The organism is Streptomyces amakusaensis, assembly GCF_039532665.1.
In the GTDB taxonomy this organism is placed as follows: domain Bacteria; phylum Actinomycetota; class Actinomycetes; order Streptomycetales; family Streptomycetaceae; genus Streptomyces; species Streptomyces amakusaensis.
The window spans coordinates 1-55824 of the sequence record NZ_BAAASB010000011.1 but is presented as its reverse complement, the minus strand read 5'-3'; the positions used below and the strand labels follow the sequence as shown (position 1 = coordinate 55824).

The window sequence follows — 55824 nt, the reverse complement described above, 5'->3', positions numbered from 1 at the left end:
GCCCTCGAGTCCCTGGGCACCTGGATCGCCCGGGTCATGACCGCGTCGACCGCTGACGAGGTCACACAAAACCCCCTACACCCAGGGCAAAGCCACATGACAGGCTGACTCAATGATCAGCAACCATCTCCACCTGGCCGCATTCCCCGAGCCGATCCCCGAAGCCGAAGCCCACATCTACTGGCGCATGAAGGATCTGCCCACCCCGATCCTCGACAGAGCGCTGGAGCACGCCACCCACCTGTACATCGGCTCCTGGCAGGACCTCCACTGGCAGGACGGAGCCGAGCCAGGCCTCTGCCCCGCCCTGCGGGTCTTCTCGCGGATGTTCTACCGAGGCACCATCGACGACTGGAAAGTCCCGATCCTCAACGAGCCACTCCGGGATGAGCTGCTCGCCTTCTACCAGCCCCGACCGGGGGACCTCCCCGCAGAAGTCGCCGACACGGAGAAGCTGGCCGCGTTCCTCACAGCCCACCTCGGCTGGAGCCTGCTCTGCGAGGAACCGCCGTCGGCCCAAGCCGATTGACTGGGCCGGCCGACCATGCCAGATACGATTCAGTACGCGGTCAGATAGACACGGGCACGACCATCGGCACGGTCCTCAATATGCATTTCGATACCTTGAATGTGACTACGCCGCTTATCGCCGACGCACGGCGGGCAGACACTCGTCGACCGAACATCCGGGATCTCATGGGGCAGGTCGAGATCAAGATGCGCGAAACCATCGTCACTGAGAGAGGATGAGAAGTTCTTGGCCTCCAGGGGATGCTCCGGTCGAAGGTCGTCAGCCACCGCTTCGGCGGCCTTCTCATCCGTGAGGAACGACAGTAGATAAACCCGCTCCTGCGGCTGCACCCGCACCGCGCCTTTCACCTCCACCGCCCCCTTCGGCACCTGAACCCGCATGAATTTGACAGCCTGCGAAGCTCCCGCACCTTTCTCCCAGTAGGGGAAAGATTCCCTGCGGACTTCCCGCTTCCCGTCAGCGGATGCACAGCCTGCGAGCAGCAATGCCGCGACACTGGCGGCCAATACACGTACCGCGTAACGTCCCCACGAGTGCTGCATGCGCTTCATCGGTTCTTCTCCTCGCCACGGGACACATCCGCCTGGGTGCCCTCGCGTCCCGGCTCCTGCGGCGCGAGGGCAGGAGGCGCAGAGGCATTGAGGTCGTAGGCGTAGAAGGAACTACTGCCACGCATGTCAAACTCCTGAGCAATGCCCGTTTTATGCAAGCGTCCCATATCCTCATCTCGAATGTCGAGACCTCCAGGAAGTTCCGTAGACTTCCCGACATCCCAGTTGTAACGGTCCCAAACATTAACCTGATATTCGAGCGAAACTTTAGGCTTGCCATCCTCGCCAGGACTCACGCAGACCAGGCCGGATACGTTCTGCGAATGAGATCCTACTGCATGAAACCATTCACCTTCCCGAAAAGTTCGATCTAATTTATCGCTCTCGACCGGCATGACCACGGTCTTGTCACCTCCAGCTTTATGGAACTCATCCAAAGCATTTCGATGCCAGGATTCTTGATTGTGTCCCAGATGCAACTCTTCGACTTGCGACCGAAATGTTTCGTCGTCATGCAGAATTCGATCCACGTCGAGGTTCAAAGGATCCCCTGTGCCGTCGAGGTAGTGCAGCATATTCCGCGATGCCCCTACCTGCCCTGCAACATCCCCAGCGGTCGCGATCCCCAATGCCTGCGCATGCAGCCAAACATCCCTCGGTGTCGGCTTCTCCACGCCGAAAGCTCCCGACCCTTCGTCAGGAGACCTCCATTTCAGAGTCGGGTCCATGATTCCCGCAGCCCGCAGCTCATCCCCCCTCTCCTGAAGCAGCACCCCCCGGGTCACCGGGTCAAGACTGCGCCACCACTCCGGAACCTGCTTCCTGTCCTCCGGCATGTTCGCCGCCCTGCCCGCCGCCTCCAAAGAGGGATAAGGGCTGGCCCCGGCTTCCCGGTTGAAGCCGTTCAAGGTGCCGTCGAGACGATCGGAGTCGCGGACGGCGGCTTCGAGCATCACGCGGAGGCCGTCGTCGGCGACGGTGACGGATTGGACCGCTTGGCGGATGTGGGCGGACCATTCGGCCGCGAGGGCGCGGGCGTCCTCCTGGTAGTTCCCGTCGTGGACGTAGGCGGTGCGCTCGGCCTGGCTGAGGCGCTCGGTGTCGAAGGAGACGACGCCCTGGTCGGAGACGCGCATGCCGGCTTTGACGGCGTCGTCCCGGGCGGCCTCGACCCGGCCCCGGAGGTCGACGAGCTGGGTGTGGGCATCACGCAGGATGCCGGCGACCGCTTTCGCCTCCTTCTGCGCGCCCTGGAACTCCTTGAGCGTCACGGTGAACTTCTCGTTCGCGGCCTGGGCGCTCAGCCCCTCCCAGGACCGGTCCAGCGTGATCCCGTGGACCTCCCGCTCGTACATCCCTTCCAGCACCTTGAACCTGCCGGCCATCTCCTCCCACTTGGCAGCCGCGGCGGTGAGCTTGGACAGGTCGGTGGTCATCACTTCGTGGTACGTCGGCACTCATCCCCCATGGAGCCGTTGGGCCAGTTCAACCAGTTCGATCAATCGATCAGAGGCCGTCGATCCGGGACTGCCTGTTCATCTGCACGGCGATCCCCGCATCAGTGCCGCCCAGAGTGACGGCGGTCGCGCTCAGCAGGCTCTGTTCCCTGGCCAGACCGCCGAGCAGCGACTTCACCTGGGCCTCCCAGGTCTCCTGCGCCTTCTTCAGCGCACCGGCCGCGTCCCAGCCGGAACCGTCCCTCGCGCCGAACTCCTTCGCCGCCGCGCCCATGCTCTCCGCCGTACGGCTGCCGTCCCTGCGGACACCGGGCTCCAGCTGCTCCTTGAGCGCCTTCGACGCGGCCTTCTTCTCCGCCGGGCTGGACGCCAGATCCGGGGCCGCACCGCCCGCACCGCCGCCGCCGAGCGGCGCGAGCTGGTTGAGCCGCATCGGCCCGTCGGCACCGTCCTGCCGGGCGCTCACGTCCGCCTTTATCCGCGCCCATTCGTCCCAAGCCATCGGTCCCCCTCCGCAGCGCTGGTCGCTCTCCACGCAACTTACGGAACGGCGGCGACAGCAGCGAATAAAAGAAGACACACGGCCCGAACCACACGCCGCATGGCCGATTCCCTGGCGGCAGAACCCGCCGCTTGTTAGGACTGCCCCATGACACCCGACGCACAGCGGGTCCGGGACCTTCTCGCACCCCACTTGACGGGCCGGCTCGACGACTCCTCGGCCACCCTTGAGGTCACCGGTCTGGAGATCGCCGAGCGGGGACGGACCTTCGACGTGGTGGTCGAGCTGCTGGCCCACGGGGAGCGGTGGCGCGTGCGCCTGCCGAGGGACAACTCGGACAGCGCGCTCTTCGACGGCTCTCCTCCACCGCATCTGGTCCGCCACATCGCGAGCGTGACCCGCGCGCAGCTCTTCGACTGGTGGCACACCAAGGGCCACGAGCGGAAGTCGGCCAAACTCGGCGAACGCCTCGCCTGAGCCCGCTGGAGCACACCCGAAATGCCTTGGCCCACAGCTTCCTTGGGGTGGTGGGATGGGCACATGAACCTCTCCAGCACCAGGACGGCCGAAGTCGCCGTACCGATAGTCGTCCGCGACCTGACCCCCGCCGATCTGCCGGCCTGTACGTGGGCGGGCACGGCCGCGCGCCTGGTGCAGGTGGAGAGGGCGCTGGAGCGCGCGGCGGCGGGAGAGGTGGACTACCTGGCCCTGTGCACTCCGGCCGGGGTGCCGGTGGCGATCGGAGGGGTCGACTACCGGGCCGTCGAGGGCGCGGGCACGCTGTGGCAGCTCGCGGTGCTGCCGGCCCTTCAGTCGTGCGGGCTGGGCACCATCCTCGTCCGGGCCGCTGAGGAACGTATTCGGTCACGCGGTCTGCGCCGCGCCGAGCTGGCGGTGGAGGAGGCCAACCCACGGGCCCGGGCCCTGTACGAGCGGCTGGGGTACGAGGCCTACGGCAGCCGCCCGGACGCCTGGGACGTCACCGCGCCGGACGGCTCGCTGCGCCGGTACGAGACCGTGGGCACGCTAATGCGCCGGGACATGGCGCAGGGGGACGCCTGATGGCGATGGAACTGTGGGCTCCGCTCTTCTCCCTCGCGGGAGTCGCGCTCGGCGGCGGGCTCACCGCGCTCTCCCAGCGCTCCACCCAGCGTTCGGCCGAGCGGCTGGAAGAACGCCGGCAGGCTGTCGCCACCGGCGAGGCCCGCCGGGCGGAGCAGATGCAGGCGATCAAGGACTTCATCGTGTGCGCGCAGGACGCCGAGCGGGCGGCCTACAGCCGTCCCGAGTCCTGGGGCGACGACGACGCCTGGAGCAGTGCCGCCTCGGCTTCGATGACCAGCCTCTGGATCGCGGAGCGGCATCTCGCGCTCCTCTGCGACGAGGCTCTGCACGCCCCCGTGCACGCATACGGCCGGGCACTCAACCAGGCGGTCTGGCGGGAGATCGGCGACGTCGAGGTCAACGAGCACCTTGAGGAACACAAGGCCGCCTTTATGGCCGCCGCCCGCGCAAACCTCGCTTCGAGCCTGCCGTCAACCATCGGCTCCTAGGGAGCCCGTTCGAGTTGTCATGTGCCAATGGCATAGCCATACGGGATCGGGCTTTCTAGCGTCCCTTTCATGGTCACTTCTTCATACGAGCCCACGCGGAAAACCGGCACTCACAAAGAGGCCTTCACCTCGGAACGGGTACGAGTGATCCTGAGGATCCTGGAGAAACGGGGAGTCCCCGTCGGGCCGGCGGCGAGAGAACGGATCGCCGGCTGTACGGATCTCGACACGCTGAGCCGCTGGCTGGAGCGAGCGCTGACCGTGACCGAGGCGGAGGGGCTCTTCCGCGAGGGCCGCGCCTGACGGGCGAGTGCCCCGTTCCCGATGGGGGCGGGGCACTCTGCGTTGCGGGTCAGGTGGCGGAGGCGTACGCGATGAAGCCGGACCAGGCATCGGCCGTGAAGCCGAGCTGGGGGCCCTGGAGGTTCTTGGAGTCGCGGACATGGACGGTGCCGCAGGAGGAGGTGGCCGCGACCTCGACGCAGGAGTCGCCTTCACTGCTGCTGCTGTAGCTGCTCTTGAACCACTCCGGCCCGGAACCGTTCCCAGCAGAGGGCTTGCGGATCATGTCTCTCCCAGCACTTGCTCGATGAAGGCCAGCGACTCCCGTGGGCTGAGAGCCTGGCCCCGGATGATGCCATATCGCAGCTCCAAGATCCGGAGCTGCTTGGGGTCAGAGACCGGGCGGCCGGAGAAGGCCCCATCGGAGCGCCCCACAGCCTTGCCGTCTCCAAACTTCAGCACCTCGATCACGCCGCCCATTCCAGCATGGCCCTCATGCAACGTCGGCATTACCTGGATTTCAACGTTTCGCAACTGGGCCACCTCCAACAGGCGTTCGAGCTGGCGACGCAACACCATTCTGCCCCCGATCGGGCGGCGCAGCGTCACCTCTTCCTGGACGAAACTCAGCTCCGGGGCCGGTGAGCGGTCGAAGATCGAGTGCCTGGCCATCCGGCCCCCCACCATCCGCTCGACCTCATCCGGCGAGTAGGCGGGCCGTCGTGTTTCGATCAGCGCTCGGGCGTACTCCTCCGTCTGCAACAAGCCATGGATGTTGTGGTTGTCGTACATCTCGAACTGGACCGCTTGCGCCTCGATCTTCGCCAGCTTCCGAACCTTCTTCGGGTACCTCGCCTCCGCCATCACCTTCTTCATCGCCGTGATCCTGCCGCTGGCCTTCAGCGTCCTGTCCGCCTTGTCCAGGAACTCCGGGCGCGGAATCCTCGCTCCCCTCTCCACCTTGCGGACGAGGTCCTCGCTGTATCCGATCAACCGCGCAAACTCCGCCACCGACAGCCCTGCGTCCTCCCGCCAAGCCCTGAGCTGCGCTCCTGCCATCTCCACTGCGGGCGCAATCTCGTCCTGTGGATCGACATCCCAGCCGGGCTCGTCAGCCCCATCCGTCACGTCCGTCGTATCGTCCATCTCGCACCTGCTTTCGGCGTGTTGACCGTGTTCAACGGCCGCCGTACCCGGGCGTCACGCGAGACAGAGCGGACAGGACGAGACAACGGCGGGACAGAACGCGGGCGTACCCAGCGCGCCACTTCTCACGGCGCGCACATCTCGCCACGCTGGGTGACGTGAACCACATCACTCAAACCCCCACCCCCACCCGCCAGTTCAGCGTGCGGATCTCCTCCACCCGCCGGGGCGCGCGGCTCGCGCGGCGGCTCGCCGTCCGGCAGATCGAGTCGTGGGGACGTGAGGCGGAGGCGGCGGCGCAGGTCGTCGCGGAGCTGGCGGCGAATGCGGCGACGCATGGGCGGGTGCCGGGGAGGGATTTCCGGATGACGTTGGCGGAGGTCGGGGGGACGCTGCGGATCGAGGTGACGGACACGCGCGGGGAGCGGGCGCCCGGGCGGAGGGACACGGACGAGGAGGACGAGAGCGGGCGGGGGCTGCTGCTCGTGGAGACGTTCGCGGACCGCTGGGGGGTGGTTTCGGGGCCGGCGCCGGGGAAGACGGTGTGGGCGGAGCTGGATCAGGGGCCGCCCACACCCTGAGCCTGGGCTACATCTCCATCTCGCCCGACACCGGCCCGAGGTCCGCCTCCGGGGCGGGGCCCCGGCTGACGGTCAGGGACCAGCGGACGCCGGAGTGGGCGTCGACGGAGACGGTGCCGGCGCGCTCGGACTTACTCGTGACGGTGTGGTTCTGGATGGTGGTCACCTCGCCGTCGACGCAGGTCATGGGGAAGCTCGCGCCGACGGGGCGGAGGGTGACCTGAAGGGTTCCCTTGCCCTGGCAGTTCACGGTGACGGCCAGGGAGTCGTCCTTCTTCCCGGGGCCGAAGGCGAGGTCCGCGCCGCCCCGGGTCTCGCCCTGGCGGAGGACGACGGTCCCAGGGAAGTCCTCGTCCAGTACGGGCAGGGCCGCCGTGGCCGCCGCCGCAGGCTTCGAGGACTGCGAGGGCTTCGCCGAGGGCGACGGCCTCTCGGCGGCCCGCTCCTCCGACGACCCGGACGAGCACCCCGTGAGCGACAGCAGCGCGACGGCTGCCGCCAGGGACAGGTGCAACGAGCGCGAGCGGTGCACAGACATGACAGTTCCCCCTGTTTCGGCACCCTGTGACCCATCCGAAGAATCGATTCCTCAGATAGCGAAGAACAAGATCTTCGCAGCGGCCCGTGCGACGCGACAAGAAATCACCCGGAGGTGATTTCCCCCGGCGACCAGGGCCTCCATCAGCAGCGGAACACTTCCGCCGACCCAAAAGCAACCCCCCGATAGGATTATCCGTCTAGTTCAGCGCGAACGGGCCTGACCAACCCGTTCGCACCCAAAGCAAGAAGCACAGCAGCAAGAAGCACAACGCGCGGACGAGAGGGCACAGCCCGGCCGCTGCGGGGGAAGCGGACGGAGCAGCGCACAAGTGAACAACGGACCCGGCGACGCCGCGATGACGGCTGCCCGAATACCGGAGCCCCGGCGCGCGGCCGGAGCCCGCCGCCGGAGCGTGATCGCCGCCCTCGCCGCAGCGACCGCGGCTGCTGCGGCGGGCTGCTCGGTGCCGGAGCCCCGGCGTCGGCCCGTACCGGCGGCGGACCCCGCGCCGGGGATGCCGATCGCGAGCGCCGGGCGGGCGCAGTTGATGCAGATACTCGCGCACCCGGACGACGATCTGTACTTCATGAACCCGGACACCCAGCGGATGCTGGACTCCGGAGTGCCTCTCGTCAGCGTCTACATCACCGCCGGGGAGCACCGGGGCGTCAACCGCGCCCCCGGCGGTCCCGAGGTGGCCGCCGACACCGAGGCGTACACCTCGGCCCGGCACCAGGGCCTGCGGCAGGCGTACGCCTCGCTCCTCGGGCTCGACAAGTTCACGCCGTGGACCAAGGGGACCGCCTCGCTGCGGGGGGACCGGCGGGCCGAGATCAATACGCTCACCAGCGGAAACCGCCGAGTGGAGCTGATCTTCCTCAATCTGCCCGAGCACACCCGCCGCCACTGGACGGCGCTGCCGGACCTGTGGCACGACCGCTCGATGAGCGTGCGGACCGTCGTCGCCGAGGGCTCGCCGCTGCGCGAGGACGTGGAGTACGACCATGACGCGCTGCTGGGGGTGCTGGTCGGGCTGATGCAGCAGTACCGGCCGACCGTCGTGCAGACCCTGGACCCCGACCCGGACATCCAGCTCAGCGACGAGCGGACCCGGCGCAAGGACAGTGAGCAGCCGGGCTACTCCGACCACGCCGACCACACCACGGCCGCGCTCTTCGCCTGGTCCGCGATGATCCGCTGGGTCGCGGAGGCGACGGAGAACGGCGGGCAGGTGCCCGGTTTTGTGGCGAACGCCTTCCGTGGCTACTACAACCGGCACTGGCCGAAGAATCTGCCGCCCGGGACGCTGCGCGAGAAGGCGGACCATCTGGTGCCCTACGGCGGCGACCCCGAGTGGCAGTGCGGCAACACGGCCGGCTGCGGCGACTACGGCGTGGGCGGCGACCGGCCGCTGACCAACAAGAAGGGGTGGGTGCGCTCCACCCACCACCGCCACCCCGGGCCCCGGCCCGCCGTCTTCGCCGAGCGGGACGGGCGGGACGGGCAGGACGGACGGCTCGCCGTGTACGGGGTGCTCGGGCTGCGCGCGGTGCGCTGGCGCGAGACGGAGGCGGGGGGCGGCCGATGGGGCGTCCCGGAGGATCTCGGCGGCGGCCCGCTCGCCCCCGTACTGGGCTCGGCGGCTCTCAAGGACGGGCGGCAGCTGCTGTTCGGGCTGCGGATCGCCGCGCTCGGCGGCCGGGGCGCGGCCAATCGGCGGGAGATCGTGCTGCTGGAGCAGCGGTCGGCGGGCGGGGCGTTTCGCGCCTGGACCGGGCTCGGCAATCCGGAGGAGACGGACGACCGGGGCCGCCGGATCGGTGTCCCGGTGGCGGTGACGGCACCGGACGGCCGGGTCCATCTCTTCGTACGGAACGCGGACCGGCAGGTCAGCACGCGGGTACGGGCTGCGGACGGGCGCTGGGGTCCCTGGCGGGCGCTCGGCGGGGAGGCGGTCCAGGACGGGCTGTCGGCCGTGGTGGACGCGGACGGCCTGGTGCATGTCTTCGGCGCGGGGCAGGACACCGTACGGCACTGGGCCCAGCCCGGACCCGGGGCGGATGTGGCCTTCCGGCCGGCCGGGATCGGGCCGCTGCCCGGCGGGCCCGTCGCCGCGCTGCCCGGCCGCGGGGGCGGCGTACAGCTGTACTACCGGGAGCCGGCGACGGCCGGCGTCACCTCCGTAGCCCCGGGCGGGCGTCCCGCCGAGGCGGTCGGTCTGCGGGGGTACGGGCCGGTTGGCGCCGTCGCCACCCGTCGGGGGGACGCGGTGATGTCGCGGGATTCGCGCGGCCGGCTGCGGCTGCTGAGCGGCGGGGGCCGGGTGATGACGCGGGGCCGGGGGCCGCTCGCGCTGGAGTCCGCCGCGCTGCTGGACAGCCCGTACGGGGCGACGGTCGTGGGGCTCGGCCCGGACGCCCGGCCGTGGATCTGGCGTCCGGAGGCGATGGCGGCGGACGACACGGCGGCGCAGGCGCGCTGAGCCTCAGAACGAAGAAGAGAGGCCCCACACCTTGCGGTATGGGGCCTCTCTCTTGGTGCCCTGTACGGAGCTACCAGGTCAGAACTTCGCCGAATTAGGCGAGGATCTTGGTGACCTGGCCGGCGCCGACGGTCCGGCCACCCTCACGGATGGCGAACTTCAGGCCCTCTTCCATGGCGACGGGCTGGATGAGGTTCACCGTCATGACGGTGTTGTCACCCGGCATGACCATCTCGGTGCCCTCGGGGAGGGTCACAACGCCGGTCACGTCCGTGGTACGGAAGTAGAACTGCGGGCGGTAGTTGTTGAAGAACGGGGTGTGACGGCCACCCTCGTCCTTCGACAGGATGTAGGCCTGGGCCTCGAACTCGGTGTGCGGCGTGACCGAACCGGGCTTGATGATGACCTGGCCGCGCTCGACGTCCTCGCGCTTGATGCCACGGAGGAGCAGACCGACGTTCTCACCGGCCTGGCCCTCGTCGAGCAGCTTGCGGAACATCTCGATGCCGGTGACCGTGGTGGTGGTCTTCTCGGTCTTGATACCGACGATGTCGACGGTCTCGTTGACCTTGAGGACACCACGCTCGATACGACCGGTGACGACGGTGCCACGACCGGTGATCGTGAAGACGTCCTCGATCGGCATCAGGAACGGCTTGTCGACGTCGCGCTCGGGCTGCGGGATCGACTCGTCGACGGCGGCCATCAGGTTCAGGACCGACTGGCCCCACTCCTTGTCGCCCTCGAGCGCCTTGAGCGCCGAGACCTTGACGACCGGCAGGTCGTCGCCCGGGAACTCGTACTCGGAGAGGAGCTCACGGACCTCGAGCTCGACGAGCTCCAGGATCTCCTCGTCGTCCACCATGTCGGCCTTGTTCAGGGCGACGACGATGTACGGAACGCCGACCTGGCGGGCCAGGAGCACGTGCTCCTTGGTCTGCGGCATCGGGCCGTCGGTGGCCGCGACCACGAGGATGGCGCCGTCCATCTGCGCCGCACCCGTGATCATGTTCTTGATGTAGTCCGCGTGACCCGGGCAGTCGACGTGCGCGTAGTGACGCGACTCCGTCTGGTACTCGACGTGCGCGATCGAGATCGTGATACCGCGCTGGCGCTCCTCGGGAGCCTTGTCGATCTGGTCGAAGGCCGAGGCCTCGTTCAGGTCCGGGTACGCGTCGTGCAGCACCTTGGTAATGGCGGCCGTGAGGGTCGTCTTACCGTGGTCAATGTGACCGATGGTGCCGATGTTGACGTGCGGCTTAGTCCGCTCGAACTTCGCCTTCGCCACTGGGTCCTCCTGTGGAGTGGTTCTGTACGCCTTGCTTCATCGGCGCCAGGTGATCTTTGCTGGATTGCCGGAGCCCGGGACACTCCAACCGTCTACGTAGGTATTCGGCTGGAATGTCCGCGGCAGGCTCCGGTGACAAGCCTAAAGCGTGTACTCGGGTGAGTTACTCGCCCTTGGCCTTCGCGATGATCTCCTCGGCGACGTTCCGCGGAACCTCGGCGTAGGAGTCGAACTGCATCGAGTAGCTTGCGCGACCCGAGGTCTTGCTGCGGAGGTCTCCGACGTAGCCGAACATCTCCGAGAGCGGCACCAGGCCCTTGACGACCTTGGCGCCGGCACGGTCCTCCATGGCCTGAATCTGGCCACGGCGGGAGTTGATGTCGCCGATGACATCGCCCATGTAGTCCTCGGGCGTGGTCACCTCGACCGACATCATCGGCTCGAGCAGCACGGGGCTGGCCTTGCGCGCGGCCTCCTTGAACGCCTGCGAACCGGCGATCTTGAAGGCGAGCTCGGAGGAGTCGACCTCGTGGTAGCCACCGTCGAGGAGCGTCAGACGGACGCCCGTCATCTCGTAGCCGGCGAGGATGCCGAACTGCATGGCCTCCTGCGCACCCGCGTCCACCGAAGGGATGTACTCCTTGGGGATGCGGCCACCGGTGACCTTGTTCACGAACTCGTAGCTCGCGTCGCCGCCCTCGATGGGCTCGATCGCGATCTGCACCTTCGCGAACTGACCGGTACCACCGGTCTGCTTCTTGTGCGTGTAGTCGACGCGCTCGACGGCCTTGCGGATCGTCTCGCGGTAGGCGACCTGCGGCTTGCCGACGTTGGCCTCGACGCGGAACTCGCGGCGCATCCGGTCGACCAGCACCTCGAGGTGAAGCTCGCCCATACCACCGATGATGGTCTGGCCGGTCTCCTCGTTGGTGTGCACCTGGAAGGAGGGGTCCTCCTCCGCGAGACGCTGGATGGCTACACCCAGCTTCTCCTGGTCACCCTTGGACTTGGGCTCGATGGCGACCTGAATGACCGGCGCCGGGAAGTCCATGGACTCCAGGATGACCGGGTTCTTCTCGTCGCTCAGCGTCTCACCGGTGGTGGTCTGCTTGAGGCCCATGACGGCGACGATGTCGCCCGCGCCCACCGACTCGATCTCCTCACGCTTGTTCGCGTGCATACGGTAGATCTTGCCGATGCGCTCCTTGCGGCCCTTCACGGAGTTCAGAACCGCGGTGCCCGAGTTCAGGCGACCGGAGTAGATCCGGATGAAGGTCAGCTTGCCCAGGTGCGGGTCGCTCGCGATCTTGAACGCGAGGGCCGACAGGGGCTCGTCGTCCGACGGCTTGCGCTTGACGACCAGCTCCGGGTCCTTGACGTCGTGGCCCTCGATGGCCTCGACGTCCAGGGGGGAGGGAAGGTAGCGCACGACCGCGTCGAGCAGGGGCTGGACGCCCTTGTTCTTGAACGCGGTACCGCAGAAGACGGGGGTGATCGTGACGCCCTCGGACTTGCCGGAGGCGATGGTGATACGACGGATCGCGGCGTACAGCTGCTCCTCGGTGGGCTCAGTGCCCTCCAGGTACAGCTCCATCAGCTCTTCGTCGTTCTCGGCGACCGTCTCCAGAAGCTTGCCGCGGTACTCCTCGGCAGCCTCGGTGTGGGTGGCCGGGATGTCGACGACGTCGTACATCTCGCCCTTGGACGCCTCGGCGGACCAGACGAAGGCCTTCATGGTGACGAGGTCGACGACACCCTTGAAGTCCATCTCGGCACCGATGGGCAGCTGCATCACGATCGGCACGGCGCCGAGGCGGCCGCTGATCATGTCGACGCAACGGTGGAACTCGGCGCCGGTGCGGTCGAGCTTGTTGACGAAGCAGATACGCGGAACGCCGTAGCGGTCCGCCTGACGCCAGACGGTCTCGGACTGCGGCTCAACGCCGGCGACGCCGTCGAACACGGTGACAGCACCGTCGAGGACGCGGAGCGAACGCTCCACCTCGACGGTGAAGTCGACGTGACCCGGAGTGTCGATGATGTTGATCGTGTGATCGACATCCTCGAGCGGCCAGTGACAGGTCGTCGCGGCCGACGTGATCGTGATGCCGCGCTCCTGCTCCTGCTCCATCCAGTCCATCGTGGCAGCGCCGTCGTGGACCTCACCGATCTTGTAGCTCACACCGGTGTAGAACAGGATGCGCTCGGTGGTCGTCGTCTTGCCCGCGTCGATGTGGGCCATGATCCCAATGTTGCGGACCTTGGCCAGGTCAAGCGAAGTGGTGGCCATATGGCTCAGTCTTCTCTCGGTCTCGATGTGGGTAGGGACTACCAGCGGTAGTGCGCGAAGGCCTTGTTGGACTCGGCCATCTTGTGCGTGTCCTCACGCTTCTTGACCGAAGCGCCGAGGCCGTTCGAGGCGTCGAGCAGTTCGTTCATGAGGCGCTCGGTCATGGTCTTCTCACGGCGGGCGCGGGAGTAACCCACGATCCAGCGCAGCGAGAGCGTGGCGGCACGACCGGGCTTGACCTCGATCGGCACCTGGTAGGTGGCGCCACCGACACGGCGGGACTTGACCTCGAGGGAGGGCTTGACGTTCTCCAGCGCGCGCTTCAGCGTGATGACCGGGTCTGCGCCGGTCTTCTCGCGGAGGCCTTCCATGGCGCCGTAGACGATCCGCTCGGCGGTGGAACGCTTGCCGTCAAGCAGAAGCTTGTTGATCAGCGAGGTGACAAGAGGAGAGCTGTAGACCGGGTCGATGATGACCGGGCGCTTCGGGGCGGGGCCCTTACGAGGCATTCTTACTTCTCCTTCTTGGCGCCGTAGCGGCTACGGGCCTGCTTGCGGTTCTTGACGCCCTGGGTGTCAAGGGAGCCGCGGATGATCTTGTAACGAACACCCGGCAGGTCCTTCACACGGCCACCACGCACGAGCACGATCGAGTGCTCCTGCAGGTTGTGTCCCTCACCCGGGATGTAGGCCGTGACCTCGATGCCAGAGGTCAGACGCACACGCGCGACCTTGCGCAGGGCCGAGTTCGGCTTCTTCGGGGTGGTCGTGAACACACGCGTGCAGACGCCGCGGCGCTGGGGCGAACCCTCAAGCGCGGGCGTCTTGTTCTTCTCGACCTTGTCCTGCCGGCCCTTCCGGACCAGCTGCTGGATCGTAGGCACTACTTCTCCGGTTTCTGTGTGCCGTTCGTGAAACTAACCTGAAACGTCGCCGACCCACGCGGTCGGGTGTGTCGAAACTGCGAGACCCTCGCCCTGAGGCGAGAAAAGGCGCAGAATACGGTGGCCGATGATCGGGCTCGCCCTGCGGTTGAGGACACGCACGGGAGCCCAGGCACACCCCAGGCACAAGGTCAGAGCGTACCTACCGCATGGGCTGCGGTCAAAACAAATGGAGTCCACCGCGACGCGCCGGACGTTCCGCCCTCATTCGCCCATGAGGACGCCCGGTTCTGCGGAGAAACCGTTTTCCATGGCCGGATACCGCCGTTCCGGGTCCATCGGACGCCCCCCTTCAGTACCTTTTCGGACGCCGCACGACGATCGGGGGACTGGATGACGGCAGCGTACTCACTCAGTGACGGTGGCCTGGACGACCGGGTTCCGTTTCTTGCCAGGCTGGAGGGCGAGGACCGCTCCGCCCTGCTCGCGCTCGGCAGCGAGATGACCTTCGCGCCCAGGGCGGTGATTCTCCGCCAGCACGAGCCCTCCTCGCACGTACTGATCATCGTGCGCGGCTGGACCAAGGTCACCGCCTCGGCCCCCAACGGCTACGAGGCGCTCCTCGCGCTGCGCGGCCCCGGCGACATCGTCGGAGAGGCCTCGGCGCTGACCGGGCGGGCACGCTCGGCGACGGTGACCGCCCTGGAGGCGGTGGGGACGGTGGCGGTGGAGCGCGAGCGCTTCACCGAGTTCCTCAGCGGCTCCCCCGCCGTCTGTTTCGCCCTGCTGGGGCTCACGTCCGACCGTACGAGGGCGGCGGACCGGCGGCGGCTGGAGTTCGCGTCGATGAGCGTACGGGAGCGGCTGGCCGCGCTGCTGCTCGAACTGGCGCGGACCCACGGCAGGCGCACCGAGGAGGGCATCGAGCTGTCCGTGGGGCTCAGCAAGCAGGAGCTGGCCGGCTCGGTCGGGGCCTCGCGGGAGATGGTCCAGCGGCTGCTCAAGGAGTTGCGGGACCGGGCGGCGGTGTCGACCGGACGGCGGGAGCTGGTGATCATGCGCCCGGACATCCTGCGCCGGATCGCCCGCTCGGAACGGCCGGGGGAGGCCGGGCCGCCCGCTCAGCAAGAAGTGCCCGGGCGGGACGCCCTGCCCGATCTGCCCGAGCAGCTGGGGGCCTGACGGCCGTCGTCCCGGGTGGCCGTCGTCCCGGGGGCTCCGGCACCCGGGACGACGGCCGTGTACGGCCACATACGGCCATTCCGTGGCTCGGAGCGGCTCTGTGCACACGGTCACACTTCGAGTGCGTCATCCGCCCTCACGCTCTGTGCCGCTCCGGCGTGAAGCTTCTTCGTGCGAGCCCACCCCCACCGGAAGGCGGCCATGTCCGATCCCGTGAACCGCATGATCCTGCTGCTGGACATCGAGAAGTACAGCGACCGGGACGACGTCGAGCAGGCCTATCTGCGCCGGATGCTCTACGACATCGCCGATCAGGTCCTGGAGTCCGCGGGCATCGACGAGACGCGCCGGATGCGGGCCGACCGGGGTGACTCCGTCATGGAGCTGATCGACGCCAACGCCTCCCCCGTCGCGCTGCTGAGGGCCGTGCTCGGCGAGATCCCCGTACAGCTGCGGATGATCAACCGGATGGCGTCCAAGTCCGCCCAGATCCGGCTGCGCGCGGTGGTGGCCAGCGGCTATGTCGCCGTGGACAGCTTCAACGGCTGGGTCGGCTCCGACCTCAACCACGCCTGCCGGCTGCTCGACGCCCAGCTGCTGCGGGACGCGCTGCGCGAGCGGGCCGAGGACTTCGCCCTGTGCGTCTCGGAGGGCGTGCACGGCGGGATCGTGCGCCACGACCACCCGGGCATCCCCCGGGAGCAGTTCCACGCCATCACCGTCGACAGCAAGAACGGCCCGCTGAAGGCATGGCTGCACGGACAGCTGCCGGCCGGCGCGCCCGTTCGCCCGCAGGCCCAGGACCACCGCGAAGAGGAAGAGACTCCGGCACCGGGCGGCGTGGGGGAGCGCCCGGTGCCGGACATCCACCCGGCTCCCGTCGGCGGCGTCACCATCACCTTCCAGGGCGGCTCGCCCTCCTTCGGCGGCAGCCTCGTCGCGGGCGACCAGCACGGCGTCTCCGGCGGCACGGTCACCGGGGACGTACACCTCGGCGGCGGACCGGAGACCCGGCGATGAGCGCCACCGACACCGAAACCCCGGGCGTCAGGCCGCCGCCCGGCCCGGCGGGGCCGGGCGCGGGCCCGTCCGAGGGCTCCAAGCCCGCGTCCGACGAGGGCAGGGAAGCGGGCGCGGCGGGCGAGCAGGAGGGCGGCGAGGAGGCCGACCGGCCCGATCAGCCGCAGGACGCCTGGTCGGCGCTGCGGGACCTCAAGGGCCACAGCCCGAGGAACATGCGGGTGGGCGGCTCGGCCCGGTTCGGCGGCAGCCTCGTCGGCGGCGACCAGCACGGCGTCTCCGGCGGGCAGGTCACCGGCGATGTCTTCATGGGCGGCAAGACCGAGATCCACTACCGGATCGGGGGCCTGGCCTCGGCCCAGACCTCGGGCATCGTCCCCCGCTCCACGCTGGACCGGCTGGACGGCTTCTTCACCGCCGACGACGAGCACTTCGCCCAGCTGCTGGCCCGGCTCCGCGAGGAACGCGTCCTGGTGCTGACCGGCCCCGACTTCTCCGGCCGGCGCACCGCCGCCCTGATGCTGCTGCACCGCCTCGGCGTCGCCTCCGTCCGCGCGCTGGCCCGGGACACCGCCCCCGCCGATCTCGCCGGCCTCGGCGGTTGGGGCACCGGCGAGGAGGCCGACGGCGAACAGGAGCAGCAGGCCGGCGGACACCTCCTCTGCGACCTGGTCACCCGCCGTGACCGGCCGCTGCGCGAGACCCATCTGCTGGCCGCCCGCGACCGGCTCGCCGAGAAGAACGCCCATCTGGTGATCACCGTGGGGCCCACCGCCGCCCTGGACGGCGTCACCGCCGTCGAATGGCGTCCGCCCCCCGCCGCCCAGCTGCTCGCCGCGCATCTGCGGGCGCTCACCGACGACGACACCACCGGCCGGATGCTGGCGCTCCCGGCCACCGGCGCCTTCCTCGACCGCAGCCACCAGCCGCGCGAGGTCGCGGCCTTCGCCGAGGTGCTCGCCCGGCACGCCCGGGGCGAGGCCGGGGCCGAGGAGGTGGCGGGGTTCTCGGGGACGGTCCTCAAGGCCCAGATCCAGGAGTGGTTCGAGGAGGACGAGACGGCGATCCCCCTGCGCGACAAGGCGTTCCTGGTCGCCCTCGCCGCCTTCGACGGCGGCCCGTACGCACTGACCGCCGAGCTGAGCGATCTGCTGTACACCTCGCTCCTGAAGACCGCGAACTCCTCCGCGCCGCCCGTCGTGCCCGTCTTCGGCACCCATATCGGCAAGCGGCTCCAACTGGCGCGCGCCAAGCGGTACGAGGAGGACGAGCACACCGAGTGGGGCCCGGTCAGCCAGTCCAAGGCCGCCTTCCACGACGAGCGGGCCGCGCTGATCCTGCTGAGCGAGCTGTGGACGGGACACCCCTCGGCCCGGCCCGCCCTGATCAACTGGCTGCGGCAACTCGCCGACGACGGCCGCCCGCTGGTGCGCACCCGGGCCGCCTCCACCGTGGCGATCCTCGCCCGCACCGATCTGCCCTCCGCCATGGCGCTGATCATCGAGCCGTGGGCGCTCTCCGATCTCTACCGGGAGAAGCTGGTCGCCGCGAACGCGCTGGCCTTCGCCCACACCCTGGGCACGCCCAACGTCCCGCGCATCCTCGACCAGTGGTGCCACGCCAGGGATCTCGGCCTGTGCTGGGTCGCGGTCAGGACCTACGCCCTGATCGGTCCGGAGCGCCCCGCGCAGACGCTGGCCGCCCTGCGCGGCGCGGCCCGCAGTTTCTACGCCAATGTGGCGGAGGGCCGGGACCCCGACCCGCTGATGGCGAGCGAACTGGGCGAATCGATCGCGCTCCTGCTGCTGTCCGAGGCCGACGAGGAGGTCCTCTCCGAGCTGCGGCGGACCATCGACGACGATCCGGCCGTGCACGGCCTCGCCCTCGGCGGCTTCCTCAGCGGCTGCCGCCACACCGAGGACGCCGAGCGGTACGGAATGCCCATGCTCCTCGCCCGGTACGCGCGGGCCGCCGCCGAGGGCTCCCCGGTCGCCGCCGACATCGCCGCGCTCTGGCGGGCCTCCCTCAGCGACCGGCACTACACCCGCACCGCGCTGGAGCGGATGCGCGACTGGGTGCTCACCGCCCAGCGCTCCGAGGCCGCCGAATGGGCCCTGGCCGCGCTGCTGCCCGCGCTGGTCACCGAGACGGCGGAGGCGCAGCGCCTGGCCCATCTGCTGCGCACCATGCCCAGCGAGGACGGCACGGACCCGCCGCCCGTCGCCGCCCGACTGCTCACGGTCCTGCCAAGACTCCGCTGACACCCGCACGTCTGTCTGTCTGTCTGTCCGCCGAACCCATCGGCACCCGTTTCCCGAGGAGAGAACCGAAATGGCCGACTTCCACCGCCCGCCCGAGTGGCGGCAAGCGGCAGACCGGCACACCCCGCTGATAGACCCGGTGCTCACCGTGCGGCAGCTGTCGCGCTTCGAGTTCTCCCGCAAGGGGCTGACACGCATCGACCACGCGCTGGTCTTCACCAGCCCGAAGGGCGCCTACGACGCCTTCCTGCCGCCCCTGCGGCCCTCCCGCTCGGAGGTCGCGGCCAAGCGGTACACCTCGGTGTACGAGGTGGACATGGGCGTGCACCCCTTCCGCACCGCGCTGGCGCTGCCCAGCGACAACGACGCCTTCGAGTTCGAAGCCGCGGTCGACCTCTCCTGGCAGGTGGCCAATCCGGGCCAGTTCGTCAGGAGCGGCCACCGCGATGTGCCGGCCCTGCTGGTGGGCGAACTCCAGCTGGCCGCCCGCCCGGTGACCCGGGGCTTCGCCATCGCGCAGAGCGCCTGGGCGGAGGAGGCGATGCTGCGGGCGATCGCCGCCATGGGGCCGCTGGGCTCCTCGGCCGGGCTCCGGGTGAACTGCACGGTGCGGCTGCGCCGGGACCAGGAGAACATCGAGCACCAGCTGCGGCTCCAGGCCATCGACCACTCGTCGACCGAGGACATCCGGGCGGCGGAGCGGGGCATGGAGGCGGACGTCTCGCTCGACCAGCGGGCCCGCCAGCAGGATCAGCTCCAGCTCGGCCGGGCGGCGGAGTACGGCAGGACGGAACAGGAGCTGGCGCTTCAGCAGCAGCGGTGGGCGCATGAGCGGGCCGTGCTCCGGAGCCATCAGGAGATCGAACTCCAGAAGCTCGAAGCCAAGAAGATCGACTTCTACCAGTGGCATCTCCAGCAGGGCGGAGTGCACCAATGGGCGCTGCATCTGGCCCAGCACCCGGAGGACTCGCTGCTGGTGATGAACAACATGCGCGACGACCAGCTGCGGCTGATCCAGTCCCAGATGGAGCTGGTGAAGCAGCTGCTGGCCGGGGACACCGCGGAGAGCTACGAGCTGGAGGGACCCAAGAAACTGGCGCTGCGGACCATGAGCGACATCCTCAACCAGCGGCTCCCGGGGGTCGGTCAGAACCCGCCGGTGCTTCCGGAAGAGGATCCCTCGGCCACGGCCACCGTCACACAGCAGCCGCAGCCCCAGCTGGAACAGGACCCTGGGTCGGCGACCCCCACGGCCTCGGAGCCCGCGCCCCCGCCCCCGCCGGCAGTCCCCCCGGCGGTCCCGCCGAGGCCCTCGTACGCACCCGGCGATGTGCTGCCGCCCGCGCGCGCCGAGGCGGCGGCGGACACCCCGGCCACGATCCCCGGCTGGCAGCCGCCGCCGGGCTACGGCAGCTCCCCGGCACCCGCCCCCGCTCCCTCCCCCGCGCCGTCGGCGGGCGAGGACGACGGCCCGGAGCGGGAGGGGACACCCTCATGACCACCGCGACCCCGCTCCCCGGACCCGAACCGACCTCGGCGGAACGCCTGCTCAACGAGTTGCGCACCGAGATCGCCCGCGCCGACAGCAAGGCGTCGGTCCTGGTGGCGGCGCTCGGCATGACGGCGGGCGTGTTCAGCGGACTGCTCGCCGGGCGGGACTGGACGCCCCGGGAGCTGTCCACCCCGGCGTCCGCCGTCTGGTGGGCGGGGGCGATCTCCTTCGCCCTCGCCCTGACCGCGCTGCTGCTCGCGGTGCTCCCCCGCTACGGCAAGGAGCGCTGGACACCCGGACAGCCGCTCACCTACTTCGGCGATGTGCGGCAGGCCGCCAGAACCGGAGAGCTGGCCGCCGCGCTCGACGCACAGGACCGGCACCCCGCCGCCGGACTCACGGCGGCGCTCACCGAGACCAGCCGTATCGCGGCGCGCAAGCACCAGTGGATACGCACCGGGCTGATCGCCTTCAGCGTCGGCACCGTGCTGCTCCCGGCCTCCCTGCTCATCGGCTGACGTACCCGCGAAGGACACACGATGACCCATCCACCGGCCGCCCAACCGCCGAGCGAGCCCACCCCCGCCCAGCCGACGGGCCCGAAACCGGCGGGCCCGCGGGATTTCGCGGCCCCCGCCCCGGAACCGGCCTACCCGACGCGGAGCCCCGAGCCCTCCTACCCGACCATGGCCCCGGAACAGCCGACGGCCGCGCCCCCGGCCCCGGCCCCGGCCCCGGAGTACCCCGTCCGGAGCCCTGAGCCCAAGCCCAAGCCCGAGCCCGAGCCGCAGGCGGCCCCGGAGCCCTCGTACCCCGCCCAAAGCCCGGAACCGGCCTACCCGACCGCGGCCCCTGAGCCGGACTACCCCATCGCGCCCCCGGACGAGCCGGCCTACCCGACCGCGCCCCGGGACGAGCCCGCCGCCCCGCCGCCTCCGGCTCCCGCACCGGCTCCCGCACCCGCGGCCCCGCACCGGCCGAAGGAGGCCGTCGAGCACCCGCACCACATCCCCATCGAGCAGCGGCGGGTCCATCTCTCCGCGCACCAGCGCGGCGCGGACGCCACCGCCGTGGGAAGTCTGCTGCTGCATCTGCCCAACTTCATCGGCAGCCTCTTCGTCATCGCGCTGATCTCGCTCTTCTTCCGCGACTTCGGATTCATCTTCGTGCTGGCCTGGCTGCTCAGCGGGGCGCTCATCTTCCACCGGCCCACCGAGAGCGCCATCGCCCGGCGGCTGCTGGGGCTGCGCCACCCGACTCTCCACGAGAGCGCCCGGCTGGAGCCCGTCTGGCGGGAGGTCACCGCGCGCGCGGGCGTCGCGGGTGACAAGTACGAGCTGTGGGTGGAGGACAGCGACGATCTGAACGCCGTGGCGGCGGCCGGCCATATCGTCGGCGTCACCCGGTTCGCCCTGGGGCAGCTCCCCAACGGCGAGCTGGCCGCCGTCCTCGCCCATGAGCTGGGCCACCATGTCGGCGGCCACTCCTGGTCCTCGCTGCTCGGCTACTGGTACGCGCTGCCGGGCCGGATCGCCTGGCGGGTGATGCGGGCCGTGGGCCGGGTCGTCTACAAGGTGTCCCGGGTCTTCTCCTGCCTCGGGATCGGCATGCTCGTGCTGGTCTTCGGGGCCTTCGCCATCGCCACGATCAGCACGCTGTACGGGCTGCCGCTGCTCATCCTCGCGGTGCCGTACGCGCTCGCCGCGGTGAGCAGGCGCGCCGAGCTGCGGGCCGACCAGCACGCGGCGGCGCTCGGTTTCGCGCCGATGCTGGCGTCCGTGCTGGACCGGCTGCACCAGGCCGATCAGCAGCGGGCGCAGGTGGCCATGGCGTACAACGGCGGGGTGCCGCTCCAGGAGCCCAGCGCGCTCAGCAAGCTGCTCTCCTCGCACCCGGACCTCCACACCCGGCTGCACCGTCTCCGGCCCTACCTCGAACCCTCGCGCTGAGCGGCCCCGCCGCTCCCCCGGGCACGCCGAAGGGCGGCCACCCCTGTCGGGGTGACCGCCCTTCGGAACCACTCTTACTGGTTGTACGGACCGTAGTCGTAGTCCTCCAGCGGGACGGCCTGGCCGGAGCCGGTGCCGAACGGCGAGTAGTCGATGTCGTCGTAGCCGACGGCCGAGTACATCGCGGCCTTGGCCTCCTCGGTGGGCTCCACCCGGATGTTGCGGTAGCGGGCGAGGCCCGTACCGGCCGGGATGAGCTTACCGATGATGACGTTCTCCTTGAGGCCGATCAGGGAGTCCGACTTGGCGTTGATCGCCGCGTCGGTCAGAACCCTGGTGGTCTCCTGGAAGGACGCCGCCGACAGCCACGACTCGGTCGCGAGCGAGGCCTTGGTGATACCCATCAGCTGCGGACGGCCGGAGGCGGGGTGACCGCCCTCGGTGACCACACGACGGTTCTCGGTCTCGAACTTCGACCGCTCGACCAGCTCGCCCGGCAGCAGCTCCGCGTCGCCGGACTCGATGATCGTCACACGGCGCAGCATCTGCCGGATGATGATCTCGATGTGCTTGTCGTGGATCGACACACCCTGCGAGTTGTACACCCGCTGGACTTCGCCGACCAGGTGGACCTGGACCGCACGCTGGCCGAGGATGCGCAGCACGTCGTGCGGGTTGGTCGCACCGTAGGTGAGCTTCTGGCCCACCTCCACGTGGTCGCCCTCGTGGACCATGACCTTGGCGCGCTTGGAGATCGGGAACGCCGTCTCCTCGCTGCCGTCGTCGGGGGTGACGACGATCTTCTTGGTCTTCTCGGTCTCCTCGATACGGATGCGGCCGGCCGCCTCCGAGATCGGGGCGACACCCTTGGGCGTACGGGCCTCGAAGAGCTCGACGACACGCGGCAGACCCTGGGTGATGTCGTCACCGGCCACACCACCGGTGTGGAAGGTACGCATCGTCAGCTGGGTGCCGGGCTCACCGATGGACTGGGCGGCGATGATGCCGACCGCCTCACCGATGTCGACCAGCTTGCCGGTGGCCAGCGAGCGGCCGTAGCAGTAGGCACAGGTGCCGACCGCGGACTCACAGGTCAGGACCGAGCGGGTCTTGACCTCTTCGACGCCGGCGGCGACGAGCGCGTCGATGAGGACGTCACCGAGGTCGACGTTGGCAGGCGCGATGACCTTGCCGTCGACCACGACGTCCTCGGCGAGCATCCGTGCGTACACGGAGGTCTCGACGTCGTCCGTCTTGCGCAGAACGCCCTCGGCGCTCTTCTCGGCGATCCGCAGCTTGAGGCCGCGGTCGGTGCCGCAGTCCTCTTCGCGGATGATGACGTCCTGCGAGACGTCCACCAGACGACGGGTGAGGTAACCCGAGTCGGCGGTACGCAGGGCGGTGTCCGCCAGACCCTTACGGGCACCGTGGGTGGAGATGAAGTACTCCAGCACGGACAGACCCTCGCGGAACGACGCCTTGATGGGACGGGGGATCGTCTCGTTCTTGGCGTTGGACACCAGACCACGCATACCGGCGATCTGACGCATCTGCATCATGTTTCCACGAGCACCCGAGTCCACCATCATGAAGATGGGGTTGGTCTTCGGGAAGTTCGCGTTCATCGCCTCGGCAACCTCGTTGGTTGCGCGGGTCCAGTTCTCGATCAGCTCGTTCGTGCGCTCCTGCTTGGTGATCAGGCCGCGCTCGTACTGCTTCTGGATCTTCTCGTCCTTGGCCTCGTACGAGGCGACGATCGCCTTCTTCGCCTCCGGGACGACGATGTCCGAGACGGCGACGGTGACGCCGGAACGAGTGGCCCAGTGGAAGCCCGCCGCCTTCAGGTTGTCGAGCGTCGCCGCCACGATGACCTTGGGGTAGCGCTCGGCGAGGTCGTTGACGATCTCGGAGAGCTGCTTCTTGCCGACCGAGTAGTCGACGAAGGGGTAGTCCTCGGGCAGCAGCTCGTTGAAGAGCGCGCGGCCCAGGGTGGTGCGCAGCCGGAAGCTGTCACCCTGCTGCCACTCCGGCTCGCCCTCTTCACGGACCGGCGGGGTCCAGCCGCGCGGCGGGATGGTGCCCACCGGGAAGCGGATGTCGACCTTGGCCTGAAGAGAGAGCTCACGGGCGTCGAACGCCATGATCGCCTCGGCGGTGGAGCCGAAGGACCGGCCCTCGCCCTTGACCTCGCGCTCCTCTTCGTCCGTGGTGAGGAAGAAGAGGCCGAGCACCATGTCCTGGGTGGGCATGGTGACGGGACGGCCGTCGGCCGGCTTGAGGATGTTGTTCGAGGACAGCATCAGGATGCGGGCCTCGGCCTGCGCCTCCGCGGAGAGCGGCAGGTGGACGGCCATCTGGTCACCGTCGAAGTCCGCGTTGAACGCGGTGCAGACGAGCGGGTGAATCTGGATGGCCTTGCCCTCGACCAGCTGGGGCTCGAAGGCCTGGATGCCGAGTCGGTGCAGGGTGGGCGCACGGTTCAGCAGAACCGGGTGCTCGGCGATGACCTCTTCGAGGACGTCGTAGACGACCGTGCGGCCGCGCTCGACCATCCGCTTGGCGCTCTTGATGTTCTGCGCGTGGTTCAGGTCGACCAGGCGCTTCATCACGAACGGCTTGAAGAGCTCCAGCGCCATGGCCTTGGGCAGACCGCACTGGTGCAGCTTCAGCTGGGGGCCGACGACGATGACGGAACGGGCCGAGTAGTCGACTCGCTTGCCGAGGAGGTTCTGACGGAAACGGCCCTGCTTGCCCTTGAGCATGTCGCTCAGGGACTTCAGCGGGCGGTTGCCGGGGCCCGTGACGGGGCGACCGCGGCGGCCGTTGTCGAACAGCGCGTCGACGGCCTCCTGGAGCATCCGCTTCTCGTTGTTCACGATGATCTCGGGGGCACCGAGGTCAAGGAGACGCTTGAGGCGGTTGTTCCGGTTGATCACGCGGCGGTACAGGTCGTTCAGGTCGGAGGTCGCGAAGCGGCCACCGTCCAGCTGCACCATCGGACGCAGGTCCGGCGGGATGACCGGGACGCAGTCCAGCACCATGCCCTTGGGGCTGTTGCTGGTCTGGAGGAACGCGGAGACGACCTTGAGACGCTTGAGCGCGCGGGTCTTCTTCTGGCCCTTGCCGGTGCGGATGATCTCGCGGAGGCGCTCGGCCTCCTCGTCGAGGTCGAAGGACTCCAGACGCTTCTGGAGCGCCGCGGCGCCCATCGAGCCGTCGAAGTAGGTGCCGAAGCGGTCGCGCAGCTCGCGGTAGAGCAGCTCGTCGCCCTCGAGGTCCTGGACCTTGAGGTTCTTGAAGCGGTTCCACACCTCGTCGAGGCGGTCGATCTCGCGCTGGGCGCGGTCGCGCAGCTGCTTCATCTCGCGCTCGGCGCCTTCGCGCACCTTGCGGCGCACATCGGCCTTGGCGCCCTCGGCCTCGAGCTCGGCCAGGTCGGTCTCGAGCTTCTTGGCACGGGCCTCGAGGTCGGCGTCGCGGCGGTTCTCGACCTGCTGGCGCTCGACGGAGACATGCGCCTCCAGCGAGGGCAGGTCGCGGGTGCGGCGCTCCTCGTCGACGAACGTGATCATGTACGCGGCGAAGTAGATGACCTTCTCGAGGTCCTTCGGCGCGAGGTCCAGCAGGTATCCGAGGCGCGAAGGAACGCCCTTGAAGTACCAGATGTGGGTGACGGGCGCGGCCAGCTCAATGTGGCCCATCCGCTCACGGCGCACCTTGGCGCGGGTGACTTCGACGCCACAGCGCTCACAGATGATGCCCTTGAAGCGGACACGCTTGTACTTACCGCAGTAGCACTCCCAGTCCCGGGTGGGGCCGAAGATCTTCTCGCAGAAGAGTCCGTCCTTCTCGGGCTTGAGCGTGCGGTAGTTGATCGTCTCGGGCTTCTTGACCTCGCCGTGGGACCACTGGCGAATGTCGTCAGCGGTGGCCAGGCCGATCCGAAGCTCGTCGAAGAAGTTGACGTCGAGCACTATGCGTCAATCCCTCTCAGGGTTGTGTCTCAAGGTGGTCTGTACGGGGTCCGGGGCAGCGGCCGGGATCACCTCGCGGTGATCCCGGCCGGACCCGTCAGACCTCTTCGACGCTGCTCGGCTCGCGCCGGGACAGGTCGATGCCGAGCTCTTCCGCAGCGCGGAAGACGTCCTCGTCGGTGTCGCGCATCTCGATGGACATGCCGTCCGAGGACAGCACCTCCACGTTGAGGCACAGGGACTGCATCTCCTTGATGAGCACCTTGAAGGACTCGGGGATGCCGGGCTCGGGGATGTTCTCGCCCTTGACGATGGCCTCGTAGACCTTCACGCGGCCGGTGACGTCGTCGGACTTGATCGTCAGCAGCTCCTGGAGGGCGTACGCGGCGCCGTAAGCCTCCAGCGCCCACACCTCCATCTCACCGAATCGCTGGCCACCGAACTGGGCCTTACCACCCAGCGGCTGCTGGGTGATCATCGAGTACGGTCCGGTCGAACGCGCGTGGAGCTTGTCGTCGACCAGGTGGTGGAGCTTGAGGATGTACATGTAGCCGATGGAGATCGGCTCCGGGAACGGCTCGCCGGAGCGGCCGTCGAACATCCTCGCCTTGCCGGACGGGAGGACCATGCGGTCGCCGTCGCGGTTGGGGATGGTGGACTCGAAGAGACCGGAGATCTCGTCCTCGCGGGCGCCGTCGAAGACCGGGGTCGCGACGTTGGTGCCGGGGGCGACGTCGTCGGCCCCGATCGCCTTGAGGCGCTCCATCCACTCTTCGTTGCCCTCGACCTTCCAGCCCTGGCTGGCGAGCCAGCCGAGGTGGATCTCGAGGACCTGTCCCGGGTTCATTCGGGACGGCACGCCGAGCGGGTTGAGGATGATGTCGACCGGGGTGCCGTCCTCCAGGAACGGCATGTCCTCGATCGGCAGGATCTTCGAGATGACGCCCTTGTTGCCGTGACGGCCGGCGAGCTTGTCACCGTCGGTGATCTTGCGCTTCTGCGCGACGTAGACGCGGACCAGCTGGTTCACGCCGGGCGGCAGCTCGTCGCCCTCCTCGCGGTCGAAGACGCGGACGCCGATGACCTTGCCGATCTCGCCGTGGGGCACCTTCAGCGAGGTGTCACGGACCTCACGGGCCTTCTCGCCGAAGATCGCGCGGAGCAGGCGCTCCTCCGGGGTCAGCTCGGTCTCGCCCTTGGGCGTGACCTTTCCGACCAGGATGTCGCCGGCGACGACCTCGGCACCGATACGGATGATGCCGCGCTCGTCGAGGTCGGCGAGGACCTCCTCGGAGACGTTCGGGATGTCCCGGGTGATCTCCTCGGGGCCCAGCTTGGTGTCACGGGCGTCGACCTCGTGCTCCTCGATGTGGATCGAGGAGAGGACGTCGTCCTGCACGAGGCGCTGCGACAGGATGATCGCGTCCTCGTAGTTGTGACCCTCCCACGGCATGAACGCGACGAGCAGGTTCTTGCCGAGCGCCATTTCGCCCTGCTCGGTGGCGGGGCCGTCGGCGAGGACCTGGGACTCGATGACCCGGTCGCCCTCGGAGACGATGACCTTCTGGTTGACCGAGGTTCCCTGGTTGGAACGGGAGAACTTGGCCACCCGGTAGGTGGTGTAGGTGCCGTCGTCGTTGGCGACGGTGATGTAGTCCGCGGAGACCTCCTGGACCACACCGTCCTTCTCCGCCTTGATGACGTCACCGGCGTCGACCGCGCAGCGGTACTCCATGCCGGTGCCGACCAGCGGCGACTCCGCCGTGATCAGCGGAACGGCCTGACGCATCATGTTCGCGCCCATGAGGGCACGGTTGGCGTCGTCGTGCTCCAGGAAGGGGATCATGGCGGTCGCGACCGACACCATCTGGCGCGGCGAGACGTCCATGTAGTCGACCTCGGCCGGCGGCACGTAGTCGACCTCGCCGCCACGGCGGCGGACCAGCACGCGGGGCTCGGTGAAGCGCATCTCGTCGGAGACGATCGCGTTCGCCTGGGCGATGACGAAGCGGTCCTCCTCGTCGGCGGTCAGGTAGTCGACGTCGTCGGTGACCTGTCCGTCCACGACCTTGCGGTACGGGGTCTCGACGAAGCCGAACGCGTTGACCCGGCCGTAGGAGGCGAGCGAGCCGATCAGACCGATGTTCGGGCCTTCGGGGGTCTCGATCGGGCACATGCGGCCGTAGTGCGAGGGGTGCACGTCACGGACTTCGAAGCCGGCCCGCTCACGCGAGAGACCACCCGGACCGAGCGCCGACAGACGGCGCTTGTGGGTGAGACCCGAGAGCGGGTTGTTCTGGTCCATGAACTGCGACAGCTGGCTGGTGCCGAAGAACTCCTTGATGGAGGCGACGACCGGCCGGATGTTGATCAGGGTCTGCGGCGTGATCGCCTCGACGTCCTGGGTCGTCATGCGCTCGCGCACGACGCGCTCCATACGGGCGAGACCCGTACGGACCTGGTTCTGGATCAGCTCGCCCACATTGCGCAGACGGCGGTTGCCGAAGTGGTCGATGTCGTCGGTCTCGACGACGATCTGCGTGCCGGACTCGCCGACCGTCTCGGTCTCGCCGGCGTGCAGCTTGACCAGGTACTTGATCGTGGCGATGACGTCGTCGGTGGTGAGCACCCCGGCGTCCAGCGGCTCATCCGCGCCGAGCTTCTTGTTCACCTTGTAGCGGCCGACCTTCGCGAGGTCGTAGCGCTTCGGGTTGAAGTAGAGGTTCTCGAGCAGCGTCTGAGCGGCCTCGCGGGTGGGCGGCTCGCCCGGGCGGAGCTTGCGGTAGATGTCGAGCAGCGCGTCGTCCTGGCCCTGGGTGTGGTCCTTCTCCAGGGTGGCGCGCATCGACTCGTACTCGCCGAACTCCTCAAGGATCTGCTCGGTCGTCCAACCGAGGGCCTTGAGCAGCACGGTGACGGACTGCTTGCGCTTGCGGTCGATGCGGACACCGACCATGTCGCGCTTGTCGATCTCCATCTCCAGCCAGGCACCCCGGGACGGGATGATCTTGGCCGTGTAGATGTCCTTGTCGGACGTCTTGTCGATGGAGGAGTCGAAGTAGACACCCGGCGAGCGGACCAGCTGCGACACGACGACACGCTCGGTGCCGTTGATGACGAAGGTGCCCTTGTTGGTCATGAGCGGGAAGTCGCCCATGAAGACCGTCTGGGACTTGATCTCGCCGGTCTCGTTGTTGGTGAACTCGGCCGTGACGAAGAGGGGCGCGGCGAAGGTGAAGTCGCGCTCCTTGCACTCGTCGATCGAGTTCTTGGGAGGCTCGAAGCGGTGGTCCCGGAAGGTCAGGGACATCGACCCGCTGAAGTCCTCGATCGGGGAGATCTCCTCGAAGATCTCCTCCAGACCGGACTTGGTGGGGACGTCCTGTCCACTCTCCAGAGCCGCCTCGACCCGAGCCTTCCACGCGGCATTGCCGAGCAGCCAGTCGAAGCTCTCGGTCTGGAGCGCGAGGAGGTTCGGAACCTCAAGAGGCTCTTTGATCTTTGCAAAGGAGATGCGCAGCGGGGCAGTGCTGGCGCCGTTGTTCGTATTCGCGGTCGAGGCGTTGCGCGAGGCGGCCAAGAGGGGGTCCTTCCGAGGGCTCGGACTCACTACGCGCGTACCGGTCCCAAGCCAGGCACAGGGAGAGAAATCCCAGGTCAGGGATGGATCAATCCACTGTGCTGAATGCGAGGGGATGCCCCTGGTGACGGGCAGGGGGCAGCTAACAGGCAGCGCAAAGGGTCAGTGTAGCCACTTGGCACACTGATGTCCAGTGCGGGTTCTGATGACCCTCGTTGTTCTCAACTCCGCGCTACCCCGCGCCATGAGGCGCACCTCGATACTGCCCGTTCGGCCGTCGATCCATGCCTCGGATCCGGATCGTTGTGACGACGCGTCCTGAGAATTGCGCGCTGCGTGCGGTTCGTCAAGGCCCCCCGCCCCGGACTGGCTGCTGGGATCGTCACTGACCAGGGGCTGACCTGGGCCTGATGCGCACGGCGATGATCACCATACTCCCCGCCCCGGGAAGTGCAACGCAGCCCTCGCTCAACGCCGAAAGGCGACCACCCGGATGGGTGATCGCCTTTCGCTGAGCCCTGGGAGGCCGCGCCGGGGTCCGGGGAGGGGCGGGGTATTCAGCCCTTTCCCGGAGCCTCAGCGGCCCTCTGAGAGGCCCGGAGAGTCACAGGGTGACTCGATGGGTCACTTGACCTCGACGGAGGCGCCGGCGCCCTTGAGGGACTCGGCGGCCTTCTCGGCGGCGTCCTTGGCGACCTTCTCGAGGACGGGCTTCGGGGCGCCGTCCACGAGGTCCTTGGCCTCCTTGAGGCCCAGGGAGGTCAGCTCGCGCACGACCTTGATGACCTGGATCTTCTTGTCACCGGCGGCGGTGAGGATGACGTCGAACTCGTCCTGCTCCTCGACGGCCTCGGCGGCGGCGGCAGCGCCACCGGCGGCGGCGACGGCGACCGGGGCGGCGGCGGTGACGTCGAACTTCTCCTCGAACGCCTTCACGAAGCCGGCGAGGTCAATGAGGGTCATGTCCTCGAACTGGGCAAGCAGCTCGTCCTGGGTGAGCTTCGCCATGATGGGCGATCCTTCCACTAATTCGGCGTGTGCCGGGTGTATGTGTCGGCGGGCGTACGGCCCGCTGCGATCAGCGCCGCCTCAAGCGGCGGCACCGATCAATGCGCGAGCCGAATTACTCGGCACCGCCCTGCTCGGCCTGCTTGGCACGAAGCGCCTCCGCGGTGCGGACGAACTTCGAGGGAAGCGCCTGGAAGAGCGCGGCAGCCTGGGACTGCTTGCCCTTCATGGCGCCCGCCAGCTTGGCGAGCAGAACCTCGCGGGACTCGAGGTCCGCGAGCTTCTTGATCTCATCGGCGGACAGCGCCTTACCGTCAAGGACACCGCCCTTGATGATCAGGTTCGGGTTGTCCTTGGCGAAGTCACGAAGACCCTTCGCCGACTCCACCGGGTCACCGGTGACGAAGGCAACTGCCGTCGGACCGTTGAACAGGTCGTCGAGCGAGTTGATCCCGGCCTCGTTGGCCGCAATCTTGGTCAGCGTGTTCTTCACCACGGCGTACTGGGCGTTCTCACCGAGCGAACGGCGCAGCTCCTTGAGCTGAGCCACGGTGAGACCCCGGTACTCGGTCAGCACGGCGGCGTTCGAGCTGCGGAACTGGTCCGTCAGCTCGGCTACCGCGGCAGCCTTGTCGGGCCTTGCCATGAGCGTCGGCCTCCTTCCGGGTGATGAGGACCGCGCGGACCCGAAGGAGACTCACAAAAAACAAAACGCCCCGGCGCAGGCGCACGGGGCATAGCTCAACCGGAACGAGTCCGGGAACTTTCCACTGTCACCTGCGCGGGTCGTCCGTGGTTAGCGGATCCTTCGGCCGCCGCATCCTCTTGCGAGGGCACGGCAACGACCAGCGGTCTTTGGCTTCTCCCGAAGAGTACGCGAGCGGAATGCGCGGAGGCAAATCCGCCCAACCGGGGCCGCCGGAGACGGCTGAAGCGGCTCCCGGCCCGGATGCCCGGACGGCCAGGAGCCGCTTCAGTGCCCCGGGGGCGTCAGCCGGTGGCGGGTGGAGCCCTGCAGCTCCTTCAGCTCCGCCTCGGCCTTCTTCAGGTCCTTCTCGGCCTGCTCCAGCTCCTTGAGGTCCTTCTGCAGGCTCGCGTCCCCCTCGACATCGACGCCCAGCTCCTCAAGATCCTTGAGCGCCTTCTCCAGCTCGTCGCCGATCGGGGTCTCGTCGGTGCCCTTCGCGGGCTCCTCCTCGGGCGCGGACTCCTCCATGGCCTTCCCGAGGTCCGTGAACATCTCCATCACGTCCACGGTCTGGCCGGCGGGCGGGGCCTCGACCTTGACCTCGACGCCGTAGCCCGAGTAGGTCGAGACCATGTCCATGTCGCCGTCGGACGTCTTCATGGAGACCTCGATCCGCACCGGGAGATCGTCCTCGTTGATCCACAGCTCGGTGTCGTAGGTCTTGATGCCGGACGCCTTCATGCCGTCGAGGAGGCTCTCGCGCTCCTTATCGTCGAGGAGGTCCACGGTCTTGTTGCCCTTGAGCATCTCCTCGACCGTGAGGCTGCCCCGGTAGTGCTGCGCCCGCACTCCGTCGATCTTCTTCTCACCGACGCGCTTGACGTTCGGCGACTCCAGGAGGAAGGCCATCTGCTGGGCCGGGTCCTGGTTCATCGAGTCCAGGCCGCCGGTGAGCTGCTTCTGGAGTTCCTTGTCACCGCTCTCGCCGGACATCTCGGCGATCGCGCCCAGGTCCATCTTCATCCAGCGCTTGCCGTCCATGTCCTTGGCGGCTTCCGCGCCCATGTCCATGTACAGGGCCTTGCCGACCCACTTCATGGCCATCTTCTCCGGGGCCGGGGCCCCGGAGGCGAAGAGCTCGCCGCCGCCGGTCATGGTGAGGTCCATCAGGGTGGGGTCCCAGCCCTGGACGCCGGAGATCTTCGCGGTCCCGTTCTCCCCCTTCGGGCCGCCCTTCATCGTGATCTCGTGCGTGACCTCGGCCGTCCTGGCCTTCTCGGTCTTCTTGTACGAAGCGGTGAGGGCCTGTGTCACCGTGCGCTCCTGCGCGCCCGACTCGGTGCCGCAGCCGGCGGCACCGACGACCATGGCTATCGCCGTCGCCGAGACTCCGGCGCGCTTCCACGCGGTCTTGCTCATGACCCGTCCCTTGATTCTTTTTTCCATCTTTTATGAACAGATGGACGGTATCCCACGCCACTGACAGCCCGACAATGAAAAAAATCCGGCCCCCGACGCCTCGTGAGAGACGCGGGGGCCGGACTCGGTACTGCTTCGCTCCGCCAGGCGGAAGAACCAGCGGCTGCCGTCAGGATCAGACGGCGGCCGGGTCCTCCTCGACCAGCAGGTTGCGGGTGCGGTTGGAGTCCAGCGGGATGCCGGGGCCCACCGTCGTGGTCAGGGTCGCCTTCTTGATGTAGCGGCCCTTCGCGGCGGACGGCTTCAGACGGAGGATCTCCTCCAGCGCCGCACCGTAGTTCTCCACCAGCTTGGTCTCGTCGAAGGAGACCTTGCCGATGATGAAGTGCAGGTTCGAGTGCTTGTCGACGCGGAACTCGATCTTGCCGCCCTTGATGTCGGTCACAGCCTTGGTGACATCGGGGGTGACGGTGCCGGTCTTCGGGTTCGGCATCAGACCACGCGGACCGAGCACGCGGCCCAGGCGGCCGACCTTGCCCATGAGGTCCGGGGTGGCGACGACGGCGTCGAAGTCCAGACGGCCCTTCGACACCTCGTCGATCAGCTCGTCGGCGCCGACGATGTCGGCGCCCGCGGCACGCGCGGCCTCGGCACGGTCACCGGTCGCGAAGACCAGGACCCGGGCGGTCTTACCGGTGCCGTGCGGAAGGTTCACGGTGCCACGGACCATCTGGTCGGCCTTGCGCGGGTCGACACCCAGGCGGAAGGCGACCTCGACGGTGCCGTCGAACTTGGTGGACGCGGTGTCCTTGGCGAGACGGACGGCCTCGAGGGGGGCGTACAGACGCTCCCGGTCGATCTTGGCGTCCGCAGCGCGGAGATTCTTGCTGCGCTTCACTGCTTCTCCTGGTGGTTCAGGTGTGGAGTTGTGGTGCGGACCAGCGCGTGGTCCTGCCACAGAGGTCAGACGGGGACTGTCAGCCCTCGACCGTGATGCCCATGGAACGGGCGGTGCCGGCGATGATCTTCTCGGCGGCGTCCAGGTCGTTGGCGTTCAGGTCGGGCATCTTGGTGGTGGCGATGTCGCGGACCTGGTCGCGCGTGAGCTTGGCGACCTTCGTCTTGTGCGGCTCGCCGGAGCCCTTGTCCACACCAGCGGCCTTGAGGATCAGCTTGGCGGCCGGCGGAGTCTTGGTCACGAAGGTGAAGGAACGGTCGTCGTAGACCGTGATCTCCACCGGCACGACCATGCCACGCTGCGACTCGGTCGCGGCGTTGTAGGCCTTGCAGAACTCCATGATGTTGACGCCGTGCTGACCCAGCGCGGGGCCGACCGGCGGGGCCGGGTTGGCCGCGCCGGCATTGATCTGGAGCTTGATAAGCCCCGTGACCTTCTTCTTCTTGGGAGGCATTGCTCTCTCCGGGTCCTAGTGAGAGTTTTCAGCACCCCACCCGGTCATCCGGATGGAGGCATACCGCACAACGATAACGGGTATAGGTGTCCGGTTAAAAACCGACAGGTCAGAACGGCCGTGAAGGGCCGTTCTGACCTGGTCGGATTCTTCGCGCCCCGGCGGCTGCCGCCAGGAGCTAGTTCTTCTGGATCTGGTCGAAGCTCAGCTCGACCGGGGTCTCCCGGCCGAAGATCTCGACCAGGCCCTTGACCTTCTTCGAGTCCGCGTTGATCTCGTTGATGGTGGCCTGGAGGGTGGCGAAGGGACCGTCGGTGACGGTGACCGAGTCGCCGACCTCGAAGTCCAGCACCTGGACCTCGACCCGGCGCGCCGGAGCCGGCTCGCCCTTGGCCTCGGCGGCCTCGCGGGCGGCCTTCTCCTCGGCCTCCGGGGCGAGCATCTTGACGATCTCGTCCAGGGTCAGCGGGTACGGGTCGTAGGCGTTGCCGACGAAGCCGGTGACGCCGGGCGTGTTGCGCACGACGCCCCAGGACTCGTTGGTGAGGTCCATACGGACCAGGACGTAGCCGGGAAGCTTGTTCTGGCGGACGTTCTTACGCTCGCCGTTCTTGATCTGGACGATCTCTTCCTCGGGCACTTCGGCCTGGTAGATGAACTCCTCGACGTTCAGCGAGACGGCGCGCTGCTCCAGGTTGGCCTTGACGCGCTTCTCGTACCCGGCGTACGTGTGGATGACGTACCACTCGCCGGGGAGCGTGCGCAGCTCGTCGCGGAACGCGGCGGCCGGGTCGACCGGGGCGGCGGGCTCCTCGGCGGCCTCGGCGGAGTCCTCGTCGGAAGCCTCTTCCTCGGAGTCCTCGTCGCCCTCGTCCTCGGAAGCGTCCTCGTCGGAGGCCTCACCGACGACCTCGGCGACGCCGTCGGCGTCCACCTCGATCAGGGCCTCGGTGTCGTCGTCGATGTGCAGCGCGGCTTCCTCGGCCGGCTCGCCGGCCTCGGCGTCAGCAGCTTCCGCCTGGTCCTCGTCGGCCGCCTCAACGATGTCGAGCTGGTCCTCGGCGGACTCGATGCTCTCGTCGCCGGGCTCAACGGCCTCGTTCAGGTTCGGGTCAGACACGGTGGCTGCTTCTTTCTGGATACAGATGGGTGGAACGTGCGAAAGGCCGCCGCCAAGCGGATACGCCCCTGGCCGGCACCCTTCGCGGGATCAGCCAAAGACGTACTTGACGGCTTCCTGGAATCCATAGTCCATCACGGTCACCAGACCGATCATGATGACGACGAAAACAATCACCACGGTGGTGTAAGTCGTCAGCTGGTTGCGCGTGGGCCAGACGACCTTGCGCAGCTCGGCGACAATCTGCCGGTAGAAGAGCGCGAGACGCCCGAAGGGGCCCTTCTTCCCGCGCTTGCCACCACGGCGAGACTTCTGAGGCGCTTCGTCCTCGGCATCAGGCGTGTCGATGGAGCCCACGGCGTCCGTCACGTTCTTTCACCTGATTCCGGGTCGTGGCCATGCCGCGCCCGGTGGAGCCGCACGGCGGTTCATTAAATGTACGTACATGCGCACACACCTGGCGAAGGTGTGTGTAGCAGGGCCGGAGGGACTTGAACCCCCAACCGCTGGTTTTGGAGACCAGTGCTCTACCAATTGAGCTACGACCCTTTGTGGCTTCCCCAACCTACCGCATCCGGAGATGTGGTTGGTGGGGGCCAACGACAGGTGAGTGTACGTGCTCAGGGGCCCGACGTCGAACAGACAGCTCCCGAGCGGGTCTTGTCCGCCACCCTCCGGGCCTGCGAAGGCGGTCCTGCGGACCCGTCGGAGGCCTTGCCGCGGGCTGATCGCCGGCCGATCGCGGGACACCCGTCCGGCCCTGTGTCCGGGAGTCGAAACACCTGTGCCGGAGGGGTTCCGCGTCTGGGACGATGGGCTGTATGAGCGCTGCAATCCCTCCGACCGAGCGCCGGGTCTCCGCCCGCGTCGGTGCGATCTCCGAGTCCGCCACCCTCGCCGTCGACGCCAAGGCGAAGGCCCTCAAGGCCGCCGGCCGTCCGGTGATCGGCTTCGGCGCGGGTGAGCCCGACTTCCCGACGCCGGACTACATCGTCGAGGCCGCGATCGAGGCCTGCCGCACCCCGAAGTACCACCGCTACACCCCCGCCAGCGGCCTGCCCGAGCTGAAGAAGGCCATCGCCGATAAGACCCTGCGCGACTCCGGCTACGAGGTCGACCCCGCCCAGGTGCTGGTCACCAATGGCGGAAAGCAGGCGATCTACGAGGCGTTCGCGGCGATCCTGGACCCGGGCGACGAGGTCATCGTCCCCGCTCCGTACTGGACCACCTACCCCGAGTCGATCCGGCTCGCGGGCGGCGTCCCGGTCGAGGTCGTCGCCGACGAGACGACCGGCTACCGGGTCTCGGTGGAGCAGCTGGAGGCGGCCCGTACCGAGCGCACCAAGGTGGTGCTCTTCGTCTCCCCCTCCAACCCGACCGGCGCGGTCTACAGCCGTGAGGACACCGAGGCGATCGGCCGCTGGGCCGTGGAGCACGGTCTGTGGGTGCTCACCGACGAGATCTACGAGCACCTGGTCTACGGCGACGCCGTCTTCACCTCGCTCCCGGCGGTCGTCCCCGAGATCCGCGACAGGTGCGTCGTGGTCAACGGCGTGGCGAAGACGTACGCGATGACCGGCTGGCGGGTCGGGTGGATCGTCGGTCCGAAGGACGTGGTGAAGGCCGCCGCCAACCTCCAGTCGCACGCCACCTCCAATGTCGCCAACGTCTCCCAGGTCGCGGCGCTGGCCGCGGTCTCGGGGAACCTGGACGCGGTGGCCGAGATGCGGGAGGCGTTCGACCGCCGCCGGCGGACGATCGTGCGGATGCTCGGCGAGATCGACGGCGTGATCTGCCCGGAGCCGGAGGGCGCGTTCTACGCGTACCCCTCGGTCAAGGGTCTCCTCGGGAAGGAGATCCGGGGCAAGCGCCCGGCGACCTCCGTCGAGCTGGCCGCGCTGATCCTGGACGAGGTCGAGGTCGCCGTGGTCCCGGGCGAGGCCTTCGGCACCCCCGGCTATCTGCGGCTGTCGTACGCCCTGGGCGACGACGACCTCGTCGAGGGCGTCTCGCGGATCCAGAAGCTGCTGGCCGAGGCGACCGACTGACCGTCTGAATCGTTCGACGTCTCACCGAACGGCCCCGCCCGGGAACTCTCCCGGCGGGGTCGTTCGTATGTTCTGACAAGAACCCGATCGGGGAATCCGGGTTACCTCGCGGGCCGGTCGTACGGCAGGATCCTCGGATGGAGCATGTACGAGACGTCAGCCGGCTTCCCAAAGCGCATCTGCATCTGCACTTCACCGGGTCGATGCGCCCGGCCACCCTGCTGGAACTGGCCGACAAGTACGGCGTCCACCTCCCCGACGCGCTGACCGGCGGGGAGCCGCCGAGGCTGCGCGCCACCGATGAGCGCGGCTGGTTCCGCTTCCAGCGCCTCTATGACATCGCGCGGTCCTGTCTGCGCTCCCCCGACGACATCCGGCGGCTGGTCAGAGAGGCCGCCGAGGAGGATCTCAAGGACGGCTCCGGCTGGCTGGAGATCCAGGTCGACCCGACCTCGTACGCCCCGATGCTCGGCGGTCTGATCCCGGCGCTGGAGGTCATCCTCGACGCCGTGGAGAGCGCCTCGCGGGACACCGGGCTCGGGATCCGCGTACTGGTCGCGGCCAACCGGATGAAGCACCCGCTGGACGCCCGTACCCTCGCCCGGCTCGCCGTGCGGTACGCGGACCGGGGCATCGTCGGCTTCGGGCTCTCCAACGACGAGCGCCGGGGGCTGGCGAGGGACTTCGACCGCGCCTTCGCCATCGCCAGGGAGGGCGGGCTGCTCGCGGCCCCGCACGGCGGCGAGCTGTCCGGGCCGGCCTCCGTGCGGGACTGCCTGGACGATCTGCGCGCCTCCCGGATCGGGCACGGCGTACGGGCCGCCGAGGACCCCCGGCTGCTGCGGAAGCTCGCCGAACGGCAGGTGACCTGCGAGGTCTGCCCCGCGTCCAATGTGGCGCTGGGGGTGTACGAGAAGCCCCAGGACGTGCCTCTGCGGACGCTGTACGACGCCGGGGTGCCGATGGCGCTGGGCGCGGACGACCCGCTGCTCTTCGGGTCCAGGCTGGCCGCGCAGTACGAGTTCGCCCGGCGGCACCACGACTTCACCGACACGGAGCTGGCCGAGCTGGCCCGGCAGTCGGTGCGCGGTTCGGCCGCGCCCGCCGACATCCGGGCCAAGCTGCTGGCGGGGATCGACGACTGGATCGCCGAGCAGGCCGTACCGGGGATCAGAGGCTGACGCCGACGGTCACCGGCTCATTGACCAGGGTCACCCCGAAGGCGTCCCGGACCCCGGCCACGACCTCGCGGGCGAGGGCGAGCAGATCCTCGGTGGTGGCCTCGCCCCGGTTGGTGAGGGCGAGGGTGTGCTTGGTGGAGATACGGGCGGGTCCGCTGCCGTACCCCTTGGTGAAGCCCGCCCTGTCGATCAGCCAGGCGGCCGAGGTCTTGGTCCGGCCGTCGGCGGCGGGGTAGGCGGGCGGCACGGCCTCGTCGCCGAGGCGGGCGCGGACCCGGCCGAGGAAGGCCTCGTACTCCCCCGCGTCCAGGATCGGGTTGGTGAAGAACGAGCCGGCCGACCAGGTGTCGTGGTCGGCGGGGTCCAGGACCATGCCCTTGCCCGCGCGCAGTTCCAGCACGGCGCGGCGGACGGCCGACAGCTCCGCGCGACCGCCGGGCTCGACGCCGAGGAGCCGGGCGGTCTCGGCGTACCGGACGGGGGCGGAGAGCCCGTCGGCGTCCTCAAGATCGAAGCGGACGCGGAGCACGACATAGCGGTCGGGGTGCTGCTTGAAGCGGCTGTGGCGGTAGGAGAACGCGCACTCGGCGTTGGTGAGGGTGACCGTCCGGTCCTCGCGGCGGTCGTAGGCGACGACCTCGCTGATCGTGGCGGAGACCTCCTGGCCGTACGCGCCCACGTTCTGGATGGGGGTCGCGCCGGCCGAGCCGGGGATCCCGGCGAGGCATTCGAGGCCCGCGAGGCCCGCTTCGACGGTACGGGCGACCGCGTCCGTCCAGACCTCGCCCGCGGCCAGCTCCAGCCGGCCGCCGTCGAGGGCGAATCCGCGGGTGGCGATGCGCAGCGCCGTGCCCTCGAAGCCCTTGTCGCCGATGACCAGGTTGCTGCCGCCCCCGATGATCAGCAGCGGTACGCCGGCGGTGTCCGCCTCGCGCACGGCGGCGATCACCTCGTCGTCGGTGACGGCGGTGACCAGCCTGGTCGCCGGGCCGCCGAGGCGGAAGGTGGTCAGGGGGGCGAGGGGAGCGTCGTGAATTTCCTGCACGCGCACAAGGGTACGGTCCGTGTCCGCGCCGGGCGGCCGGGTCCCCGGTGCGCCGCGGGGACGCCGCCGCCTCGCGGGCGGGGGCGTCCCCACGGGTGTGCCGCGACCGGCTCAGCCGAGCTGGACCACGGCCCTGGACATGCCGAGCACCTTGTCGCCGCCGCTGGTGGCGAGCAGGTCGACCCGGACCCGGTTGTCCTCCAGCAGCGCCGCGACCTTGGCGCTGACCTCGATGACCGCGCCCTCGTCGTCGTTGGGCACCACCACGGGCCGGGTGAAGCGGACGCCGTACTCGACCACCGCTCCCGGGTCGCCGGTCCAGTCGGTCACCACCCGGATCGCCTCGGCCATGGTGAACATGCCGTGCGCGATCACATTGGGGAGGCCGACCTCGACGGCGAACCGCTCGTTCCAGTGGATCGGGTTGAAGTCGCCGGACGCGCCCGCGTAGCGCACCAGGGTGGCCCGGGTCACGGGGAAGCTCTGGGCCGGCAGCTCGGTGCCGACCTCGACGTCCCCGTACGCGATCTTCGCCGTCATCACGCCCCCTCGGCGGCTCGCGCCACCAGCTTGGTCCACGCGGTCACCACATGCCCGCCGGTCTCGTCGTGCACCTCACCACGGACGGTGACGACGTCATTGCCCGCCAGGGACTTGATGCTCTCGATGGTGGAGACCACGCTCAGCCGGTCGCCGGCGCGGACCGGGCGGGTGTAGGCGAACTTCTGGTCGCCGTGCACCACCCGGTCGTAGTCCAGCCCCAGCTGCGGATCGCGGATCACGATTCCGGCGGCCCTGAAGGTGATCGCGAAGGCGAAGGTGGGCGGGGCGATCACCTCGGGGTGACCGAGTGCCTTCGCGGCGTCCGGGTCGGTGTACGCGGGATTGTCGTCCCCCACCGCCTCGGCGAACTCACGAATCTTCTCCCGGCCGACCTCATAGGGCTCGGTGGGCGGATAGGTCCGCCCCACGAAGGACTGGTCGAGCGCCATGGCGTGGCTTCCTCCTGACAAATTGATCTCGCCCGCCGGCTTCTGCGGCGGGCAGGCGCGGCGTCCCGAGCGGCCTTGACGGGACACCGGGACGCCGGAGAAACGACATGAGGCCGTCCCCGAATCGGGGACGGCCTCATGTACGAGCCTGTATCAGCGCGTTTCGCGGTGCGCCGTGTGAGAGTTGCAGCGCGGGCAGTGCTTCTTCATCTCCAGTCGGTCCGGGTTGTTACGCCGGTTCTTCTTGGTGATGTAGTTCCGCTCCTTGCACTCCACGCAGGCCAGCGTGATCTTCGGGCGGACGTCGGTGGCAGCCACGTGAGTGCTCCTTGGACGGACGGATGGACGGATTTTTAACGCAAACGCAACAAGAGTAGCCGATCCGAGGACCGACCCCGCAATCGGCTACTATGTGTAGCGGTGACCGGACTTGAACCGGTGACACAGCGATTATGAGCCGCTTGCTCTACCGACTGAGCTACACCGCTGCGATATCGGATCCCCTCGCCCGAGAGCGAGGATCTCCGATATCAGAGCCCCAATACGGAATCGAACCGTAGACCTTCTCCTTACCATGGAGACGCTCTACCGACTGAGCTATTGGGGCGAGCGATGAAGACATTACACGGTCCTCCGCCGATCGCCCAAATCCGTTTCGTGGGCCCCTGTCCGGCATCGGCCGCTCCCTCCCGGTCGGCCCCGTCGCGGCCCGGTGGCGGCCGGGCCGCGTCCCGGTCGCGGAGGCCTTCGCGGGGGCCTTCACGGGGACGCCCCAGCCGTCCCGTACGTCTCGCGCAACCACACCGGTACGACTATTCCGCTCCTCCTCGAAGCCCGGCCGCAGCGCCCCTAGGCTCGACTCACGCTGCGTGATCCTTCTCTCCCCCGCGCGGCCCGAGACCGCCCCCTCCCCGCAGGAGCGCGATGCCCGACAGCCAACCGCGGCCCCCCGACGGCGCGACCGCCGACTCCACCGCGCTGCTGCTGTGCGGCGCCCGGCTGACGGACGGCCGCACGGTCGACGTACGGCTCGGCGGCGGACGCATCGAGGCCGTCGGCACGGCCGGCAGCCTCCCGCCGCACTCCGCCCGGGTCGACCTGAGCGGCTATCTGCTGCTGCCCGCGCCCGCCGAACCGCACGGCCACGCCGACACCGCGCTCACCGCCGACTCCCCCGGCCCGGTCTCCTACGCCCCCGAGGACGTCCAGCGGCGGGCCACCGAGGCGGCGCTGCTCCAGCTCGGCCACGGGGCGACGGCGCTGCGCTCCCACGTACGGATCGGGGACGTCCAGGGCCTCGGCCCGCTGGAGGCCGTGCTCCAGGCCCGGCGCTCGCTGCGCGGGCTCGCCGATCTGACGGCGGTGGCGGTGCCCCGGCTGCTGACCGGGGTCGCGGGGGCGGACGGGCTGGCGATGCTGCGGGACGCGGTGAAGATGGGCGCTGCGGTGGTGGGCGGCTGTCCGGACGCCGACCCCGATCCGACCGGCTATGTCCAGGCGGTGCTGGAGGTCGCCGCGGAGCACGGCTGCCCCGTCGATCTGCACACCCACGGTGACGATCCGGCACGGCTCGCCCGGCTGGCCGCGATGGCGGGCGGGCTGCGCGCGGGGGTGGCCGTCGGGCCGTGCGCGGGGCTGTCCCGGATGCCCCGGGAGGTGGCCTCGCGGGCGGCGGACCGGCTCGCGGCGGCCGGGGTGACGGTGATCTGTCTCCCCCAGGGCGGCTGCGGCGCGAGCGAGCACCGGGGCAGCGCGCCCGTGCGCCTGCTGCGGGCGGCCGGGGTCAGGGTCGCGGCGGGCGGCGGGGCGCTGCGGGACGTCTCGAACCCGGTGGGGCGCGGGGATCCGCTGGAGGCGGCCTATCTGCTGGCCTCCCAGGGCGGGCTGGGGGCCCACGACGCGTACCGCTCGGTCGCGGAGACCGCGCGGGAGGCGATGGGCCTCCCGGAGGTCCGGGTGGAGGCCGGGTTCCCGGCGGAGCTGCTCGCGGTGCGGGGGGAGCGGATCGCGGGCGTGCTGTCCCTGGCGTACAGCCGGATCGTCATCCACCGGGGGCGGGTGGTGGCCCGGACGAGCGCGGTGCGCGAGTACTGCGACTCGGCGGTGGCCGTGGCGCTCGACCTCCCGCGCCAGGGCCGTCCCTGACGCCGTCTCATCCCTCCTCTCGGGGCGGCGGGGCGACGGGGGCGGGGCGGCGTCGGGCACCGGCGCGCCGTGGGGCGTACGGTCGGGGGCATGCGCATTGTCATCGCTGGAGGACACGGACAGATCGCACTCCGCCTGGAGCGGCTGCTCTCGGCGGGCGGACACGAGGTCGCGGGTGTGATCCGCGACCCGGAGCAACGCGCGGATCTGCGCGAGGCGGGGGCCGAACCCGTGCTCCTGGACCTGGAGTCGGCCTCGGTGGACGAGGTGGCCGAAGCCCTGCGCGGCGCGGACGCCGCCGTCTTCGCGGCGGGCGCGGGTCCGGGCAGCGGCATCGGCCGCAAGGACACGGTGGACCGGGCCGCCGCCGTCCTCTTCGCGGACGCGGCGGAGCGGGCCGGGGTGCGCCGGTATCTCGTCGTCTCGTCCATGGGCGCGGACGCCGGGCACCGGGGCGACGAGGTCTTCGACGCCTATCTGCGTGCGAAGGGCGCGGCCGACGACGACATCCGCTCCCGCTCAGGCCTCGACTGGACCGTCCTGCGCCCGGGAGCCCTGACCAACGACGCCGGCACCGGCCTGGTCCGGCTCAACGCCGCCACGGGCCGCGGGCCGGTGCCGCGCGACGACGTGGCCGCCGTCCTGGCGGAGCTGCTGGAGACCCCGGCGACGGCCGGGCTGACCCTGGAGCTGATCGGGGGATCGGTGCCGGTCTCCGTCGCGGTGAAGGACGTCGCGGGGAACTGAGGGGAACCGACCGGGGCTCTCGGGGGCCGGGCGGCTGCCGCCCGGCCCTGTCCGGCTCTCTCCGCTGGCCGACGAAAATGGCCCCTGATCAACGTTTCCGCTGATCAGGGGCCATCTCTATCGCGTGGCGGCGCCAGGATTCGAACCTGGGTAGGCTAAGCCGACGGATTTACAGTCCGCTCCCATTGGCCGCTCGGGCACACCGCCATGGATGTTGCCGCCTCGGGCGATCCGCTCTGTGGCGGTGCTCCTTGGCGACGACGTAAACGATACCTGATGCCCAGGGGTGCTACGCCACCGGATTGATCAGCGGTCCGGGCCGGTCCGGGTGGCTAGGCTTGGCCGAGCGGTTCGGGGACTCCGGCCGCCCTCCACACACCTGACCCAAGGAGCCACAGGACATGGCCGACTCCAGTTTCGACATCGTCTCGAAGGTCGAGCGGCAGGAGGTCGACAACGCCCTCAACCAGGCGGCGAAGGAGATCTCCCAGCGCTACGACTTCAAGAACGTCGGGGCGTCGATCGCCTGGTCCGGCGAGAAGATCCTGCTTCAGGCGAACTCGGAGGAGCGGGTCACCGCGATCCTCGACGTGTTCCAGACCAAGCTGATCAAGCGCGGGATCTCGCTGAAGGCGCTGGACGCCGGCGAGCCCCAGCTGTCCGGCAAGGAGTACAAGATCTTCGCGTCCATCGTGGAGGGGATCTCCCAGGAGAACGCCAAGAAGGTCGCCAAGATCATCCGTGATGAGGGCCCCAAGGGCGTCAAGGCCCAGGTCCAGGGCGAAGAGCTGCGCGTCAGCTCCAAGAGCCGTGACGACCTCCAGGCCGTGCAGGCACTGCTGAAGTCCCAGGACTTCGACTTCGCGCTCCAGTACGTGAACTACCGCTGACCCAATCCGCCGGCCCTGCCCTCCCCGCGCGGGACGGGCCGGGAGCGGAGTCGGCACGGGCGCGGCGGCCGGGCACGGACACACACGGGACTTCCGTGTGTGTCCGTGCCCGGCCGCCTTTCCGTGTCCCCGCGTTCTCCGTGCCGGGCGGCGGTGGCGGTCATGTCCGAAACCTGCCGGACACCGCGGTGCGGGCGCGGCACACTCGAAAGGGGCGGCGCTCGAAAGACGTGCCGCCAGGTGTGAGGAAGGGAACGAACGGCCATGACCGGCATGACGGTCCATACGACGATCGACAGCCCGCTGGGCGAGATTCTGCTGGTCGGAGCGGTCTCCGAGACGGCTCCGGGAGGTACGGCGCTCGCCTCGCTGTCGCTGCCCGGACAGAAGGGCGCGGCTGCCGTCCCGGAGGACGGGCGGCGCGATCCGGGGGCCTTCGAGGAGATCGGCCGACAGCTGACCGCGTATTTCGAGGGCCGGGCCACGGGCTTCGACCTGGAGTTCACGGAGTCGGGGACGGAGTTCCAGCGCGGGGTGTGGCGGGCGCTGGAGGAGATTCCGTACGGGGCGACGACGACGTACGGGGAGATCGCGGAGCGGGTCGGGACGTCCCGGGTCGGGGTGCGGGCGGTGGGGACCGCGATCGGGCGGAATCCGCTGCTGGTGGTGCGGCCGTGCCATCGGGTGATCGGCGCGGACGGGGCTCTGCGCGGCTACGCGGCCGGTCTGGAGCGCAAGGAGCGGCTGCTGGGGCTGGAGGGCGCGCTGAGCCATGGCTGAGGATGCCGAGGCTCTCTTTCCGAGGACGCTGGTCTCGGTCTCGGGAACGCCCGGGAGCCGGCCGGCCGGTGAGCCCTCGGTGATCGCCCCGGGGGCGGTGCATGTGCCGGGGTGGCTGCCGCCGGAGCGGCAGCGGGAGCTGGTGGCGGCCTGCCGCGACTGGGCGCGGGGACCGGTGCCGCTGCGGCACACGGCGCTGCCGGGCGGTGGGGTGATGTCGGTGCGGACGGTGTGCGTGGGCTGGCACTGGCAGCCGTACCGCTACAGCCGGACGGCGGACGATGTGAACGGCGCGCGGGTCGCCGGTTTCCCCGGCTGGCTGGTGGAGCTGGGACGGACGGCGCTGGCGGCGGCGTACGGGCGGGGCGGCGGGGAGCCGGGCCGGGAGTACACCCCCGACACCGCGCTGATCAATTTCTACGACGGCGCGGCGCGGATGGGGATGCACCAGGACAAGGAGGAGCGCTCGGAGGCTCCGGTGGTGTCGCTCAGCCTCGGGGACAGCTGCGTCTTCCGCTTCGGCAACACCCGTACCCGGGGCCGTCCGTACACCGATGTGGAGCTGGCGTCGGGCGATCTGTTCGTCTTCGGCGGGCCTTCGCGGTTCGCGTACCACGGGGTGCCGAAGGTGTACCCGGGGACGGGCGACCCCGCTGCGGGGCTGAGCGGCGGGCGGCTGAACATCACTCTGCGGGAGACCGGGCTGACCGGCTGAGACGCCGCCCCGGGCCGGGGCGTCAGCGCGAGCGGGAGTGGCCGAACAGCAGCCGGTAGCCGACCAGCAGCACCAGGGATCCGCCTATCGCGGCGGCCCAGGTGGTCCCGTCGTAGAACTCCTTGGTGAACGGCCGGTCGAAGAAGTGCGCCGAGATCCAGCCGCCGAGGGACGCGCCGACGACGCCGATGAGGGTGGTGATGATCAGACCGCCCGGGTCGCGGCCCGGGAGCAGAAGCTTGGCGATGGCCCCGGCGAGCAGACCGAGAATGATCCAGCTGATGATGCTCATGTCCTGAACCCGCCTTTCGTACGGTGTTGTTCTGATGACGCCGGATGTGCCCCTCCTGGTTCCGAAAGGGGCCCCGCCGGTGTCGGATCGACTGCCGCGCTGTCACTCACTGTCAGTCATATGTCCAGCATCGAGCGGGACATGCCTCCATGGTGACGTACGCCACTGACAGTCGGCCTTCGCGTCGGTTCAGAACGACGGGCCGCAAGCGGGTTCAGCGGGTGTCAGCGGGTGGCGAAGGGCTGGTCGGAGGGGACGATCTCCTTGCCCAGCGGCATCAGGGAGACGGGGATCAGCTTGAAGTTCGCGATGCCCAGCGGGATGCCGATGATGGTGACGCACAGGACGACGCCGGTGACGATGTGCCCCAGGGCGAGCCACCAGCCGGCCAGGACCAGCCACAGCACATTGCCGACGCACGAGGGCGCGCCCGCGTCCCGGCGCTCGACCACGGTGTAGCCGAAGGGCCAGAGGGCGTAGACGCCGATCCGGAAGGCGGCGAGGCCGAAGGGGATGCCGATGATCGTGATGCAGAGCAGAACACCGGCGAGGAGATAGCCGAGGAACATCCAGAACCCGCACAGAACCAGCCATATGACATTCAGGATCGTCTTCATGGGCGTTGACCTGCCATCTGTTCGAGTCGGGCGATGCGCTCCGCCATGGGCGGGTGGGTGGAGAACATCTTGGACAGGATCTTTCCAGGTCTGAAGGGGTTCGCGATCATCATGTGACTGGCGGTCTCCAGCCGGGGCTCGGCGGGCAGCGGCAGCTGCTTCGTACCGGCGTCGAGCTTGCGGAGGGCGCTCGCCAGGGCGAGCGGGTCGCCGGTGAGCTGCGCGCCCGACGCGTCCGCCTCGTACTCCCGCGAGCGGCTGACGGCGAGCTGGATGATGGCGGCGGCGACCGGCCCCAGGATCATGATCAGGAGCATTCCGGCGAAGCCCGGCCCGTCGTCGTCGGACCGGCCGACGGGGATCAGCCAGGCGAAGTTCACCAGGAACATCACCACCGAGGCGAGGGCTCCGGCGACCGAGGAGATCAGGATGTCCCGGTTGTACACATGGCTCAGCTCATGGCCGAGCACGCCTCGCAGCTCGCGCTCGTCGAGCAGCGAGAGGATGCCTTCCGTGCAGCAGACCGCCGCGTTGCGCGGATTGCGGCCGGTGGCGAAGGCATTGGGGGCCTGGGTGGGTGAGATGTACAGCCGGGGCATGGGCTGGCGGACCGAGGTGGAGAGCTCCCGGACGATGCGGTAGAGGCCGGGGGCCTCGAATTCGCTGACCGGGCGGGCGCGCATGGCGCGCAGCGCCATCTTGTCGCTGTTCCAGTACGCGTACGCATTGGTGCCGAGCGCGACGACGAGCGCGACGAGAAGCCCCGTACGGCCGAAGAAACTGCCGATGACGAGGATGAGTGCGGACAGTCCCCCGAGGAGTACGGCGGTCTTCAGCCCATTGTGCCGGCGGTGCACGGTACGCCCTCCAGGTGGTGCGGCAGGGGAACCCTTTTGCGTGGTGCTCCACTCTCCAGTGGACCCTTCTGTACTGGTCAACGCCAGGCGAAGGACGCCAGTTCCCTTGTGCTCCGTGCCGGGGGCCGGTCCGTTCGGGTGACGGTCCGGTCAGAAGAGGTCGGCCGCCGCGAAGCGGAGGACCAGCTGGGGGTAGCCGGACAGGACGACGCCCAGGACCGCGGCCAGGGCGATGGCCACGGTGACGGCGACCGGGGCACGGCCGTGCGCGGGGCGCGCGGCGGCCTCGGGCGCGCCGGCCGCCTCCGTGGTCTCCCCGGAGGCCGCGGGGGCCTCGGCGGGGGCCTTGAAGAGGATCGCGGTCCATTTCAGGTAGTAGTACAGAGCGATCACGACATTGACGCCCATGACCACGGCCAGCCAGCCCAGGCCCGCGTCGACGGCCGAGGAGAAGACGACCACCTTGGCGAAGAGCCCGATGATGCCCGGCGGCAGGCCCGCCAGGCAGAGCAGGAAGAAGCCCATGGTGAGGGCGGTGAGCGGGCTCTGCGCGTAGAGGCCCCGATAGTCCGAGATCCGGTTCAGCTGCTTCGTGCGCGCCACCAGGACCACCACCGCGAACGCGCCCAGGTTCACCACGGCGTACATGAGCGCGTAGGAGACGGTCGCGCCGATCTGGTCGTCGCTGGAGTACGCGGCGGCGGCGATCGGCACCAGGATGTAGCCCGCCTGTGCCACTGACGACCAGGCCAGCAGGCGTACCGCGCTCCATCGCCGGGTGACCGACTGGCGCAGGGCGGCGACATTGCCGGCGGTCATGGTCAGCGCGGCCAGCACCGCGATCGCCGGGCCCCAGACATCGGCGTACCCGGGGAACGCGATCACGGTGACCAGGATCAGCCCGGAGAAGCCGACCGCCTTTCCGACGACGGAGAGGAAGGCGGCGATGGGCAGCGGTGCGCCCACATAGGTCTCGGGGACCCAGAAGTGGAACGGGACGGCGGCCGTCTTGAAGGCGAAGCCGATGAGGGTGAGCGCCACACCGGTCTTGGCGAGGGTGTCCAGCTGGCCGGGGACTTCTCCCAGCTCGGAGGCGATCCGGGTGAGGTGGAGGGTGCCCGTGGTGGCGTACACGAAGCTCACGCCGAGCAGCGTCACGGCGGTCGCGGTGACGGAGGAGAGGAAGAACTTCAGCGCCGCCTCGCTGGAGAACCGGTCGCCGCGCCGCATGCCGACGAGGGCGAAGGCGGGCAGTGAGGCGACTTCGAGGGCGACCACCAGGGTGGCGAGATCGCGCGCGGCGGGCAGCAGCGCGGCGCCCGCGGCGGAGGAGAGCAGCAGGAACCAGTACTCGCCGACGGGGGGCTTGCCGCGCTCGCCGTGGAGCGAGAGCAGCGCGGTCAGCAGGGCTCCGCCCAGGACCAGCAGCTGGATCGCCAGGGTGAAGTGATCGGCGGTGTAGCTACAGGTGGCGGGGTCCGTGGTGAGACAGAACGTCTCGCGTTCGCCGTCGCGCAGCGGTACGAGGGTGATGATCGCGGCGAGCAGTCCGGCGATCGCGCCGACGCCCAGCAGACGCTTGTGCTTCTCGGCCACGAACAAGTCGGCGACCAGGCAGAACAGTGCCGCCGCCGCGGTGATGACGGGCGGCGCGATCGCGAGCCAGTCGACGGACTGGACGACGCTGGGGACGTCGCCGGCGGCGGTGACGACGGCGGGCGCGCCCCCGCCGATGGTCGTGATCACGACTTGCCTCCTGCGAGCAGCTTCTGCACGGCCGGGTCGGTCAGGCCGAGGAGGACCGCGGGCCAGAGTCCGGCGAGGACGGTGAGGGCGACGAGCGGCGACCAGGTGGCCAGCTCGTACGTCTGGACGTCGGCGATCGCCCTGGTCTCCTGGTCCTTGGGCCGTGGCACGCCCATGCAGACGCGGCGGACGACGATCAGGAGGTACGCGGCGGTGAGCAGGGTGCCGAGGCCGCCGATCGCCATGAAGGTGAGGAAGGCCGGGCGGTTCAGCCCCGGGGCCGGGTCGAAGGCTCCGAACAGCGCGAGCATCTCGCCCCAGAACCCGGCGAGGCCGGGGAGGCCGAGGGAAGCGACGGCGGCGAAGGCGAGCAGGGCTCCGAGCCGGGGCGCGCGGCCGTAGAGGGCCGCGCCGGTGGCTCCGGCGAGGGTGTCGAGGTCCGCTGTGCCGTAGCGGTCCTTGAGCGCTCCGACCAGGAAGAAGAGCAGGCCGGTGATGAGGCCGTGGGCGACGTTGGCGAAGAGCGCGCCGTTGACTCCGGTGGGCGTCATGGTGGCGATGCCGAGGAGGACGAAGCCCATGTGGCCGACGGAGGAGTACGCGATCAGGCGCTTGAGGTCGCCGCTCGCGCCCTTCTTGGCGAGGGCGAGGCAGGCGAGGGATCCGTAGATGATGCCGACGACCGCGAAGGCGGCGAGATAGGGCGCGAGGGTCCGCATGCCGTCGGGCGCGATGGGCAGGACGATACGGACGAATCCATACGTTCCCATCTTCAGCATGACGCCGGCCAGCAGGACGGATCCGACGGTCGGCGCGGCGGTGTGGGCGTCCGGCAGCCAGCTGTGCAGCGGCCACATCGGGGTCTTGACCGCGAGGCCGATGCCGATCGCCAGAACGGCGATGAGCTGCGTGGACGCGGTCAGCGCCCGGCCGTTGTCAGTGGCGAGTGCCACCATGTCGAATGTGCCGGCCTGCAGCCCGATCAGCAGCAGTCCGAGCAGCATGATCACGGAGCCGAGCAGCGTGTAGAGGATGAACTTCCAGGCGGCGGGCCGACGGGCCTCTCCGCCCCAGCGGGCGATGAGGAAGTACATCGGGATGAGCACCATCTCGAAGGCCAGGAAGAAGAGCACCAGGTCGAGGACGGCGAAGGTGGCGAGCGTCCCCGATTCGAGGACGAGCAGCAGCGCGACGAAGGCCTTGGGCGACGGGCCCGCGGGCATCTTGTAGTAGCTGTACAGCGCGCAGAGGAAGGTCAGCAGCGCGGTCAGGACCAGAAGGGGGAGGGAAATGCCGTCGACGCCGAGATGGATGCGCACATCCAGGGCGGGGATCCAGCTGATGTCCGTCGTTGCCTGCATGTTCGACGGCTGGTCGTGGTCGAACCCGATGACCAGGGCGATCGCGGCGGCCAGGATGACCCCGGTGACGGTGACGCCGTGGCGCAGGACCGCCTGGTCGGGGTTCTTGCCGCGCAGTCCTGGCGGGGCCGGCAGCAGGGCGGCGACGGCTCCCAGGAGGGGGCCGACGACGATGAACGCGAGAAGGAACTGCATCACGGACTCGCTGATATCGATCACGGCTCACGATCCCGCGTTGACGTTGGAGAGGACGACGGCGGCGATCGCCAGGACCACGGTGCCCGCGAGGAGCGCGCTCAGATAGGTCTGCACATTGCCGGTCTGGGCGCGTCGCACGAGGACGCCCAGCCAGTTCGCGCCGGTGCCCGAGCCGCGCACATAGGTGTCGACGACCTCGCGGTCGAGGAAGCGGACGAGTTCGGCGCCGGCCTGTACGGGGCGGACGAAGAGCAGGTGGTAGACGGCGTCGAGGTGGAAGCCGGTCACCGCGTGGCGGTGGAGGGGCCCCAGCAGCAGCCGGCCGGGGTCGGCCGGGTCGGGTGCTCCGGCGACCGAGCCGTAGGCGGCCTCGTGGGTGGCCACCGCCTCGGCCTCGACGGCGGAGGGCCCGGCGTCCGGGTGGGCCACGACGGCCGCCTCGGGCATCGGGACGGCCAGGCCGTCGCGGTGGCGCAGGGTGCGCCAGGCTCCGTAGGTCAGCAGCGCGCCGATCAGGGCCACACCGGTGCCGAGGACGGCGGTGAGCAGGGTGGGGGCGAGGCCCCGGCCGTCGAACCACTCGTCGAAGTAGCCGAAGGCGGCCCCGAGGCCGAGCGAGGGCACCGCGAGCAGCCAGAGCACGGAGGTCATGGCGCGGGGTTCGCGGCCGTGGTCGGGGGCGTCGGCACCCCGGCCCCGGAAGGCGAGCAGCCACAGCCGGGTCGCGTACGCGGCGGTGAGCAGGGCGGCCAGCAGGCCTGCGACCAGCACGGTCCAGCCTGCGGCGGCGGGGGCGGTGAGGCCGCCGAGCGCGCTGTGCTCGGCGGCGACGAGGACGGCTTCCTTGGAGAAGAAGCCGGCGAAGGGAGGGATGGCGACGAGCGCGAGCAGGGCGACGGTCATCGTCCAGTAGGCGTCGGGGATCCGCTTCGGCAGCCCGCTCATCCTGGACATGGCGGCCAGCGAGTTGGTGCCGGCGGCGTGGATGACCACACCGGCCGCGAGGAAGAGGAGCGCCTTGAAGGCACCGTGCGAGATGAGGTGGAAGACGGCGGCACCCCGGTCCGCGACCGCGAGCGCGCCCGCCATGTATCCGAGCTGGCCGATGGTCGAGTAGGCCAGCACCCGCTTGATGTCGTCCTGGGCGAGCGCGGCGAGTCCCGAGCCGACCATGGTGACCGCCGCCATCACGGCGAGGACGATCAGCGCGGCGTCGGAGGAGGCGAAGAGCGGAAGGAGCCGGGCCACGAAGTAGATGCCGGCCGCGACCATCGTCGCGGCGTGGATCAGCGCGGAGACGGGGGTGGGGCCCGCCATCGCGTCGGGCAGCCAGGTGTGGAGCGGGAACTGCGCCGACTTGCCCGCCACACCGGCGAGCAGCAGCAGCGCGATCAGCGTGGGGTGGTCGATGCCGCCCTTCTCGACCGCGTCGAGGATGCCGGTGATCCGGAAGGTTCCGGCGTCGGTGGCGAGTGCGAAGAGACCGATCAGGAAGGGGACGTCGCCCAGCTTGGTGACCAGGAACGCCTTCAGGGAGGCGGCGCGCGCCTCGGGCGTCTCCCAGTAGTGGCCCACGAGGAAGTACGAGCAGATGCCCATGATCTCCCAGCCGACCAGCAGCACCATCAGATCGCCGGAGTAGACGACCAGCAGCATCGCGGCGGTGAAGAGGGAGACGAGGGCGGCGTAGGAGGGGTAGCGCGGGTCGTCGCGGAGATAGGCCGTGGAGTAGATCTGCACACAGGAGGCGACGACGCCGACCAGAGCGGCGACCAGGACGGCGAAGCCGTCCAGGTGGAGCGCGAGGTCGATGGGGACCGAGCCGGTCGGGGTGAACCGGGTGGCCGCGTCGATCGTCTCTCCGCCGCCCTGGCGGACGGCGACGACGACCGCGAGCACGGCCGCCGCGAGAGTCGGCAGGATCGCCAGGGGACGGACGAAGCCGGGGGCCTTCCGGCCGAGGAACAGTCCGGCCGCCGCGCCCAGGAACGGAAGGAGGGGGACGAGGACGGCGAGGGTGGTGGTGGTCACGCGGTGGCCTCAGCCTTCTGCGTCCGCTGCGCCGGGGCGGTCGCGTCAGGGTCGTCGGAGCTGTCGTCGTCGGGGCCTTCGGCGGTGTCCCGGAGCCGGTCGACGTCCGAGCTGCCGCGGTTGCGGTAGACCATCAGGACGATCGACAGGCCGATGCCGATCTCGGCGGCGGCGATGGCGATGGTGAAGAGGGTGAGCGCCTGGCCGGAGTGGAGGGCGTCGCGCAGCCAGACGTCGAAGGCGACGAGGTTGAGGTTGACGGCGTTGAGCATCAGCTCGACGGACATCAGGACCAGGATCGCGTTGCGCCGGGCGAGCACTCCGTAGAGGCCGGTGCAGAAGAGGAGGACGCTCAGCACTGCGGGGTAGGCGAGGTGCATCAGCGCTCTCCCTCGGAATCCTTGGCGGAGCCCGTTCCGGAGTCCTTGGCATGCTTGCGGGAGAGCACGATCGCACCGACGAGGGCGGCGAGCAGCAGCACGGAGAGGGCCTCGAAGGGCAGCACCCAGTGCCGGAAGAGGATCGCGCCGACGGTGTCGGTGGAGCCCTGGGCGGGTCCGTCGAGATCGATCCAGCTGGTGCGGAAGGCGTCCACCACGACCCAGACCAGGGCGGCTGCGGCCGCGCCGGCCACCGCGAGGGCGACCGGGCGGTTGCCGGAGTCGGCGTCCGGGGAGTGGCCGATGGGGGCCTTGGTGAGCATCAGCCCGAAGAGGAGGAGGACGACCACGGAGCCGAGATAGATCAGCACCTGGACCCAGGCGATGAACTCGGCCGTGAGGAGCAGGTACTCGACGGCGAGGCCGCCGAGAGCGACCACCAGCCAGAGGGCGGCGTGCACCAGCTGCCGGGTGGTGACGGTCATGACGGCCGCGCCGAGGGTGACGAGGCCGACGAGGATGAAGGCGATCTCGACGCCGGTCGGCGAGAGGAAGCCCTGTGTCGTGGCGGCGAGGTTCATGCCGTGCCTCCGTCGCCGGCGGCGGGCGCGGCCGGGGGTTCGGGGGTCTTGGGAGCGGCGGCCGGGGGTGCGGGCGCCGGAGCTTCGGGGGCGGGCTCGGCCTGGGCGGCGGCGAGCTTCTCGGCGGCCTTGCGGGCCGCCGCGATCTCCTTCGGCTCCTCGGCGGCCGGGTCGAGCGCGGGCGGCGCGGGGACCGTCCACATCCATTCGCGGAGTTTGTCCCGCTCATGGGTGAGTTCGTGGATGTCCGTCTCCGCGTATTCAAACTCCGGCGACCAGAACAGCGCGTCAAAGGGGCAGACCTCGATGCAGATACCGCAGTACATACAGAGCGAGAAGTCGATGGCGAACCGGTCGAGGACGTTGCGGCTGCGCTCACGGCCGCCGGGGGCGGCCGCGGGCACCGTCTCCTTGTGGGAGTCGATGTAGATGCACCAGTCGGGACACTCACGGGCGCAGAGCATGCAGACCGTGCAGTTCTCCTCGAACAGTCCGATCACGCCGCGGGAGCGGGGCGGAAGCTCGGGCTGGACGTCGGGGTACTGCGCGGTGACGGTCTTCTTCGTCATCGTGCGGAGGGTGACGGCCAAGCCCTTGGCCAGGCCGGAGCCGGGGATGGGAGGCATGGTTACTGAATCACCACCTTCACGACGCCGGTGAGGGCGATCTGGGCGAGAGCGAGGGGGACGAGGGTGGTCCAGGCGAGCTTCTGGAGCTGGTCCTCGCGCATCCGCGGGTAGCTCACCCGCAGCCAGATGATGATGAAGGCGAGCACGGCCGTCTTGAGCAGGGTCCAGACCCAGCCCAGGCCGTCGTCGCCCATCGGTCCGTGCCAGCCGCCGAGGAAGAGCACGGTGGTCAGACCGCAGAGCACCACGATGCCCGCGTACTCGGCGAGCAGGAAGAGCGCGAAACGGAGGCCGGTGTACTCGGTGTACGCACCGAAGATGATCTCGGAGTCGGCGACCGGCATGTCGAAGGGAGGACGCTGGAGCTCGGCGAGGCCCGCGACGAAGAAGACGATGGCGCCGACGATCTGCCAGGGCAGCCACCACCACTCGAAGGCGTCGAGGATGCCGGTCAGCGAGACCGTGCCGGCCGCCATGGCGACGGAGGCGGCGGCCAGCAGCATCGGCAGTTCGTACGCCAGCAGCTGGGCGGCGGTCCGCAATCCGCCGAGGAGGGAGAACTTGTTGGCGGACGCCCAGCCGGCCATCAGCGAGCCGAGGACGCCGACGCCCATGACCGCCATCACGAAGAAGATGCCCGCGTCGACCACCTGGCCGACCGCGCCCTCGCCGGGGCCGATCGGGATGGCGACCAGCACGAGGAGGTAGGGGAGCAGGGCGACGGCGGGGGCGAGCTGGAAGATCCGGCGGTCGGCGTTGGCCGGGACGACGTCTTCCTTCTGGGCGAACTTCACTCCGTCCGCCACCAACTGGGCCCAGCCGTGGAAGCCGCCCGCGTACATCGGGCCGAGCCGTCCCTGCATATGGGCCATCACCTTGTGCTCCGCCTGTCCGATGACGAGCGGGAGGGCGATGAATGCGGCGAAGACGACGAGGAGCCGGAAGGCGACGTCTAGGGCGTCGTTCACGCGGGGTCGCCTCCGGTGCGTTCGGTGGGCTCGCCGCCCTCGGGTCCGTCACCGGACTCGGGCCGGGGCTGGGGCCGTGGGGTCGGTTCGGGGGCCGGGGTCGCCTCCGGGGCGGGGCTGTCCGCCGCCGGGGTCTCCGCCGGTGCCGGCTTCGTGTCGTCGAACGCCGGGCGGGCGTGGTGCCAGGGCGCGTCCGGGGCCGCTGCCGGAGCCGCGTCCGCGTCCGGCGCGGCGGGCGGGGGCGGCGGGGTCTGGCTCGCGGAGCCCTCGCTCGCGCTGCGGGTGCGGCGCGGGGTGGCGGCGGGGGCCGCGGGTGCGGCGGTTCCCGGGGTGGCATCGGCGGCCGGGGGCGGGGCGGGGGTCTGGCTCGCGGAGCCCTCGCTCGCGCTGCGCGCGCGGCGGGCCGGGCGCTCGGCGCCTGCGGCACC

53 protein-coding genes, 4 tRNA genes and 1 pseudogene are annotated in these 55824 nt (G+C 69.5%); 20 read left to right on the top strand and 38 right to left on the bottom strand.

Translation table 11 applies throughout. The features are described 5' to 3' along the window. Positions 1–112 precede the first annotated feature (112 nt). Positions 113–529: a hypothetical protein gene (locus tag ABD371_RS20135; RefSeq protein WP_344478874.1), complete on the top strand. Its 417-nt coding sequence runs from the start codon at positions 113–115 to the stop codon at positions 527–529. 29 nt (positions 530–558) lie between these two features. Here the strand turns inward: ABD371_RS20135 and ABD371_RS20130 are convergent, their stop codons facing one another. The 3 genes from ABD371_RS20130 to ABD371_RS20120 form a co-directional block, all read right to left on the bottom strand. Continuing rightward, positions 559–1083, bottom strand: coding sequence for a hypothetical protein (locus tag ABD371_RS20130; RefSeq protein WP_344478872.1), 525 nt, complete (start codon positions 1081–1083; stop codon positions 559–561). After that, complete coding sequence (locus tag ABD371_RS20125; protein ID WP_344478870.1) at positions 1080–2519, bottom strand: hypothetical protein; 1440 nt, start codon at positions 2517–2519, stop codon at positions 1080–1082. The genes ABD371_RS20130 and ABD371_RS20125 overlap by 4 nt, the downstream gene beginning before the upstream one ends. A 70-nt stretch (positions 2520–2589) precedes the next feature. Next, complete coding sequence (locus tag ABD371_RS20120; RefSeq protein WP_344478868.1) at positions 2590–3042, bottom strand: hypothetical protein; 453 nt, start codon at positions 3040–3042, stop codon at positions 2590–2592. A gap of 147 nt (positions 3043–3189) precedes the next feature. On the opposite strand from ABD371_RS20120, the gene ABD371_RS20115 reads away from it, so the two are divergent. The 4 genes from ABD371_RS20115 (at position 3190) to ABD371_RS20100 (ending at position 4898) form a co-directional block, all read left to right on the top strand. Next, positions 3190–3519: a hypothetical protein gene (locus tag ABD371_RS20115; RefSeq protein WP_344478867.1), complete on the top strand. Its 330-nt coding sequence runs from the start codon at positions 3190–3192 to the stop codon at positions 3517–3519. A 63-nt stretch (positions 3520–3582) separates the two neighbouring features. Continuing rightward, positions 3583–4104 (top strand): GNAT family N-acetyltransferase, encoded by a 522-nt coding sequence (locus ABD371_RS20110; RefSeq protein ID WP_344478865.1) that lies wholly within the window; start codon positions 3583–3585, stop codon positions 4102–4104. Then, positions 4104–4595 carry a hypothetical protein gene (locus ABD371_RS20105; protein ID WP_344478863.1) on the top strand — a complete coding sequence of 164 codons (492 nt, stop codon included), beginning with the start codon at positions 4104–4106 and terminating at the stop codon, positions 4593–4595. The genes ABD371_RS20110 and ABD371_RS20105 overlap by 1 nt, the downstream gene beginning before the upstream one ends. Before the next feature lie 69 nt (positions 4596–4664). Then, positions 4665–4898: a hypothetical protein gene (locus tag ABD371_RS20100; protein ID WP_344478861.1), complete on the top strand. Its 234-nt coding sequence runs from the start codon at positions 4665–4667 to the stop codon at positions 4896–4898. 49 nt (positions 4899–4947) lie between these two features. On the opposite strand, the gene ABD371_RS20095 is transcribed toward ABD371_RS20100, so the two are convergent. Beyond that, entirely contained in the window at positions 4948–5163 is a 216-nt protein-coding gene (locus ABD371_RS20095; protein WP_344478860.1) for a DUF397 domain-containing protein, read from the bottom strand. Continuing rightward, positions 5160–6023, bottom strand: a complete 864-nt coding sequence (locus ABD371_RS20090; RefSeq protein ID WP_344478858.1) for a helix-turn-helix domain-containing protein — start codon at positions 6021–6023, stop codon at positions 5160–5162. Before ABD371_RS20090 ends, ABD371_RS20095 begins: the two co-directional genes overlap by 4 nt. 158 nt (positions 6024–6181) lie before the next feature. Between ABD371_RS20090 and ABD371_RS20085 the strand changes: the two genes are divergently transcribed. Then, positions 6182–6604, top strand: a complete 423-nt coding sequence (locus ABD371_RS20085) for an ATP-binding protein (RefSeq protein WP_344478857.1) — start codon at positions 6182–6184, stop codon at positions 6602–6604. 7 nt (positions 6605–6611) lie between these two features. On the opposite strand, the gene ABD371_RS20080 is transcribed toward ABD371_RS20085, so the two are convergent. Continuing rightward, complete coding sequence (locus ABD371_RS20080; protein ID WP_344478855.1) at positions 6612–7142, bottom strand: hypothetical protein; 531 nt, start codon at positions 7140–7142, stop codon at positions 6612–6614. A 358-nt stretch (positions 7143–7500) separates the two neighbouring features. Here ABD371_RS20080 and ABD371_RS20075 point away from each other — a divergent pair, with 358 nt between their 5' ends. After that, a complete protein-coding gene (locus ABD371_RS20075) occupies positions 7501–9627 on the top strand; it encodes a PIG-L family deacetylase (RefSeq protein WP_344479221.1) in 2127 nt (708 codons plus the stop codon). A gap of 94 nt (positions 9628–9721) precedes the next feature. On the opposite strand, the gene tuf is transcribed toward ABD371_RS20075, so the two are convergent. The 4 genes from tuf to rpsL form a co-directional block, all read right to left on the bottom strand. After that, positions 9722–10915, bottom strand: coding sequence for an elongation factor Tu (tuf, locus tag ABD371_RS20070; RefSeq protein WP_190121711.1), 1194 nt, complete (start codon positions 10913–10915; stop codon positions 9722–9724). 163 nt (positions 10916–11078) lie between these two features. Next, positions 11079–13205 (bottom strand): elongation factor G, encoded by a 2127-nt coding sequence (gene fusA / locus ABD371_RS20065; protein WP_190121712.1) that lies wholly within the window; start codon positions 13203–13205, stop codon positions 11079–11081. Between the two features lie 38 nt (positions 13206–13243). After that, positions 13244–13714, bottom strand: coding sequence for a 30S ribosomal protein S7 (gene rpsG, locus ABD371_RS20060; RefSeq protein WP_190121713.1), 471 nt, complete (start codon positions 13712–13714; stop codon positions 13244–13246). A gap of 2 nt (positions 13715–13716) precedes the next feature. After that, positions 13717–14088, bottom strand: a complete 372-nt coding sequence (gene rpsL / locus ABD371_RS20055; RefSeq protein ID WP_003948652.1) for a 30S ribosomal protein S12 — start codon at positions 14086–14088, stop codon at positions 13717–13719. A gap of 393 nt (positions 14089–14481) precedes the next feature. Here rpsL and ABD371_RS20050 point away from each other — a divergent pair, with 393 nt between their 5' ends. From ABD371_RS20050 to ABD371_RS20025, 6 genes are all read left to right on the top strand, one after another. After that, positions 14482–15270 carry a Crp/Fnr family transcriptional regulator gene (locus ABD371_RS20050; protein WP_344478853.1) on the top strand — a complete coding sequence of 263 codons (789 nt, stop codon included), beginning with the start codon at positions 14482–14484 and terminating at the stop codon, positions 15268–15270. Between the two features lie 201 nt (positions 15271–15471). Then, the gene (locus ABD371_RS20045) at positions 15472–16290 is read left to right on the top strand and encodes a hypothetical protein (RefSeq protein WP_344478851.1); all 819 of its coding nucleotides are present in this window, start codon (positions 15472–15474) and stop codon (positions 16288–16290) included. Beyond that, a complete protein-coding gene (locus ABD371_RS20040) occupies positions 16287–18551 on the top strand; it encodes a hypothetical protein (RefSeq protein ID WP_344478848.1) in 2265 nt (754 codons plus the stop codon). The genes ABD371_RS20045 and ABD371_RS20040 overlap by 4 nt, the downstream gene beginning before the upstream one ends. Before the next feature lie 70 nt (positions 18552–18621). Beyond that, positions 18622–20049 carry a hypothetical protein gene (locus tag ABD371_RS20035; protein WP_344478847.1) on the top strand — a complete coding sequence of 476 codons (1428 nt, stop codon included), beginning with the start codon at positions 18622–18624 and terminating at the stop codon, positions 20047–20049. Continuing rightward, positions 20046–20561, top strand: coding sequence for a Pycsar system effector family protein (locus tag ABD371_RS20030; RefSeq protein WP_344478845.1), 516 nt, complete (start codon positions 20046–20048; stop codon positions 20559–20561). Before ABD371_RS20035 ends, ABD371_RS20030 begins: the two co-directional genes overlap by 4 nt. A gap of 21 nt (positions 20562–20582) precedes the next feature. Next, positions 20583–21992, top strand: a complete 1410-nt coding sequence (locus tag ABD371_RS20025; RefSeq protein WP_344478843.1) for a M48 family metalloprotease — start codon at positions 20583–20585, stop codon at positions 21990–21992. Between the two features lie 74 nt (positions 21993–22066). Here ABD371_RS20025 and ABD371_RS20020 read toward each other — a convergent pair whose 3' ends face one another. From ABD371_RS20020 to ABD371_RS19975, 10 genes are all read right to left on the bottom strand, one after another. Next, positions 22067–25966: a DNA-directed RNA polymerase subunit beta' gene (locus ABD371_RS20020; protein ID WP_190121719.1), complete on the bottom strand. Its 3900-nt coding sequence runs from the start codon at positions 25964–25966 to the stop codon at positions 22067–22069. Positions 25967–26063: 97 nt separating this feature from the next. Further along, complete coding sequence (gene rpoB / locus ABD371_RS20015) at positions 26064–29546, bottom strand: DNA-directed RNA polymerase subunit beta (RefSeq protein WP_344478841.1); 3483 nt, start codon at positions 29544–29546, stop codon at positions 26064–26066. A 624-nt stretch (positions 29547–30170) separates the two neighbouring features. Continuing rightward, positions 30171–30554, bottom strand: a complete 384-nt coding sequence (gene rplL / locus ABD371_RS20010; RefSeq protein ID WP_190121720.1) for a 50S ribosomal protein L7/L12 — start codon at positions 30552–30554, stop codon at positions 30171–30173. Between the two features lie 115 nt (positions 30555–30669). Then, on the bottom strand, positions 30670–31200 hold the full coding sequence (gene rplJ / locus ABD371_RS20005) for a 50S ribosomal protein L10 (RefSeq protein ID WP_190121721.1): 531 nt from the start codon (positions 31198–31200) through the stop codon (positions 30670–30672). 327 nt (positions 31201–31527) lie between these two features. After that, positions 31528–32661, bottom strand: a complete 1134-nt coding sequence (locus tag ABD371_RS20000) for an SCO4651 family lipoprotein (RefSeq protein WP_344478839.1) — start codon at positions 32659–32661, stop codon at positions 31528–31530. 175 nt (positions 32662–32836) lie between these two features. Beyond that, positions 32837–33559, bottom strand: coding sequence for a 50S ribosomal protein L1 (gene rplA, locus ABD371_RS19995; RefSeq protein WP_190121722.1), 723 nt, complete (start codon positions 33557–33559; stop codon positions 32837–32839). 79 nt (positions 33560–33638) lie between these two features. Then, entirely contained in the window at positions 33639–34073 is a 435-nt protein-coding gene (rplK, locus tag ABD371_RS19990; RefSeq protein ID WP_190121723.1) for a 50S ribosomal protein L11, read from the bottom strand. 178 nt (positions 34074–34251) lie between these two features. After that, positions 34252–35193: a transcription termination/antitermination protein NusG gene (gene nusG, locus ABD371_RS19985; protein ID WP_344478837.1), complete on the bottom strand. Its 942-nt coding sequence runs from the start codon at positions 35191–35193 to the stop codon at positions 34252–34254. Positions 35194–35283: 90 nt separating this feature from the next. Next, positions 35284–35562, bottom strand: coding sequence for a preprotein translocase subunit SecE (gene secE / locus ABD371_RS19980; RefSeq protein WP_190121725.1), 279 nt, complete (start codon positions 35560–35562; stop codon positions 35284–35286). A gap of 107 nt (positions 35563–35669) precedes the next feature. Next, positions 35670–35742, bottom strand: a tRNA-Trp gene (locus ABD371_RS19975). A 272-nt stretch (positions 35743–36014) separates the two neighbouring features. Between ABD371_RS19975 and ABD371_RS19970 the strand changes: the two genes are divergently transcribed. Together ABD371_RS19970 and ABD371_RS19965 are read left to right on the top strand one after the other, a co-directional pair. Further along, entirely contained in the window at positions 36015–37241 is a 1227-nt protein-coding gene (locus ABD371_RS19970; RefSeq protein WP_344478835.1) for a pyridoxal phosphate-dependent aminotransferase, read from the top strand. A gap of 137 nt (positions 37242–37378) precedes the next feature. Further along, positions 37379–38422 carry an adenosine deaminase gene (locus ABD371_RS19965; protein ID WP_344478834.1) on the top strand — a complete coding sequence of 348 codons (1044 nt, stop codon included), beginning with the start codon at positions 37379–37381 and terminating at the stop codon, positions 38420–38422. Here ABD371_RS19965 and ABD371_RS19960 read toward each other — a convergent pair. The 6 genes from ABD371_RS19960 to ABD371_RS19935 form a co-directional block, all read right to left on the bottom strand. Then, on the bottom strand, positions 38412–39467 hold the full coding sequence (locus ABD371_RS19960) for a UDP-N-acetylmuramate dehydrogenase (RefSeq protein ID WP_344478832.1): 1056 nt from the start codon (positions 39465–39467) through the stop codon (positions 38412–38414). The two genes, ABD371_RS19965 and ABD371_RS19960, sit on opposite strands and share 11 nt — an antisense overlap. 111 nt (positions 39468–39578) lie before the next feature. After that, positions 39579–40007 carry a MaoC family dehydratase gene (locus tag ABD371_RS19955; RefSeq protein ID WP_344478830.1) on the bottom strand — a complete coding sequence of 143 codons (429 nt, stop codon included), beginning with the start codon at positions 40005–40007 and terminating at the stop codon, positions 39579–39581. After that, positions 40007–40459, bottom strand: a complete 453-nt coding sequence (locus ABD371_RS19950; RefSeq protein ID WP_344478829.1) for an FAS1-like dehydratase domain-containing protein — start codon at positions 40457–40459, stop codon at positions 40007–40009. Before ABD371_RS19950 ends, ABD371_RS19955 begins: the two co-directional genes overlap by 1 nt. Before the next feature lie 153 nt (positions 40460–40612). Further along, positions 40613–40777, bottom strand: coding sequence for a 50S ribosomal protein L33 (gene rpmG, locus ABD371_RS19945; RefSeq protein ID WP_003956487.1), 165 nt, complete (start codon positions 40775–40777; stop codon positions 40613–40615). A gap of 97 nt (positions 40778–40874) precedes the next feature. After that, positions 40875–40947 (bottom strand) — tRNA-Met (locus ABD371_RS19940). Positions 40948–40993: 46 nt separating this feature from the next. Next, positions 40994–41066 (bottom strand) — tRNA-Thr (locus ABD371_RS19935). Between the two features lie 317 nt (positions 41067–41383). On the opposite strand from ABD371_RS19935, the gene ABD371_RS19930 reads away from it, so the two are divergent. Both ABD371_RS19930 and ABD371_RS19925 read left to right on the top strand, forming a co-directional pair. Beyond that, positions 41384–42604: an amidohydrolase family protein gene (locus tag ABD371_RS19930; RefSeq protein ID WP_344478827.1), complete on the top strand. Its 1221-nt coding sequence runs from the start codon at positions 41384–41386 to the stop codon at positions 42602–42604. 90 nt (positions 42605–42694) lie between these two features. Then, a complete protein-coding gene (locus ABD371_RS19925) occupies positions 42695–43351 on the top strand; it encodes an SDR family oxidoreductase (protein ID WP_344478825.1) in 657 nt (218 codons plus the stop codon). A gap of 125 nt (positions 43352–43476) precedes the next feature. On the opposite strand, the gene ABD371_RS19920 is transcribed toward ABD371_RS19925, so the two are convergent. After that, positions 43477–43558 (bottom strand) — tRNA-Tyr (locus ABD371_RS19920). 194 nt (positions 43559–43752) lie between these two features. Here ABD371_RS19920 and ABD371_RS19915 point away from each other — a divergent pair. The 3 genes from ABD371_RS19915 (at position 43753) to ABD371_RS19905 (ending at position 45736) form a co-directional block, all read left to right on the top strand. Further along, the gene (locus tag ABD371_RS19915) at positions 43753–44241 is read left to right on the top strand and encodes a YajQ family cyclic di-GMP-binding protein (protein ID WP_190121733.1); all 489 of its coding nucleotides are present in this window, start codon (positions 43753–43755) and stop codon (positions 44239–44241) included. A 273-nt stretch (positions 44242–44514) separates the two neighbouring features. Continuing rightward, on the top strand, positions 44515–45021 hold the full coding sequence (locus tag ABD371_RS19910; RefSeq protein ID WP_344479219.1) for a methylated-DNA--[protein]-cysteine S-methyltransferase: 507 nt from the start codon (positions 44515–44517) through the stop codon (positions 45019–45021). Further along, positions 45014–45736 carry an alpha-ketoglutarate-dependent dioxygenase AlkB family protein gene (locus tag ABD371_RS19905; RefSeq protein WP_344478823.1) on the top strand — a complete coding sequence of 241 codons (723 nt, stop codon included), beginning with the start codon at positions 45014–45016 and terminating at the stop codon, positions 45734–45736. The genes ABD371_RS19910 and ABD371_RS19905 overlap by 8 nt, the downstream gene beginning before the upstream one ends. A 22-nt stretch (positions 45737–45758) precedes the next feature. On the opposite strand, the gene ABD371_RS19900 is transcribed toward ABD371_RS19905, so the two are convergent. The 11 genes and pseudogenes from ABD371_RS19900 to ABD371_RS19850 form a co-directional block, all read right to left on the bottom strand. Further along, positions 45759–46028, bottom strand: a complete 270-nt coding sequence (locus ABD371_RS19900) for a GlsB/YeaQ/YmgE family stress response membrane protein (protein WP_344478822.1) — start codon at positions 46026–46028, stop codon at positions 45759–45761. Between the two features lie 224 nt (positions 46029–46252). Continuing rightward, positions 46253–46645 carry a YccF domain-containing protein gene (locus tag ABD371_RS19895; protein ID WP_344478820.1) on the bottom strand — a complete coding sequence of 131 codons (393 nt, stop codon included), beginning with the start codon at positions 46643–46645 and terminating at the stop codon, positions 46253–46255. After that, the gene (gene htpX, locus ABD371_RS19890; RefSeq protein WP_190121736.1) at positions 46642–47502 is read right to left on the bottom strand and encodes a zinc metalloprotease HtpX; all 861 of its coding nucleotides are present in this window, start codon (positions 47500–47502) and stop codon (positions 46642–46644) included. The genes ABD371_RS19895 and htpX overlap by 4 nt, the downstream gene beginning before the upstream one ends. Before the next feature lie 150 nt (positions 47503–47652). Beyond that, positions 47653–49245 carry an NADH-quinone oxidoreductase subunit N gene (locus tag ABD371_RS19885; RefSeq protein WP_381734087.1) on the bottom strand — a complete coding sequence of 531 codons (1593 nt, stop codon included), beginning with the start codon at positions 49243–49245 and terminating at the stop codon, positions 47653–47655. Continuing rightward, a complete protein-coding gene (locus ABD371_RS19880; RefSeq protein WP_344478816.1) occupies positions 49245–50828 on the bottom strand; it encodes a complex I subunit 4 family protein in 1584 nt (527 codons plus the stop codon). The genes ABD371_RS19885 and ABD371_RS19880 overlap by 1 nt, the downstream gene beginning before the upstream one ends. 3 nt (positions 50829–50831) lie before the next feature. Then, a complete protein-coding gene (locus ABD371_RS19875) occupies positions 50832–52838 on the bottom strand; it encodes an NADH-quinone oxidoreductase subunit 5 family protein (RefSeq protein WP_344478815.1) in 2007 nt (668 codons plus the stop codon). Then, positions 52835–53218, bottom strand: coding sequence for an NADH-quinone oxidoreductase subunit NuoK (nuoK, locus tag ABD371_RS19870; protein WP_344478813.1), 384 nt, complete (start codon positions 53216–53218; stop codon positions 52835–52837). Before nuoK ends, ABD371_RS19875 begins: the two co-directional genes overlap by 4 nt. Next, entirely contained in the window at positions 53218–53799 is a 582-nt protein-coding gene (locus ABD371_RS19865; RefSeq protein ID WP_344478810.1) for an NADH-quinone oxidoreductase subunit J family protein, read from the bottom strand. The genes nuoK and ABD371_RS19865 overlap by 1 nt, the downstream gene beginning before the upstream one ends. After that, a complete protein-coding gene (locus ABD371_RS19860) occupies positions 53796–54425 on the bottom strand; it encodes a NuoI/complex I 23 kDa subunit family protein (RefSeq protein WP_344478809.1) in 630 nt (209 codons plus the stop codon). The genes ABD371_RS19865 and ABD371_RS19860 overlap by 4 nt, the downstream gene beginning before the upstream one ends. A 2-nt stretch (positions 54426–54427) precedes the next feature. After that, positions 54428–55396, bottom strand: coding sequence for a complex I subunit 1/NuoH family protein (locus tag ABD371_RS19855; RefSeq protein WP_344478807.1), 969 nt, complete (start codon positions 55394–55396; stop codon positions 54428–54430). Next, positions 55393–55824, bottom strand: a pseudogene (locus ABD371_RS19850) (NADH-quinone oxidoreductase subunit C); the annotation flags it as partial. The gene ABD371_RS19855 and the pseudogene ABD371_RS19850, both read right to left, overlap by 4 nt.

Bases quoted from the DNA above. Each gene is read 5' to 3' on its own strand.
- ABD371_RS20135 (WP_344478874.1), top strand. From the start codon at position 113: ATGATCAGCAACCATCTCCACCTGGCCGCATTCCCCGAGCCGATCCCC.
- ABD371_RS20130 (WP_344478872.1), bottom strand. From the start codon at position 1,083: ATGAAGCGCATGCAGCACTCGTGGGGACGTTACGCGGTACGTGTATTG.
- ABD371_RS20125 (WP_344478870.1), bottom strand. From the start codon at position 2,519: ATGACCACCGACCTGTCCAAGCTCACCGCCGCGGCTGCCAAGTGGGAG.
- ABD371_RS20120 (WP_344478868.1), bottom strand. From the start codon at position 3,042: ATGGCTTGGGACGAATGGGCGCGGATAAAGGCGGACGTGAGCGCCCGG.
- ABD371_RS20115 (WP_344478867.1), top strand. From the start codon at position 3,190: ATGACACCCGACGCACAGCGGGTCCGGGACCTTCTCGCACCCCACTTG.
- ABD371_RS20110 (WP_344478865.1), top strand. From the start codon at position 3,583: ATGAACCTCTCCAGCACCAGGACGGCCGAAGTCGCCGTACCGATAGTC.
- ABD371_RS20105 (WP_344478863.1), top strand. From the start codon at position 4,104: ATGGCGATGGAACTGTGGGCTCCGCTCTTCTCCCTCGCGGGAGTCGCG.
- ABD371_RS20100 (WP_344478861.1), top strand. From the start codon at position 4,665: ATGGTCACTTCTTCATACGAGCCCACGCGGAAAACCGGCACTCACAAA.
- ABD371_RS20095 (WP_344478860.1), bottom strand. From the start codon at position 5,163: ATGATCCGCAAGCCCTCTGCTGGGAACGGTTCCGGGCCGGAGTGGTTC.
- ABD371_RS20090 (WP_344478858.1), bottom strand. From the start codon at position 6,023: ATGGACGATACGACGGACGTGACGGATGGGGCTGACGAGCCCGGCTGG.
- ABD371_RS20080 (WP_344478855.1), bottom strand. From the start codon at position 7,142: ATGTCTGTGCACCGCTCGCGCTCGTTGCACCTGTCCCTGGCGGCAGCC.
- ABD371_RS20075 (WP_344479221.1), top strand. From the start codon at position 7,501: ATGACGGCTGCCCGAATACCGGAGCCCCGGCGCGCGGCCGGAGCCCGC.
- fusA (WP_190121712.1), bottom strand. From the start codon at position 13,205: ATGGCCACCACTTCGCTTGACCTGGCCAAGGTCCGCAACATTGGGATC.
- rpsG (WP_190121713.1), bottom strand. From the start codon at position 13,714: ATGCCTCGTAAGGGCCCCGCCCCGAAGCGCCCGGTCATCATCGACCCG.
- ABD371_RS20050 (WP_344478853.1), top strand. From the start codon at position 14,482: ATGACGGCAGCGTACTCACTCAGTGACGGTGGCCTGGACGACCGGGTT.
- ABD371_RS20045 (WP_344478851.1), top strand. From the start codon at position 15,472: ATGTCCGATCCCGTGAACCGCATGATCCTGCTGCTGGACATCGAGAAG.
- ABD371_RS20040 (WP_344478848.1), top strand. From the start codon at position 16,287: ATGAGCGCCACCGACACCGAAACCCCGGGCGTCAGGCCGCCGCCCGGC.
- ABD371_RS20035 (WP_344478847.1), top strand. From the start codon at position 18,622: ATGGCCGACTTCCACCGCCCGCCCGAGTGGCGGCAAGCGGCAGACCGG.
- ABD371_RS20030 (WP_344478845.1), top strand. From the start codon at position 20,046: ATGACCACCGCGACCCCGCTCCCCGGACCCGAACCGACCTCGGCGGAA.
- ABD371_RS20025 (WP_344478843.1), top strand. From the start codon at position 20,583: ATGACCCATCCACCGGCCGCCCAACCGCCGAGCGAGCCCACCCCCGCC.
- rplL (WP_190121720.1), bottom strand. From the start codon at position 30,554: ATGGCGAAGCTCACCCAGGACGAGCTGCTTGCCCAGTTCGAGGACATG.
- rplJ (WP_190121721.1), bottom strand. From the start codon at position 31,200: ATGGCAAGGCCCGACAAGGCTGCCGCGGTAGCCGAGCTGACGGACCAG.
- ABD371_RS20000 (WP_344478839.1), bottom strand. From the start codon at position 32,661: ATGAGCAAGACCGCGTGGAAGCGCGCCGGAGTCTCGGCGACGGCGATA.
- rplK (WP_190121723.1), bottom strand. From the start codon at position 34,073: ATGCCTCCCAAGAAGAAGAAGGTCACGGGGCTTATCAAGCTCCAGATC.
- ABD371_RS19970 (WP_344478835.1), top strand. From the start codon at position 36,015: ATGAGCGCTGCAATCCCTCCGACCGAGCGCCGGGTCTCCGCCCGCGTC.
- ABD371_RS19965 (WP_344478834.1), top strand. From the start codon at position 37,379: ATGGAGCATGTACGAGACGTCAGCCGGCTTCCCAAAGCGCATCTGCAT.
- ABD371_RS19955 (WP_344478830.1), bottom strand. From the start codon at position 40,007: ATGACGGCGAAGATCGCGTACGGGGACGTCGAGGTCGGCACCGAGCTG.
- ABD371_RS19950 (WP_344478829.1), bottom strand. From the start codon at position 40,459: ATGGCGCTCGACCAGTCCTTCGTGGGGCGGACCTATCCGCCCACCGAG.
- ABD371_RS19930 (WP_344478827.1), top strand. From the start codon at position 41,384: ATGCCCGACAGCCAACCGCGGCCCCCCGACGGCGCGACCGCCGACTCC.
- ABD371_RS19925 (WP_344478825.1), top strand. From the start codon at position 42,695: ATGCGCATTGTCATCGCTGGAGGACACGGACAGATCGCACTCCGCCTG.
- ABD371_RS19915 (WP_190121733.1), top strand. From the start codon at position 43,753: ATGGCCGACTCCAGTTTCGACATCGTCTCGAAGGTCGAGCGGCAGGAG.
- ABD371_RS19910 (WP_344479219.1), top strand. From the start codon at position 44,515: ATGACGGTCCATACGACGATCGACAGCCCGCTGGGCGAGATTCTGCTG.
- ABD371_RS19905 (WP_344478823.1), top strand. From the start codon at position 45,014: ATGGCTGAGGATGCCGAGGCTCTCTTTCCGAGGACGCTGGTCTCGGTC.
- ABD371_RS19900 (WP_344478822.1), bottom strand. From the start codon at position 46,028: ATGAGCATCATCAGCTGGATCATTCTCGGTCTGCTCGCCGGGGCCATC.
- ABD371_RS19895 (WP_344478820.1), bottom strand. From the start codon at position 46,645: ATGAAGACGATCCTGAATGTCATATGGCTGGTTCTGTGCGGGTTCTGG.
- nuoK (WP_344478813.1), bottom strand. From the start codon at position 53,218: ATGCACCTCGCCTACCCCGCAGTGCTGAGCGTCCTCCTCTTCTGCACC.
- ABD371_RS19865 (WP_344478810.1), bottom strand. From the start codon at position 53,799: ATGAACCTCGCCGCCACGACACAGGGCTTCCTCTCGCCGACCGGCGTC.
- ABD371_RS19860 (WP_344478809.1), bottom strand. From the start codon at position 54,425: ATGCCTCCCATCCCCGGCTCCGGCCTGGCCAAGGGCTTGGCCGTCACC.